General features: G+C 49.4%; 56 protein-coding genes (1 of these 56 cut by a window edge). 19 read left to right on the top strand and 37 right to left on the bottom strand.

What is annotated here, in order from left to right; all coding sequences use genetic code 11:
* Positions 1-252: 252 nt before the first annotated feature.
* Positions 253-1785, top strand: coding sequence for a YifB family Mg chelatase-like AAA ATPase (locus LY85_RS00545; RefSeq protein WP_141825069.1), 1533 nt, complete (start codon positions 253-255; stop codon positions 1783-1785).
* Between the two features lie 63 nt (positions 1786-1848).
* Here LY85_RS00545 and LY85_RS00540 read toward each other — a convergent pair whose 3' ends face one another.
* The 4 genes from LY85_RS00540 to LY85_RS00525 all read right to left on the bottom strand — a co-directional run bounded on the left by LY85_RS00540 (position 1849) and on the right by LY85_RS00525 (position 8084).
* Entirely contained in the window at positions 1849-3933 is a 2085-nt protein-coding gene (locus tag LY85_RS00540) for a methyl-accepting chemotaxis protein (RefSeq protein WP_141825068.1), read from the bottom strand.
* Between the two features lie 176 nt (positions 3934-4109).
* Positions 4110-5144, bottom strand: coding sequence for a chemotaxis response regulator protein-glutamate methylesterase (locus tag LY85_RS00535; protein ID WP_141825067.1), 1035 nt, complete (start codon positions 5142-5144; stop codon positions 4110-4112).
* Entirely contained in the window at positions 5135-5959 is an 825-nt protein-coding gene (locus LY85_RS00530; RefSeq protein ID WP_038323849.1) for a protein-glutamate O-methyltransferase CheR, read from the bottom strand. The genes LY85_RS00535 and LY85_RS00530 overlap by 10 nt, the downstream gene beginning before the upstream one ends.
* 37 nt (positions 5960-5996) lie before the next feature.
* Positions 5997-8084, bottom strand: coding sequence for a chemotaxis protein CheA (locus LY85_RS00525; RefSeq protein ID WP_185741056.1), 2088 nt, complete (start codon positions 8082-8084; stop codon positions 5997-5999).
* A 90-nt stretch (positions 8085-8174) separates the two neighbouring features.
* Between LY85_RS00525 and LY85_RS00520 the strand changes: the two genes are divergently transcribed.
* From LY85_RS00520 to LY85_RS00495, 6 genes are all read left to right on the top strand, one after another.
* Positions 8175-9599, top strand: coding sequence for a hypothetical protein (locus LY85_RS00520; protein WP_141825066.1), 1425 nt, complete (start codon positions 8175-8177; stop codon positions 9597-9599).
* Positions 9586-9942: an EscU/YscU/HrcU family type III secretion system export apparatus switch protein gene (locus tag LY85_RS00515; RefSeq protein ID WP_141825065.1), complete on the top strand. Its 357-nt coding sequence runs from the start codon at positions 9586-9588 to the stop codon at positions 9940-9942. Before LY85_RS00520 ends, LY85_RS00515 begins: the two co-directional genes overlap by 14 nt.
* A 140-nt stretch (positions 9943-10082) precedes the next feature.
* The gene (locus LY85_RS00510; RefSeq protein ID WP_141825064.1) at positions 10083-10583 is read left to right on the top strand and encodes a chemotaxis protein CheW; all 501 of its coding nucleotides are present in this window, start codon (positions 10083-10085) and stop codon (positions 10581-10583) included.
* 35 nt (positions 10584-10618) lie between these two features.
* Positions 10619-11275: a PilZ domain-containing protein gene (locus LY85_RS00505; RefSeq protein ID WP_141825063.1), complete on the top strand. Its 657-nt coding sequence runs from the start codon at positions 10619-10621 to the stop codon at positions 11273-11275.
* A gap of 39 nt (positions 11276-11314) precedes the next feature.
* Complete coding sequence (locus tag LY85_RS00500; protein ID WP_141825062.1) at positions 11315-11833, top strand: chemotaxis protein CheW; 519 nt, start codon at positions 11315-11317, stop codon at positions 11831-11833.
* A 59-nt stretch (positions 11834-11892) separates the two neighbouring features.
* Positions 11893-13182 (top strand): methyl-accepting chemotaxis protein, encoded by a 1290-nt coding sequence (locus LY85_RS00495; protein ID WP_185741055.1) that lies wholly within the window; start codon positions 11893-11895, stop codon positions 13180-13182.
* 65 nt (positions 13183-13247) lie between these two features.
* Here LY85_RS00495 and LY85_RS00490 read toward each other — a convergent pair whose 3' ends face one another.
* On the bottom strand, positions 13248-14363 hold the full coding sequence (locus LY85_RS00490; RefSeq protein ID WP_038323842.1) for an HD-GYP domain-containing protein: 1116 nt from the start codon (positions 14361-14363) through the stop codon (positions 13248-13250).
* A 214-nt stretch (positions 14364-14577) separates the two neighbouring features.
* Here LY85_RS00490 and fliD point away from each other — a divergent pair, with 214 nt between their 5' ends.
* The 3 genes from fliD to LY85_RS00475 are packed head-to-tail and all read left to right on the top strand — an operon-like array spanning position 14578 to position 18162.
* Entirely contained in the window at positions 14578-17262 is a 2685-nt protein-coding gene (gene fliD / locus LY85_RS00485) for a flagellar filament capping protein FliD (RefSeq protein WP_141825060.1), read from the top strand.
* A 40-nt stretch (positions 17263-17302) separates the two neighbouring features.
* Positions 17303-17692: a flagellar export chaperone FliS gene (locus LY85_RS00480; protein ID WP_038323839.1), complete on the top strand. Its 390-nt coding sequence runs from the start codon at positions 17303-17305 to the stop codon at positions 17690-17692.
* 23 nt (positions 17693-17715) lie between these two features.
* Positions 17716-18162 carry a hypothetical protein gene (locus tag LY85_RS00475; protein WP_141825059.1) on the top strand — a complete coding sequence of 149 codons (447 nt, stop codon included), beginning with the start codon at positions 17716-17718 and terminating at the stop codon, positions 18160-18162.
* An 81-nt stretch (positions 18163-18243) separates the two neighbouring features.
* On the opposite strand, the gene LY85_RS00470 is transcribed toward LY85_RS00475, so the two are convergent.
* The 30 genes from LY85_RS00470 to flgB form a co-directional block, all read right to left on the bottom strand.
* Positions 18244-18729: a chemotaxis protein CheD gene (locus LY85_RS00470; protein WP_141825058.1), complete on the bottom strand. Its 486-nt coding sequence runs from the start codon at positions 18727-18729 to the stop codon at positions 18244-18246.
* Positions 18726-19385 (bottom strand): chemotaxis protein CheC, encoded by a 660-nt coding sequence (locus tag LY85_RS00465; RefSeq protein ID WP_243122437.1) that lies wholly within the window; start codon positions 19383-19385, stop codon positions 18726-18728. The genes LY85_RS00470 and LY85_RS00465 overlap by 4 nt, the downstream gene beginning before the upstream one ends.
* Positions 19386-19435: 50 nt before the next feature.
* On the bottom strand, positions 19436-20923 hold the full coding sequence (locus LY85_RS00460) for a FapA family protein (protein WP_141825057.1): 1488 nt from the start codon (positions 20921-20923) through the stop codon (positions 19436-19438).
* A gap of 36 nt (positions 20924-20959) precedes the next feature.
* Positions 20960-21664: a flagellar hook-basal body protein gene (locus LY85_RS00455; RefSeq protein ID WP_141825056.1), complete on the bottom strand. Its 705-nt coding sequence runs from the start codon at positions 21662-21664 to the stop codon at positions 20960-20962.
* Positions 21665-21690: 26 nt separating this feature from the next.
* Positions 21691-22422 carry a flagellar hook-basal body complex protein gene (locus LY85_RS00450; RefSeq protein ID WP_141825055.1) on the bottom strand — a complete coding sequence of 244 codons (732 nt, stop codon included), beginning with the start codon at positions 22420-22422 and terminating at the stop codon, positions 21691-21693.
* A gap of 19 nt (positions 22423-22441) precedes the next feature.
* Complete coding sequence (locus LY85_RS00445) at positions 22442-23215, bottom strand: FliA/WhiG family RNA polymerase sigma factor (RefSeq protein WP_243122436.1); 774 nt, start codon at positions 23213-23215, stop codon at positions 22442-22444.
* 49 nt (positions 23216-23264) lie between these two features.
* Entirely contained in the window at positions 23265-25325 is a 2061-nt protein-coding gene (gene flhA / locus LY85_RS00440; protein ID WP_141827908.1) for a flagellar biosynthesis protein FlhA, read from the bottom strand.
* 2 nt (positions 25326-25327) lie between these two features.
* Complete coding sequence (gene flhB, locus LY85_RS00435; protein WP_038323831.1) at positions 25328-26389, bottom strand: flagellar biosynthesis protein FlhB; 1062 nt, start codon at positions 26387-26389, stop codon at positions 25328-25330.
* 39 nt (positions 26390-26428) lie between these two features.
* The gene (locus tag LY85_RS00430; RefSeq protein WP_038323829.1) at positions 26429-27193 is read right to left on the bottom strand and encodes a flagellar biosynthetic protein FliR; all 765 of its coding nucleotides are present in this window, start codon (positions 27191-27193) and stop codon (positions 26429-26431) included.
* A gap of 48 nt (positions 27194-27241) precedes the next feature.
* On the bottom strand, positions 27242-27508 hold the full coding sequence (fliQ, locus tag LY85_RS00425; protein WP_038323827.1) for a flagellar biosynthesis protein FliQ: 267 nt from the start codon (positions 27506-27508) through the stop codon (positions 27242-27244).
* A 34-nt stretch (positions 27509-27542) separates the two neighbouring features.
* Entirely contained in the window at positions 27543-28337 is a 795-nt protein-coding gene (fliP, locus tag LY85_RS00420) for a flagellar type III secretion system pore protein FliP (RefSeq protein WP_141825054.1), read from the bottom strand.
* Entirely contained in the window at positions 28276-28716 is a 441-nt protein-coding gene (locus LY85_RS00415; RefSeq protein WP_141825053.1) for a flagellar biosynthetic protein FliO, read from the bottom strand. Before LY85_RS00415 ends, fliP begins: the two co-directional genes overlap by 62 nt.
* Positions 28717-28749: 33 nt before the next feature.
* Positions 28750-29112, bottom strand: a complete 363-nt coding sequence (locus tag LY85_RS00410; protein ID WP_141825052.1) for a response regulator — start codon at positions 29110-29112, stop codon at positions 28750-28752.
* 35 nt (positions 29113-29147) lie between these two features.
* Entirely contained in the window at positions 29148-30266 is a 1119-nt protein-coding gene (fliY, locus tag LY85_RS00405) for a flagellar motor switch phosphatase FliY (RefSeq protein WP_141825051.1), read from the bottom strand.
* Positions 30267-30285: 19 nt separating this feature from the next.
* Positions 30286-31284 carry a flagellar motor switch protein FliM gene (gene fliM / locus LY85_RS00400; RefSeq protein WP_038323822.1) on the bottom strand — a complete coding sequence of 333 codons (999 nt, stop codon included), beginning with the start codon at positions 31282-31284 and terminating at the stop codon, positions 30286-30288.
* Positions 31285-31341: 57 nt separating this feature from the next.
* Positions 31342-32205: a flagellar motor protein MotB gene (locus LY85_RS00395; protein ID WP_141825050.1), complete on the bottom strand. Its 864-nt coding sequence runs from the start codon at positions 32203-32205 to the stop codon at positions 31342-31344.
* A gap of 69 nt (positions 32206-32274) precedes the next feature.
* Positions 32275-33144: a motility protein A gene (locus LY85_RS00390; protein WP_141825049.1), complete on the bottom strand. Its 870-nt coding sequence runs from the start codon at positions 33142-33144 to the stop codon at positions 32275-32277.
* A gap of 55 nt (positions 33145-33199) precedes the next feature.
* On the bottom strand, positions 33200-33397 hold the full coding sequence (locus LY85_RS00385; protein ID WP_141825048.1) for a flagellar FlbD family protein: 198 nt from the start codon (positions 33395-33397) through the stop codon (positions 33200-33202).
* Between the two features lie 72 nt (positions 33398-33469).
* Entirely contained in the window at positions 33470-34324 is an 855-nt protein-coding gene (locus tag LY85_RS00380; protein ID WP_141825047.1) for a flagellar hook-basal body complex protein, read from the bottom strand.
* Positions 34325-34406: 82 nt separating this feature from the next.
* Positions 34407-34811: a TIGR02530 family flagellar biosynthesis protein gene (locus LY85_RS00375; protein WP_141825046.1), complete on the bottom strand. Its 405-nt coding sequence runs from the start codon at positions 34809-34811 to the stop codon at positions 34407-34409.
* Positions 34812-34850: 39 nt separating this feature from the next.
* The gene (locus tag LY85_RS00370) at positions 34851-35375 is read right to left on the bottom strand and encodes a flagellar hook capping FlgD N-terminal domain-containing protein (RefSeq protein ID WP_141825045.1); all 525 of its coding nucleotides are present in this window, start codon (positions 35373-35375) and stop codon (positions 34851-34853) included.
* A gap of 24 nt (positions 35376-35399) precedes the next feature.
* Positions 35400-36767, bottom strand: a complete 1368-nt coding sequence (locus LY85_RS00365; RefSeq protein WP_141825044.1) for a flagellar hook-length control protein FliK — start codon at positions 36765-36767, stop codon at positions 35400-35402.
* 42 nt (positions 36768-36809) lie between these two features.
* Positions 36810-37220 carry a flagellar export protein FliJ gene (locus tag LY85_RS00360; RefSeq protein ID WP_141825043.1) on the bottom strand — a complete coding sequence of 137 codons (411 nt, stop codon included), beginning with the start codon at positions 37218-37220 and terminating at the stop codon, positions 36810-36812.
* Between the two features lie 3 nt (positions 37221-37223).
* Positions 37224-38525, bottom strand: coding sequence for a flagellar protein export ATPase FliI (fliI, locus tag LY85_RS00355; RefSeq protein ID WP_141825042.1), 1302 nt, complete (start codon positions 38523-38525; stop codon positions 37224-37226).
* Between the two features lie 33 nt (positions 38526-38558).
* Positions 38559-39344, bottom strand: coding sequence for a FliH/SctL family protein (locus tag LY85_RS00350; protein WP_185741054.1), 786 nt, complete (start codon positions 39342-39344; stop codon positions 38559-38561).
* Complete coding sequence (fliG, locus tag LY85_RS00345; protein WP_141825040.1) at positions 39337-40344, bottom strand: flagellar motor switch protein FliG; 1008 nt, start codon at positions 40342-40344, stop codon at positions 39337-39339. The genes LY85_RS00350 and fliG overlap by 8 nt, the downstream gene beginning before the upstream one ends.
* Positions 40334-41968 carry a flagellar basal-body MS-ring/collar protein FliF gene (gene fliF, locus LY85_RS00340; protein WP_141825039.1) on the bottom strand — a complete coding sequence of 545 codons (1635 nt, stop codon included), beginning with the start codon at positions 41966-41968 and terminating at the stop codon, positions 40334-40336. The genes fliG and fliF overlap by 11 nt, the downstream gene beginning before the upstream one ends.
* A gap of 37 nt (positions 41969-42005) precedes the next feature.
* Positions 42006-42311 (bottom strand): flagellar hook-basal body complex protein FliE, encoded by a 306-nt coding sequence (gene fliE, locus LY85_RS00335; protein WP_243122434.1) that lies wholly within the window; start codon positions 42309-42311, stop codon positions 42006-42008.
* 6 nt (positions 42312-42317) lie between these two features.
* The gene (gene flgC / locus LY85_RS00330) at positions 42318-42767 is read right to left on the bottom strand and encodes a flagellar basal body rod protein FlgC (RefSeq protein WP_038323717.1); all 450 of its coding nucleotides are present in this window, start codon (positions 42765-42767) and stop codon (positions 42318-42320) included.
* Between the two features lie 37 nt (positions 42768-42804).
* Entirely contained in the window at positions 42805-43191 is a 387-nt protein-coding gene (flgB, locus tag LY85_RS00325) for a flagellar basal body rod protein FlgB (RefSeq protein ID WP_038323792.1), read from the bottom strand.
* A gap of 334 nt (positions 43192-43525) precedes the next feature.
* On the opposite strand from flgB, the gene LY85_RS00320 reads away from it, so the two are divergent.
* The 8 genes from LY85_RS00320 (at position 43526) to LY85_RS00285 (ending at position 50630) form a co-directional block, all read left to right on the top strand.
* Positions 43526-43879: a flagellar biosynthesis anti-sigma factor FlgM gene (locus tag LY85_RS00320; RefSeq protein WP_141825038.1), complete on the top strand. Its 354-nt coding sequence runs from the start codon at positions 43526-43528 to the stop codon at positions 43877-43879.
* A gap of 47 nt (positions 43880-43926) precedes the next feature.
* The gene (gene flgN / locus LY85_RS00315; RefSeq protein ID WP_141825037.1) at positions 43927-44409 is read left to right on the top strand and encodes a flagellar export chaperone FlgN; all 483 of its coding nucleotides are present in this window, start codon (positions 43927-43929) and stop codon (positions 44407-44409) included.
* A 12-nt stretch (positions 44410-44421) separates the two neighbouring features.
* Positions 44422-46035 (top strand): flagellar hook-associated protein FlgK, encoded by a 1614-nt coding sequence (gene flgK / locus LY85_RS00310; protein ID WP_141825036.1) that lies wholly within the window; start codon positions 44422-44424, stop codon positions 46033-46035.
* A gap of 30 nt (positions 46036-46065) precedes the next feature.
* Positions 46066-47418, top strand: a complete 1353-nt coding sequence (locus LY85_RS00305) for a flagellar hook-associated protein 3 (protein ID WP_141825035.1) — start codon at positions 46066-46068, stop codon at positions 47416-47418.
* 29 nt (positions 47419-47447) lie between these two features.
* Positions 47448-48056, top strand: coding sequence for a DUF6470 family protein (locus LY85_RS00300; protein ID WP_141825034.1), 609 nt, complete (start codon positions 47448-47450; stop codon positions 48054-48056).
* A gap of 63 nt (positions 48057-48119) precedes the next feature.
* Positions 48120-48551 (top strand): flagellar assembly protein FliW, encoded by a 432-nt coding sequence (locus tag LY85_RS00295; RefSeq protein WP_141825033.1) that lies wholly within the window; start codon positions 48120-48122, stop codon positions 48549-48551.
* Between the two features lie 12 nt (positions 48552-48563).
* Positions 48564-48788, top strand: coding sequence for a carbon storage regulator CsrA (gene csrA / locus LY85_RS00290; protein WP_038323712.1), 225 nt, complete (start codon positions 48564-48566; stop codon positions 48786-48788).
* Positions 48789-49037: 249 nt separating this feature from the next.
* Complete coding sequence (locus LY85_RS00285) at positions 49038-50630, top strand: flagellin (protein WP_141825032.1); 1593 nt, start codon at positions 49038-49040, stop codon at positions 50628-50630.
* A gap of 588 nt (positions 50631-51218) precedes the next feature.
* On the opposite strand, the gene LY85_RS00280 is transcribed toward LY85_RS00285, so the two are convergent.
* Positions 51219-54161: an SH3 domain-containing protein gene (locus LY85_RS00280; protein ID WP_185741053.1), complete on the bottom strand. Its 2943-nt coding sequence runs from the start codon at positions 54159-54161 to the stop codon at positions 51219-51221.
* Between the two features lie 377 nt (positions 54162-54538).
* Here LY85_RS00280 and eno point away from each other — a divergent pair, with 377 nt between their 5' ends.
* On the top strand, positions 54539-55819 hold the full coding sequence (gene eno, locus LY85_RS00275; protein WP_141825030.1) for a phosphopyruvate hydratase: 1281 nt from the start codon (positions 54539-54541) through the stop codon (positions 55817-55819).
* A gap of 401 nt (positions 55820-56220) precedes the next feature.
* Here eno and LY85_RS00270 read toward each other — a convergent pair whose 3' ends face one another.
* Positions 56221-57671: the 3' portion of a methyl-accepting chemotaxis protein gene (locus tag LY85_RS00270; protein WP_185741052.1), read on the bottom strand. It continues 559 nt past the right edge of the window; 1451 of the gene's 2010 nt are visible here — the last part of the coding sequence; its start codon lies beyond the right edge, outside the window; its stop codon occupies positions 56221-56223.

Genomic DNA, 57671 nt, shown 5'->3' with positions numbered 1-57671 from the left:
TCAATAGAACACAGAGTATCGAAAAACCTGTCATGCGCCTGAAAATCATGTCAAGGCGCAGTTAACGCAGGAACCAAGATGATCCCAGATTTTGCAGTCTACTTTGTCGACAGTTTTATAGAACAAACGTTTGATATTATTATATACCGAGGAACGGATTCTGTAAAGCGGCCATTTTATTCCAAGTCAGGAATTGCCAACAGAATTCGACAGGAGTATAATCATTTTAAAAGAATAAAGGGAGGAATGGGGATGGTATCACGTTCCTACAGCATGGGGCTGTATGGTCTGGATTCCTTTACCGTGGCTGTCGAAGCCGACATCAGTGTCGGCCTGCCCGGTTTTGACGTGGTCGGACTGCCGGATGCGTCAGTGAGAGAATCCCGGGACAGAGTGCGCTCCGCAATGAAAAACTGCGGGTTTCAATTTCCCGTACATAAAATAACAGTAAATCTTGGTCCAGCCGACAAGCGCAAGGAGGGACCGATTTACGACCTGCCCCTCTTTGTCGCGCTGATGAAGGCAAGCGGCCAGCTTGACGCCGGAGTGGAGGACAGCGTGTTTATCGGCGAGCTGTCGCTTACGGGAGAGGTGCGGCCCGTAAAAGGCGTACTTCCCATGGCGATCAGGGCAAAGGAGGCGGGGTTTCAAAAGCTCTATGTGCCGGAAGCGAATTCCGCCGAAGGCGTGGTCGTGGAGGGAATCTCCGTTTACCCTGTCAGGGACCTGCCGACGCTGATGAAGCATTTTGCCGGAGGGGAAGAAATTCTCCCCGCCTCGGAGGTACCGGCATCGCGGCAAAATCAGCCTCCTTTACCGGACTTTTCAGAGGTGCGGGGGCAGAACGAGGCGAAGCGCGCGCTGGAAATTGCCGCGGCGGGCGGACATAACGTTCTTCTGATCGGTCCTCCTGGCTCCGGCAAGAGCATGCTCGCGAAACGGATTCCATCCATTCTCCCCGACATGACGTTTGAAGAAACCATTGAAACCACCAAAATCCACTCCATTGCGGGTACCCTTCCGGACGGAATTCCCCTGATCACCTCCCGCCCGTTCCGTTCGCCCCACCACACAGTATCGCCCGCGGGTCTGTCCGGCGGCGGAAATGTTCCTCACCCCGGAGAAATTTCCCTGGCGCACAACGGGGTGCTGTTTCTGGACGAGCTGCCTGAATTTTCCCGAGGAGCAATGGAGGTCCTGCGCCAGCCGATTGAGGACGGCAAAGTGACGATTTCCCGCGTCAACGGAACCATCTCCTACCCCAGCGCCGTGATGCTGGTAGCCGCCATGAATCCGTGCCCCTGCGGTTACTTCGGGCACCCGACCAAGCCGTGCACCTGTTCCTCCGGCGCGGTCTCCCGCTATCTTTCCAGAGTTTCCGGCCCGCTGCTGGACAGGCTGGACCTGCACATAGAGGTCCCGCCGGTGGAGTTTGACGAAATCAGTTCTCAGGAAAAAGCCGAAAGCTCCGCGATGATTAAAGAGCGCGTAAACAGCGCCAGAAAGCTGCAAAATGAGCGTTTCAAAGGCACGCCCGTTACCTGCAACGCGAGAATCACGCCGGATATGCTCCAGGAGGTATGCCGGCTGAGCGAGCCGGGACGGGAGCTGCTGAAAAAAGCGTTTGAAAAGCTCGGGCTTTCGGCAAGGGCCTATGACCGGATTCTGAAGGTTTCCCGCACGATTGCGGACCTGGATCAAAGCGAAGAAATCGAGCCGCGGCATGTCGCCGAAGCGGTACAGTACCGCAGCCTTGACCGAAAATACTGGACAAAAGAACTCTGACTCCATGAAAAAATCCCTGCAGCCGAGCTTGAACCGGCTGCAGGGATTTTATAATATTGGAATTTAATACTTACTGCTCTGACCGCTTTCGGAAACGGACCCGGCATCAAACGAGGAAGCCGTGCCTCCCATTTCGTCCGGGACGCTGTCAGCGGTATCCCTCAGCTTCAGGAACGCGAGGGATTCTTTGAGCTGCTGCGCCTGTGCGCTCAGTTCCTCGCTGGTCGCCGCGCTTTCCTCCGCAGTGGCGGAGTTGGTCTGCACAACGGCGGAAATCTGATCGACTCCCATCGTGACCTGATTGATGGAAGAAGCCTGACCATCCGAGGACTTTGAAATCTCCCCGATCAGGTCCGTGGTCTTTCTCGTGCTTTCAATAATTTTATTGAGAGACTTGGCGGTCTCATCCGCGATCTTTGTACCGTTTTCTACCGCTCTGATCGAGCTTTCAATCAGGTCCGTGGTGTTTTTCGCAGCTTCCGCGCTCTTGCTCGCAAGATTGCGGACCTCATCCGCGACAACGGCAAAGCCTTTCCCCGCCGCGCCGGCACGTGCCGCTTCCACCGCGGCGTTGAGCGCGAGAATATTGGTCTGGAAAGCGATATCCTCAATCGTCTTAATAATTTTGCCGATCTCCTGGGAAGTTCCACTGATCTGCGCCATAGCTTCCACCATCTGCTGCATATGCTCGTTCCCGACCTCTACTTCGCTGGACGCTTCCAACGACAGCTGACTCGCCAAACGGGAATTGCTGGCATTCTTATTGACCTCGTCCGCAATTTCCGTAATGGAAGCCGAAAGCTGCTCAATGGAGCTCGCCTGCTCCGTAGCGCCCTGTGAAAGCGCCTGTGAGGCGGAGGAAACCTGGCCTGCACCGTTCGCCACCTGATCTGCTGATCCGTTGATACCGGAAAAGACATTGTTCAGATTGTCGATAATGGTGTTCAGGGACGTTTTGATCGATACAAAATCGCCCTTATAGTCCTCTGTTACTTCAATCGTACAGTCGCCCATGGACAGGCTGTCCAGAACGACGGCAATCTCCCCTATGTAGCTGGTCAGTGTATCGATCGTACTGGAAAAGGTCTCTGCCAGAGTGCCGATTTCATTCCTGCTTTGGATCACAGGCACTTCGGAGTGGAGATCGCCTTCCGACAGTTTCTCGATACGCTGTACAAGGCTTTCGACCGGCTTGGCGATGGGTCCGGCGATTCTGAAGGCAACCAAAATAGACAGCAGAATGAAAAGAAGCATTAAGCCGACGGTGATGGCTACCGCGGTATAGCATCCGCTCATCATCTCATTGGAATTCGCGCTGACCGCCATGGACCAGCCGTCTGTACCGCTGATCGGAGCATACCCTATCAACTGCTTGGTGCCGTTTAACGTAATGGTTGCGCTTCCCGTTTTTCCTGAAGTCATATTCTTTACGACGGACGCGGCACCCGCGTAGGAACTGTCTTCTTTCGCCTTGTTGATATAATTAACAAATTCAAGAACATTTTTTCTGTCCTTATGGGCAACGATCGTACCCGATTTATCAACAATAAACCCATATCCGGATTTACCGACGGAAATATTGTCGAGCATCTGGCTGAAAGTATCGCTGCTTAAAGCCGCGTAAACAACGCCGCCATAATCGCTTCCGTTGTTTACCTTGGCCGCGACATACAGCACCACGGTGGAATCGGTCTTTCTGACCACAGGGCTGGAAACATAGGTCGTTCCTACTGTTTGTGCCGTCTGAAAATAGTCGCTGTCACTGATATCGGTGCCGTCCAGCGTTCTTCCGCTGGAATCTGCAAGACCGACTTCTATAAAATTGTAGCGCTGGCAGAGCATCTGCAGCACTGCCTTTCTGGAGGAAACAGGCAGCGTTTCATCCGTAATCTGCTGATTGCCGGCAATGGATTCCGCCCTTAGCTTATACATATTGATCGCCTGCTGCACAGCCTGATTATAAGCAACCGAATTGGTATTGATCAGAGAAACCATATTGCTGCTGGAATTGGAATAAAGCAAAAAGGCGCTTGTCGTCCCGCAAACGATGCTGATTGCAACCGCCAGACCTACCATCCCGAGAAGAAGAGTTCTTTTCAGGCTGGTTTTCTTTCTTACCTTGATCTTCTTTTTTCTTTCTTTTTTCACTTAATACCACGTACCCTTCTGAAGTGCTTTTTCTGGAGTGCTTTTCGCTACAGCTCAAGCACGAAAAGTAACGCATTCTCACACACAACCACAATCAAAGAATGCTTTTCCCTATTCTATATCGACAATATTTCGTAAAATTTAATCAATTTAGACAAATATTTTCATTATAAATATTATTTATTCAATTTTTGGATGATCAGCCTGGCAATAGAGGAACAAGGCGCCTGTTTTTCAACCGCGCCGATCTCAAACGCCACCATCGGCATTCCGTAGACAACGGAGGATTGTTTATCCTGTCCAATGGTATAGGAGCCCTTCTGCCGCATTTCCAAAAGCCCGTTTGCCCCGTCCTTGCCCATACCGGTCAGGATAATGCCCATGGCATCCTTACCGGCCGTTCGGGCCACCGAGCGGAACAGGACGTCCACCGACGGGCAGTGGCCGCTGACTTTTTCCCCCGCGGCGCACTTTACATAATAGCCCTTAAAATCCTTCTCCAGGGTCATATGCCTGTCCCCGGCGGCAATCAGCGCCTGACCCTGTACGACCCGGTCCCCGTCACTTGCTTCCTTGACCGTAAATTTGCAGATTTTGTTCAGCCGGTCCGCATACATTTTGGTAAAACCCGCCGGCATATGCTGCACCACCAGAATCGCCGGTATATCGGCGGGAAGCTGCTGCAGAATTTCGGCGGTAGCCTCTGTGCCGCCCGTGGAGGCTCCGATGGCGATAATATGTTCCGCCGGGTCCTTGCCTGACAGAACGAGCGGGAGGGAAGCGATCGACGCAAGGGAGGGTGTATGTTTCACCTTTGCGGAAGAAGCGATTTTGATTTTGACGCACAGCTCCTGACAGAAAATAGAAAAGTCGTTGCTGTCGCGCAGGTTCGGCTTTAACACAAAATCAACCGCTCCCGCACTTAAAGCCTCAAAAATTCCAATATCGAGCGAACTGACCAGAACCACCGGAACCGGATGGACGGGAATCAGTTTTTTCAGAAAATCCGTCCCCTTCATATCCGGCATTTCCACATCCATGGTCACGACGTCCGGAGACAGGTCCATGATTTTTTTCTCCGCCTCGGCCACATTGGATGCGCTCCCGATGATTTCAATATTCGCGTCGCTCAGCAGCGCTTTCTGCAGCGCTGTTCTGAAAAAGAGAGAATCGTCTACAATGAGGACCCGGATTCTTCGATTCATCGGCATATTGATACTGATCCTTTCTGATAAACTGACGGTTCAATATATAAAAATTTCGAGGTATCTCTCTGCACAGTCTCGGAATGTCCGATAAAAAGATAGCCGCCCGGCTTCAACACGTCGTAAAACTTGTTAATCAGCGCATTTTTGGTCGGCTGGTCAAAATAGATCATGACATTTCTGCAAAAAATCAAATCAAACGGCTGCTGGAACGAAAACGGTTCCATCAAATTCAGCCGTTTAAAAAAGACCTGATTTCTGACTTCTTCCTTCAATTCAAAAAGATTTTCGCCCCGTTTGATAAAATACCTTTGTTCCCATGTCTTTGGAATATCCTTCAGGGATTCCGTTCCGTACAGTCCGTGTTTCGCCGCTTCCATGGCTTTCAGGGAGATGTCCGTCGCGAGAATCCGGAAATCCCAGCCGGCCCTTTTCAGCCCAAAATAATCCATCATCGTCATGATGGCGGTATATGCTTCTTCCCCCGACGAGCACCCGGCGCTCCAAATGCGGATGTCCCTGCGGGCGTTCGTCTTTTCTTGCATCGGCAGGATGGTATTCTTTAAAAAATTGAAATGTGCGGGTTCTCTGTAAAAATAAGTATGGTTCGTCGTAAGCTTATTCAGCATTGCGGTAATTTCGTCGGATTTATTCTGCTTTATCAAATCGAAATAGTCCGAAAAATTATCAATTCCCTTTCCGAGCAGAATGGACTGCATCCGCGATTCTATCAGCTGTCTCTTGTTGGTAAGATTGATCCCGTAATTGCCTTTTATGTAAGCTACGATATCGTTGAACTCTTTATCGGTCAAACGTATCATCGTTTTCCTCCGCGAATTTCATATCTCCCCTGAAACATCAGTTATTGTTGTAAAGATTGAGGATATCCAGAATCAGGCTGATGCTGCCGTCCCCCAGAATGGCGCATCCGGTGATGCCGGTTTCTTTTACATTGTACTGGTTAAGGTAAATCGGCAGGGATTTGACGACCACCTGCTGTTCGCCCAAAAGAGCGTCCGCAAAAATGCAGTACGCCTTTTCGTGCGTCTCCACCAGAATAACGATGCCGCTGTCGATATCGGTGATTTCACTCTCAATCCCAAAAAGCTTGTGCAGCCTCAGGACCGGATAATACTGGTTGCGGACCATGATGATCTCGTTCATATCGGTGTCATAGTGAAGGCTGGACTGGTCCACCTTGAACGACTGGCGGATATTGTTGATCGGAATCGTAAACACCGTCTCGCCGACAGAGATTTTCATGCCGTTCACAATGGCCAGCGTAAGCGGGATTTTAAAGAGAATTTTGGTTCCCTTCCCGACCTCGCTGATCAGGGAAACGTCTCCGCCGACCTTCTCCACATTCTTTTTTACAACGTCCATTCCCACGCCCCTGCCGGAATATTCCGTCACGACGTCGTTGGTGGAAAATCCGGGCATGAGCAGAAAGCTGTAGATTTCCCGGGTGGAATACTCTTTTTCCGGCTTTTTCAGCAGCCCCTGTCTTTTCGCTTTCTGCAGGACGTATTTCTTATCGATACCCTTTCCGTCATCCTGCACCGAAATCAGGATCTCGCCGCCCGTGTTCTGAGCGGAGAGCGTAACGGTCCCTCTGGGAGATTTGTTCGTCTGCGCGCGTTCTTCCTTTGTCTCGATCCCATGGTCCATGGCGTTGCGGACCAGATGCATGATCGGATCGCCGATATTGTCAATGATGGTTTTATCCACTTCGGTATCCTCGCCGATCATGACCAGCTGGACATCCTTGTCCAGTTTTTTGCTCATATCGCGCACGATACGGTTCATTTTCTGAAATACGCCGGAAATCGGCACCATCCGGATGGACATTACAATTTCCTGAAGCTCGTCCGTCAGCTTGCGCAGCTGGCGGGACGCCTTGTTAAAGTTATTGTCCACACCCGCGCCGCTCTGAGCGGAAGGAGTCGTTGTCACCATGGACTCGGTAATAACGATTTCCCCCATCAAATCCATCAGGTTGTCCAGCTTGGAAAGATTGACGTTGATCAGATTCTGCTTAACGGAGCCATGATTGGTTCCCTGGGTTTCCTGACCGGCCGCGCTGTTCCCCGAAGCGGTTTTTTCAGCAGATTCTGCTTTTGACGCATCTTCCGGTTTATTCAAAACGGTATAATTTTTGGTATAGACAAAATTTTCTATAATTTTCAGCACGCTTGTCAGGCCCTGCTGCTCTTTAAAAGAAATCAAAAAGCCGTTCCTGATGATTTCTTCGGCGCTGGCGGGATTCCTGTCAATATCCTGCGGAAAATACCGGATATCCTGATAAATATCCCTGATTGCATTCACCAGAATGATTGCGCGAAGGTTTTCCATCTCTGTTTCTTCATCGAAAAACACTCTGACGGAATAGGGATAATCAGGGTCTGCCTGGGCGGGAGCGGCAGATGCCTGGATCTGTTTGGAAGCTTCTTCTGCGGGGATGGCTTTGGACAAAACCGCAGGCTGTTCGGGAACCGGTGCGGGGGCCGGAACCTGAGGCTGAATTTTGGCCTGTTCGGGTTCTTTTTGAGAAATCTTTTTAAGAAAATCGTTAATTTCCTGCTCAAAAGTGCCGATATCTGTTGTGAGCGGCTCATTGTTTTCCACCTTGGATATTTCATCCTTGATAAAGTCGCTGGAACGGAACATCAGCTCGAAAAGCTCCGCGTTGTGCTTTTCGTCAATGCCGTTTTCACGTACATAGTAAAACAAATCTTCCGCCTTGTGCGAAATCGTCATCAGACTGTTGAACTGCATCATTGCGGAAGAGCCTTTAATTGTATGCATGATCCTGAAAATCTCATTGATGCTGTCGGTATCGAAAGCATTCGCTTTCTCGCAGTTAATCAGAATTTCATCAAGGTGCTCAAGTAGGTCGTTTGCTTCAAATAAATATACTTCCAGCATGGATTCCATATTGTTGTCCATTAATTTTCACCGCCTAATAATACTTTGTAATATATATATCGTAACAAATTTTATAAAATTAACGCCAATTTATATTTTCGAGGTGATTTTATGCCCGATAACCTAAGAATTACCACACCCGTTACCACAAATGAAAGCCTCCCGAAAATTTCATCGACAAAACAGCCGGAATCCATGGTGCCCATCGACCCTACGAAGGTGCTTCAGCCAAATACCGACAAGCAGGGCAACCAGAACAGCAACTTTGATCTACTGCTGAACCGGAATTCCGTTTTCAGTAAATTTCTGCAGCAGCTGGGCGAAACGCCCGCACTTTCACAGACTCTGCAGAAAATCGTATTTGAAACCTTCAGCCGCTCGGAAAACGTCCATGACAACAGGCCGGTTTCCCTGCTGATGAAACAGCTCTCTGCCGCAATGAAAATGCAGCCGGACGACATGTTGAAGAACCTCATGTTTCAGGGAAGCAATCATACGAAATTTTCCGGGCCCGTATTCGACGTTCTCCGAAACCTGATGAACGAATATCCGGAAAGCGGCCTGGAAAAGCCTCTGGCCGATTTTCTGAAGGCGTTCGACGGGTATTTTTCAATTTCGGAAACCACATCGGCGATCGCCCAGAGCCTTGACACCCTCGCCCTTCAGATTCCCGGCGCCTACGGCAAACAGCTGCGGGAGCTGGCGGATCAGTTAATGACCGAGCAGCCTGTCAACAGCCTGGACATGAACCTCAGCCTGCTGAAGGAGAAAGTTCTTCCCCTTTTGAGCAAGTATGTCGCTTCCACCAACGATTTCGGCGCGGCAAGGGACACCATTACCCTTCTGGTCCATCACACCGCCCGCCTGAATACCAGCTCCCATCAGGAAGTCGTGGAGAAGCTTACGGCACTGCTCGACTACTGCAAATACGAGCTCAATCTGCCCGATGACAAAATGAGCCAAATCCGGGCCATGTTTTTGAAGAGTGTCACCAACGCCGCCCAAAAGCCGGAAAACCAGCTGTACGATTCGCTGATGAAGGTCCTTTCCGAAAATCTGCGCCAAGGCCCTTCCGGCGCAAGCCAGTCGGTTTACAAGGACACGGTCCTGTCTCTTCTGCTGGACAACAGCGTTTATATGCCCTTCACCCATCTTCTGCTGCCGCTGAATTACAACGGTCAGTTCCTGTTTTCAGAAATCTGGATCGAAAAAGACGACGACAGCGGAAAATCTTCAAAAAGAAGCCGCGGGGAACCGAAGCCGGTCCGGCTCTATCTGTCGTTCGACATCAAGGCTCTGGGAAATTTTGAAGCTTCCATTGTCCTTTCCAACGGAAAAGCCGACATCCAGATGCGCTGCCCGCCCGCTTTAATGAAAAACAGCCGGAAAATCGGCAGCCGGATTTCCGAAATATTTTCTAAAAACGGCCTGTCCGCGCAGAGCGTTGAGTTTCTGCAGGAAGGCAGCCCAAGCATAGAAAAGCGGGTTTTAAAAAGAATCTACGAAAGGAAGAATGTCATCGATGTCACAGTATGACCGGACGAATCACGCAGCCGCCCTGCGGTATTCCCAGGATTCCCCGCACAGCGCACCGGTTGTCGTCGCTTCCGGTTCCGGCTACGCGGCGCAGAAAATCATAGACATTGCGCAGGAGAACGGCGTGCCGGTTTACCACGACGACTCCCTCGCTTCCCTCCTTTCCCAGCTGGAAGCGGGAACGGAAGTCCCCCCCGCACTCTATCAGGCCATCGTCGACATTTATCTGTACTTTTTAAACTACTCCTTCGACGCCTCGGGAAAAGGGACGGCTCCTTCGCAGAACAGCCCCGTACCCGCGCCGGAAAAAAGTACGGAAAAACAGATATTTTCCGAGCTTTAATACTAATTATTTTAAAATTAAGCCGATATATATTTATAGGATTTTTTATGTGACCTGATTAGAGTGCCGCCAAAATAATGCCGGGATTGGCAGCACAAAAACTCTTACCGAAACGGCAGCGGTAGAAAAGGTGAAACAGTATGGCAGAAACAGCAGTAAAAAATAGAATTACGACCTCGGCCAATGAGAATATGACGACGGAAAAATATCTTACCTTCTTTATTGAAGGGCAACTGTTCTCAATTCCGAGCAGTCAGGTGGTCGAGATCATCCGGATGCAGCCCGTCACCTTCATCCCCAATTTGCCGCCTTTTATCATCGGCGTTATTAATCTGAGGGGAAAAATTGTTCCGCTGGTGGATATCAGGCTGAAGTTCAACAAGACTCCGAAGGAGTATGACGACCACACCAGCATCATCGTGGCTGAAACCGGCGAGCTGAGCGTCGGATTCATCGTTGACAGCGTAAACGACGTCACAAACGTTTCCAAAAACCAGATCAGCGAGACCCCCCGATTCGCAAGGGACACGGCAAACCATTATGTAAAGGGAATTGCCACCCTGAACGAAAACGCGGTCATGCTTCTGGATATTGAAAAAATCCTTTCAGACGGTGAGGAAGTCCAACTCCCTGTTAAGTAATTTTGCCGAATACGTTTGTTTTGGAGGTTCTTCCCATGTATCCGCTTTCTGAACAATATCAGCACTCGCCCTGCGAAATCAAGACTCTTACCAACGAACTGCTTGCTACCGGAATCCTCAGCGAAATCCGTAAGGACTCCGTTAAAATTCAGAACAGCTTTGACATTTTGCCGACCCTGCACTGCAATATGCCTGTGAAAATCAATATTTACAATGAATCTCTGGGCTTCAAAGTACTGATTGGGAAGGTTTTTCTCTCCACCTCGGAAATGATGACGATTACGGACCTGCAAAGCCTTGCCGAATTTGAACGAAGAAGCTTTTTCCGCCTGAAAGTCAGCATTCCGACGCGGGCTTTCCTGCTTCAGGAGGATTCATCGCCTGAAGAGGAGGAAACGAAGCTGTTCGGCGTAACCGTGACGGATCTGAGTCTGAGCGGCGTATTTATCACAACAAGGGAATATCTCGATATTGGCCAGTCCTTTATCATGACGCTGGATCTGTATGATATGGAGGTCACATTCTGCTGTCAGGTTCAGCGAACCGAGCCTGTGAATTATGCGCTGAACGGGTACGGCTGTTCTTTTCTGGATAATTCAACCCGCCAGTTTGACCTTTTGTGCAAGTTTATTTTTGAAATGCAGAGGGAACAAATCAAAAACTCACGCGAAGAAAAAGGCGAGTCGAAATAAGATACTCATATTTTTATATTGATGATAGGGTGGTAAAAAATGGAGAATGAAAAAAATCTGGCATTATCGGATGAGGAAATCGAAACCAATGAAATGAAGGGCAAGTACCTGACCTTCTGGACCGACCACCAGCTGTTCGGCGTTCCGATCGCGGACGTGGTCCAGATCATTGGCAAACAGGAAATCACACCCATCCCCGACTCCCCCAGCTACGCCAAGGGAGTCATCAATCTCCGCGGCGATATCATCCCTGTGATAGACGTGCGCCTGAGATTTAAGAAAGAAGAAGTGGAATACGACGAGCACACCTGTATTATCGTAACGAAAATTGAAGAGACCCATATAGGGTTCATCGTGGATTCCGTCGATGAGGTTACAACTATCGGCGACGAGAATATTTCGCCCGCCCCAAGGATGTCCAAGGATCGTACCACGGCATACCTGACCGGTATCGGGAAGGTGGACAACAAAGTCGTCATGCTGCTGGACACCAGTAAAATACTGAACGAGGAAGAAATTGAAATTGTCAGTAACGCTGCAAAAACAGAAGCAGAATAAATACATAGAGGGGAACTATAAAAATGCGATTGGATAATATAAAAATCTCTAGGAAACTGATGTTTTCATTTGTTGCGGTGACGGTGCTGTCCATCGTCTGCAGCGGGGCCGCAGTTTATCTGTACCTGAAATCCAGCGCCCTTTTCCCATTGGCCATTGTATTGATTGTGGCAGCCTGCTTTACATCAATCCTTGTTGCCAAGCTTACCTCGGCCAGAATCCGCCGCCCGCTTGCGGAGCTGACACAGGCCGCCGAACAGATGGCCCAGGGAAATCTGAATGTGGACATCCAGTACCAGTCAAAAAATGAAACCGGCAAACTTGCAATAGCATTTTCCGATACCGTCTCGGAGCTGAAACAAAACATCAATGAAATCACGGAAGCTTTAGGCGAAATGGCAAACGGCAATTTTGACATTCAAATTTCCCGTGATTTTCAGGGTGATTTCCTAAAAATCAGGACGGCGCTTGAAAATATTTCCTCCAAACTGAACACCTACATGGTTCAAATCGACCGTTCCGCCGATCAGGTCACGAGCGGCTCCGTACAGGTTGCAAGTGCGGCTCAGGCTTTGGCGCAGGGTGCTACCGAACAGGCCAGTTCCATTCAGGAGCTGTCGGCCTCCATCACCGAAATTTCAGAGCAGGTAAAGCAGAATGCCGCCAACGCGGCGGAAGCGAACAGGGCTTCTACCGAAGCTGAAAATAAAATCCAGGGTGTTTCTCACGAAATGAACCAGATGCTGCAGGCGATGAGCGAGATCAGCGAGTCGTCCACCAAGATCAGCAATATCATCAAAACCATCGACGATATTGCGCGCCAGACCAATATCCTCGCTCTGAATGCCGCCGTGGAAGCGGCCCGCGCCGGCGCAGCCGGCAAAGGCTTTGCCGTTGTCGCGGACGAAGTCCGCAATCTTGCGAGCAAGAGCGCGGATGCGGCCAAGGATACCACCGCCCTGATTGAAAATTCGCTTTTGGCAGTCGAAAAAGGCAAGAAAATTACGGACGCCACTGCGGCCACCCTGAACGACGTTATTCAGGCGACCCTGAAATCCACCAATCTGATCACCAGCATTTCAGAGGCTTCCAACGCACAGGCGACCGCAATCAGCCAGGTCACTCTGGGTGTGGATCAGATTTCCGCCGTGGTCCAGACCAATTCCGCCACCGCCGAACAGAGTGCTGCCGCAAGCGAAGAAATGTCCGGCCACGCACGCAATCTGAAAAAGCTGGTCGGCCAGTTCCACGTTAAAGCCGATGCGGACGGCGACATTCCGGAAGCCGCCGATACACAGCCTGTGCTGGATATGGCCGTCGGACAGGATTTTTCATTCCCGAAATACTAAGCGATTCCGCTTTCCTGATACAGAGAGGGCATCAGACCATGGTCTGATGCCCTCTCTGCTTTTGTTTAATAATTTTCCGCCGTTTTTACATCACAGATATTTTCAACAACAATATTCTGTACATCGCGCTGCATGCATAAATCCATCAGGACATCCGGCTTATTGAAAAGACGGATCACCGGTCTGGACGGATTATAATCGTTTTGTTTGACAATAATGGCAAGTTCTCCGTTGCTCAGCTTGACGCAAGAGCCAATCGGATAAGGGGCGACCTTGTTCAGAAACGCCCGTACAATGGCAAGGTCGAACGCGATGCCGCTGGAACCCATGATATATTCAATCGCTTCCGCCGGGGTCGACGGCTTTCTGTATGGTCTGAACGAGGTTAAAGCATCATAAACATCGGCCACGGAGATAATCCTTCCGAACAAAGGAATATCGTCGCCGGAAAGGCCGTTGGGATAACCGGTCCCGTCATATTTTTCATGATGCGTAAGCACACCGGCACAGATGACATTGTTGGCCAGATGGTGCTTTAAAAAAAATTCCGCTCCCTTGGCGGGGTGCTGCTTGACAATATTGAACTCCTCCGCCGTCAGTTTGGAGGGCTTTGCAATAATGGAAATAGGTACCGCCATTTTTCCGATATCGTGAAGAAGGGCGCACAGACCAAGGTCATACAGATCCTGTGTTTTCAGTCCCAGCTCCAGTCCAATGGCAATGGAAAGAATGGAGACTCCCAAAGAATGGTTATATGTATAATCGTCATACATCTTCAGGTTTGCAATACTGATTTTAGCCTCTACGTTACATCTTAATGAGTTGACAAGCTTTTTGGAAATATTCATCGTCTGGTTGATGCTGCTGACGTTAATTTTCTGTGCTACCTGGTTGAACATGTCGTATACCTGATGGATATTGCTGAGGGCTTCCTGCCGCAGTTCCCTTTTGACCGGCTGCCTGGCATGTGGCTGCGCCGTGGTGATCGTTCGTTCTTTCTCCTGATCGGTATGAATATAAGCGCCAAGAATATCGAATTCATGCAGTTTTTCAATATATGCCTGTGTTAACATCTGCCCGCATCGCAACATAATGATTTTTGAAGTGATGCTGTTAAACAGATAAATATCTCTGTCCAGGATCATTCCCGCCTTCAATTTGTCAATCGGAACAAAAGTCATATTCTATACCATCCCCTTTATATCTTCAAATTCGGATCAATTGTACCTATGCATCCATATCATACCATATTACAATATATATCGTCAAAAGAAAGTGGTTCTTTAAAGATAATTTTATGATCTTTTATGCTTTTGCTAATTTTTTAGGCTTTTCATACGATATATAAGACAAAGAGGTTGATGTAGAAGGCATTTTCTGTCAGGAGGTAAATTTATGATCAGTACAGCGTCATCGAGTCTTGCATCTTCACTGAATGCAACGGCAACTTCGTCCAAGCGTATGAGCGGTTTGGTATCCGGGCTGGATACGGACACGCTGGTCAAACAGCTGACGTCGGGAACGCAGAGCAAAATAGACAAGCAGGGACAATTAAAACAGATTGCCCTTTGGAGACAGCAGTCCTACAGGGAAGTCACTACAGCCCTGCAGGAATTTCAATCGAAATATTTTTCTTCGGCCACCAGCAGCTCCAGCATTCTGAACTCGGCCTTTTTCAATTCAACATCCATCAAGAACACATCTTCCTTTTTAAATGTGAGCGGAAGCGCAAGCACCGCTAAAAATATGGTCGTGACCGGCATTACACAGCTCGCACAGCAGGCCGGTTTTGCTTCGAAACACAAGGTGTCGGATCAGACGATTTCCGGCGCCGTAAACGAGGTCTGGCGGCCGAGCACGGTTGCGGGCTCCTCCATTACGGTCAATTATGACGGTAAGGATTATCAGCTTGCCCTTGACAGTGATTTTACGCTGACAAGCGGCGATAGCGCCGCTCTCAGCAAGGTTACGGATGCTCTGAACGCAAAGATCGCCAAAACCGACAAGCTTGCCGGTAACGTAAAATTTACCGTTAACGAAGACGGAAAAGTCACCCTGACGAAGACAGGCTCTTCCAGTGCGGATATTAAAATAACAAGCGGAAGCGACGGCCTTTTAAAAGGCCTTGGCTTATCGAAGGATACCTCCGGCAGCACCGCGATAGAGGGCGGCGATACCGATACGGACAGCTTCTTTAAAAGCACGCTGGCTGCAGGCTCCACGCTGGATATCAAAATCGGGGAGAATACCTATACGCTCAGTATCCCCTCCAACACGTCCATCTCGTCGGACGATTCGCTCGGCACCATGTCTGTGAAAGCCATTCTGGAGGAAGCGATCCGCTCCAACTCCGCTTTAAAGGATAAGCTGAGCGTGGACATTACTGACGGGGTCGTTTCTTTCAGCAGTTCAGCCGGGGATTTAATCATCACAGGCGGAAGTCAGAACCTGCTGCAGGGCCTTGGCCTGAAGCAGGAGGACGGTTCCATCGCCGCCTCCGGTACCTACAACCGTGAAAAGCTGGTAAGCAGCTATCTGGGCGATTCCCTTTCCGGTTCCACCCTGACGGTCAGTCTGGACGGCGTCGACAAATACATCACTTTCAAGGAAAGCGAAAAGAGTCAGTATTCCACGCCTGCCGATTTAGCCACCTATATTCAAAAGAGCCTGACGACCTCCTATGGCAAAGATGCCGACGGAAACAACAAATTTCAGGTTTCTTATGACGACACCACAAAAAGCCTGAATTTTAAAGCGGCAAGCGGTACCTCTGTGATTGCGATTGAATCGAGCGACGTGTCCGGCGTTTTGGGAAAAACCGGAGCGCTGGGGATTTACGCGGGTGAAACGAACCGTCTCAACACCAACAAGGACCTGGAAGACGTACAGGAAAATCTGAACGCTGAAACTCCTTTGAAAGCATCTTCAGACGGTACTTACGGTATTACCATCAACGATAAGACATTCACCTTTAAAAGCACTGATACCATTGACACGATTATGAAAACCATCAATAACGACGCGCAGGCCAACGTAACCATCACTTACTCCAGTGTCAACGATACGTTCAGCGTAGCCGCCAAGAACGGCGGCAGCGGCAGCCGCGTGGACATTGCAAATGTCGGAGACGGCAACCTTGCCACTGTGCTTTTCGGGACTGTGCCGACAAAAGACGAAAATGGAAACTACGTTGAAAATACCAGTGAATACACTCTGCAAAAACCACAGGATGCCAAAATGACGATCAGCTTTGACGGCAACCCGGCAAACGCGATTGAAATCACAAGAACGGAAAACAAGTTCACACTGGACGGCGTCGACTTTGAATTGCTGGCAAAAACGGACACCACCGTTTCCGCAGAAAAACCCATTACTTTTTCCGTCAACAACCAGACGGATGATCTGTACGACAAGATCAAAAGCTTTGTAGAAGATTACAATGCGATTATCAAGCTGTGTAACGATAAGGTCAGCGAGCGCAAGGATACGGACGAAACCTATAATCCTCTGACGGACGCGCAGAAGGCGGACATGAGCGAGGATGAAATCAAGAACTGGGAAGCAAAGGCGAAAAAAGGAATCTTAAACGGCGATTCCATTTTGAGCAACCTCAGCACCGATTTGCGCAGCTCCATGACGGATCAGGTCGCGTCGATGAAAGCGGCTCTTTATGAGATCGGTATCTCGACCAAAGCCAACGATTATTCCGCCAACGGCCAGCTGACAATCGATGAAGACACTTTGAAGAACGCTTTAAACAACAATCCGGACAAAGTAGCCTCCCTGTTTACCAGCGAAGACGGCATTGCGGCCCGGATGCAGAGCGTCATCGACAAAAACATCAAAACCACCGGCGGCGACGGCATCTTAATTGCAAAAGCCGGTGTGGACAACAGTACAAAGGTAGACAACAGCACCCTGACAAAAGAGGTAACCGATTATAACACGAAAATCAAGGAGCTGAAAACGCTTCTCGCAACGCAGCAGGAGCAATATTACGCGAAATTTACCCGTCTGGAACAGTATCTGAGCAACATGAATTCCCAAGCATCTTTGTTCCAGACCAGTACCTCAAGCTGACAGCCTCGATAGAATCAAACCCGCAGGAGGATGAAAAATCATGCAGAGCAATCCCATTATGCAGTACAAGGAGCAATCCATCAACACCATGTCCAAGGGAGAACAGCTGGTTACTTTGCTGAACGAAGCGTTAAAGAACCTCCATTACGGTTCGATGATGCTGAAGGACAAGAACTACGCCACGGCTGAAAAGTGTACCGGAAAAAGCAAGAATATTTTCAGCTACCTCTCTTCCGTATTGGACTGGAATTATGAAATCAGCCATGATTTATATGATCTGTACTATTTCTTCAATCAGGAGATCATCAAAGCGGAAGTCAGGCGCGACGCCGCTGTGCTGGATGAATTGGTACCGCTGGTGGAACAAATGAGGGATACGTGGGAAGAAGCGGAAAAACTGAGCCATATCAATAAAAACAGCGGGGTTTGACACCCTTGCCCTGCGGAGGACTTATGTCAACAGAAAATATCATTGCCTGTCTTGACCAAAAAGTGATCTTACTGACTCAAATCTGGGACCTGACGAAACAAATTGAACTGCGCTGCATGCAGGACGATATTCAGCTGGACGGTCTTTTGGAACAGCGCGGCGTGTTTATTGAACGGATCAATAAGTGCAACGACCTGATTGACCGGCTGGCCGCAGAACTCCCGCCGGAGCAGCGGGAACGCATGACAAAGCTCCTGAACGGGAACGTAACGCAAGCGGACTGCGGCAGCGAAGAGGAACGGCATATCCTGGAGCTCTCCAAAAAGTATCATTTCATCCTGCAGAAAGCGGCCGTGCTGGATCAGTCCGCCCGCGATAAACTCCGGAAGCAGTGCGACGAACTCAGAGAAAAAATCAATCAGGGCCGCCGAAGCGAAGGACAGGACGGCATGTTTCAAAACATCAAATAAATATTAATAAAAAAACAAAGGTTTTCTTTCAATCCGCCTGGAAGAAAACCTTTGTTCTTTTGTCCATGATGTTCCTTCGCATTAATATGTCTTGATCCCATTGGAGAAGGATTTGACCACCATTCTGCCGTCCTCTGTATAAAAATAGACTGTCCTTCCGTAGTTCAGTCCCGTATCTTCCGCACAAATCCTGATTTGCAGCTTACTCAGGGTATTTTTGACCTCCGAAATATTGCGCTGGCCAATATTGCCGAAACTGGAATCATCCGCAACCTCAAACATCTTTGCTCCCCCGGCAATCTTAGCCGTTATCCGCCGGCGGTTGCAGCCCAGCTTTTCCATTTGAAGGAGCATTTCCGGAATACAGGTGTCCGCAAAGCGGAAGCGATTTTCTTTAGGATTGTTAACCGGGTAGGTTGGAAGCATGATATGTCCCAACCCCCCTACTTTCATCACCGGATCGTATAAACAGATCCCTACACAGGAACCAAGCGCGTAAGTCACAAGCGAGTCCATACTTTTGGCAACCTTCATATCCGATATCCCGATCGTAAACGTTTCACTCATAGTTGAATACCTAACTTCTCCATTAATCTATTCAGGGACTCAATAGAAGGCACCAGCAGCATGTTTGCCGTAACATTGTCGTTGCCGCTTAAAAAGTCATCTTCAATAAAAATAATTTTATCTGAAACAGAACCCATTTCTATGGCCGGTACGCTGAGGATAGCGCCGACCATATCCACAGTGATTGCGGGCACAGTGGTTTTCAGGTTCATTTCCGAAAGAGTTCCGATAGAACCCGTATACGACGCGATCATGATATTTCCAATCTCTGAAATGGCGGAAAGCTCCATATCGGACAACCGGTCACAGCTGACCTCCTGAACGCCCAGCAGGGAAGTCAGGATGGACTTTCCGAAATCCTGCTCTATGATGAACATCATGATTCCCTCGATGTCGCCCTTCAGCTTTGATAAAATGCCGATGACGACGTTTTCCGGGCCGCCCAGCAAATTCGCAGCTTCTGAGATATCCAGAATTTTGACGACCGGCGTCATCATGTTTACTTCCGTGTCCAGCATTTTCGCCAGGGATGTAGCGGCATTTCCGGCCCCGATATTACCGATTTCTTTTAAAACATCAATGTGCATTTCATTCAGTTGCTCAAGCTTTTGAATGGACATGACAAACTCCGTACCGCCGCACTTCGGCCGTAGCAAAAAATAAGCATCCAGTATGCGGTTTTATTTGGAAGCTTATAAAAAGAAAATCAGGGCAGGTCGGAAAGAAGGACCGGGGCGGAAACAATTCCTTCCGGACCCGCGTAGAATTTTGTATTGCTGTAGTCATTGTTGATATTCATGATAAATGGCCCGATCGTCATTTTTGTGCCGATATAGATAATGCTTGTCCCAACGATTTTGTAGTCCGACAGTTGGTTCTTGGTTTCTTTCAGCTTCTGGATTTTCGCATCGATGGCTTTGATCGCTTCCCCCATCTGGATTTTTTTCATTAAGGCGGCCTTCACCATCAGATTTTCTCTTCCCGAATCGTTCCTGCCGCCCAGAGAGGTCAGCTCTGCAAATTTTTTCTGAAATTCCTCGAATTCATTCTGAGCCTGTGCACGCTGGTGTTCCAACTGTTCCAAACTGTTTTCTTCTTTTCCGATTACGAGTTTATCGTTAAGCTGTTGAGACTGAATCGACACCGACGTCGTCGTGTAAGACGGCGCTCCGATACTTTTGACAACCATTTTCTGCCCGGCCTGATAACTGCCGCCGATCAGGGAAGCTCTGCGCCCTTTCAAAATGATCGAGCCCTGTACGGTCGCCTTGCAGTTCATCAGGATATCCGCGTAAATATCATTTTCAGAAATTAAAATCGCATTTTCAAAATATTTGCCGACGATATTTCCGCCCGCTTTCAAAGTCCCCTTCCCCATTCCGTTCATCCCGTTGGAAATAGAGATGGTCCCCTGCGCTTCTATCGAAGCTCCCTCGGCCATTCCGCGAATGGAAATGTCTTTTCCCGCCTTGACGGAAAAGCCCTCTCTCACATCGCCCATAACCACCACCGAGCCAATCGCGTTGATGTTTCCGGAAGCGCTGTCCACATCGCCGCGCACATAAAAGACATCGCTGACATTGATGGTCGAGTTTTTGTACTCGATGCATCCGTCCAAACCGGCAATCAGACTCAGGCGGTCTTCCGAAACAACCGTGTTATTTCCCGTGGGCAGGGCCGGAAAGCGCCCCGGCTTAAAGGCAACCGACCGACTGAAAATATCCGTGCCGTCCGTACCGTCCTTCGGCGGCGTAATCGTACAGAGAACCGTATCCTTCTCTACGTTCTTAACAATCTCCAAATCGCGGAAGTCGATCGTTCCGTTTTCCCTTTCCTTTGGTTTATAATCCGTACTGGTGTTGAAGAAATAATCAATAAAGCCGTCGGTGCCGTCAACGGGATAGGTCCCCTTCGCGCAGAGCATCTCGGTATAGAACTTTTCCTCCTTACAGAAAAGGCGGATTTGCTCTTCGCAGATGCCGTAAGTGATTCCCTGCTGAGCCAAAGCGGGGCTGATATCCTCATAGGAAATTTTCTGTCCGGAATACGCCGGTTTGACTTTCAGGTACGCCGCCATATTGTCCATGGATACTCTGATATCGATCTGGGGCGGCTGCTCCTCTTTCACCGGTATCTCCTGATTCGCATTCTCTGCATTGACATTGGCTTGGTCTAAACCGGACTCTGTACTCATTTCATGACTCCTCCCCAGATTTTGAGGTAACCAGCTTTACCGCAAAGAATTCACAGTCTGCATGATTTCATCCGAAAGCTGCACCATTTTGGAATTAAACTGAAAAGCTCTCTGCATCTCAATAACGGAGGTCATCTGATCCGCGATATTCACTGCAGAATCCTCCAAATAGTTTTGTTTCATTTCCGGGTCGGTTACCGCGGCAGCCGCGCCGGAAAGGTTGCTCAGCTGAAAACAGGTATTCCCGGACCGGACAAGCCCGTCCTCATTTTTCACGGAGAAAACCCCAATGGCCGGAGTATCCTTTTCACTTTCCATGGCGATACGGCTGCCGTTGGCATCCAGCACATAGCCGCCGTCCGAAGAAACCAGATAACTGGTTCCGTCTTCCACCGAAAGATGGAAATTTCCGTTACGCGTATATTTTACTTCCCCGTTGGACTCCACCGCAAAATAATTGTTGGAGTTTACCAACGCGTAATCAAGGGCGCGTCCCGTCTGTCGAAGGCCGCCCTCGTTAAAGAGGGTGTCGGTTTTTTCCAGCTTTGTGCCGTGGCCGCTCTTCAGCTGACTGTCTGCTCCCGGTTCCGCGTGGATATTGGTATAAATCAAATCCGCAAAGGAGGCGCTGGAAGGCTTGTAGCCGACCGTAGACACGTTTGCAATATTGTTTGCCGTGACATCAAAGCCGGACTGCAGGTTAATGGCTCCGGTAGCCGACGTATAAAAAGAACTGATCATCGTTCATACACCCTTCCTGTGGCAAATTATATTTTGGCGATATTGGTGACGGCATCCGATAAAACCTGGTCGTACATTTTGATCGCCTGGGAACAGTTCTGCAAGTTGCGCTGAGCCGAAAGAGCATCCGTCATTTCCTCGGCGGCGTTTACATTGGAACCTTCGATCGTTTTCCACATGATATCCGGATTTTGCACCAGCGTTGCATTGGTACCCGTGAACATTCCGTCACCGGATATCCGAAGGTTATTATAATCGTCGAAATTATAAACGGAGATTTTGTCGACAACATTACCCCCGACCGTCAGGTTTCCCTGCGCGTCGGCGGTAAACTGGTCGGTACCGATCTGAATGGGCCCGTTCTGGCCCATCACGCGGCCGACATTGTCCAGTACAAGATAGCCTTCCGCATCCACGTTAAAGCTGCCGTTGCGTGTGTAGACCGTTCCGTTGTTCCCCTGTACCGCAAAGAAGCCCTCCCCCTGAATGGCAAAGTCCAGCGGACGCTCCGTACTCTTGAGGGTACCCTCGGAATGGATGACGTTGGTTTTATCCGCCGCCGTAATCAGGCTCATGGTGCCGATGGGCGTTTTCTGCGAATCGACGCGGTTAATCACCATGCTGCCGAATGTGGAGGTGGTGACTTCCTTCTTTTTATACCCCGGCGTTTCAATATTTGCTAAGTTGTTGCTGACGCCGGTCAGGATCCTGCTCTGTGTCAGCATCCCAGAACCAAGCGCGTAAAATCCTCTGACCATGGCTGTTTCCTCCTACATTCTATTGATTCAGGTATTCCGCCAGAGATTTTTTCAGCTTTCTCAGCGCGCTGGAATGAATCTGCGACACTCTGGAATCGCTGATTCCCATCACGCTGGAGATTTCCTTGATTTTCAGCTGTTCCTTGTAGTACAGCGAAATAACCACCTGTTCTTTCTCATTGAGCAGTTCGATATCCTTCGCAAGCACGGCCTGCAGCTCTTTTTCCGCCACAACCTGCTCCGGCCCGTGAATAGAGTCCCCCGACTGGCTGACCTGAATATTTTCAACGCCCTTTTCATAGATCATCTCTTCAAAGGAAAGCATATTGAGCACGCAGGTCTCCGCCTGCATCTTTTCATAGTCCGGCAGGCTGATCTGCAGAAAATCCGCGATCTCCTGATCCGTAGGATTGCGCCCCAGGCGGTGGTTGAGCATGTTTTCCGCCTCGCTGATATTTTTGGCAATACGTTTGAGCCTTCTGGGGAAACAGTCCTGTTTGCGTATGTAATCAATCATGGCGCCGCGCACTTTTATGGAAGCATAGGTTTCAAACTTCACCTTTTTTTCAAAATCAAATTTCTCCACAGCATCCAGAAGAGCGATCAGGCCTTCATTGACAATATCATCCATATAGTTGAAATACTGGTAGCGACCGACTGTTTTCAACGCTATGCACTTCACGATGTAGCTGTACTGAACAACAAGCATATTCCGCAGGTCGGTGTTTCTTGTCTGACGATACCTGGTCCATAACTCCACTGCTCCTATCTTCTCCGTTTCCGTACCCTTCACTGCAGTCGCCCCTCCTTTCAAGCTTAAAATTTATCATTGAATCTTTTATTTATTCCAAAGTAACATTGGCAACCGCCTGAATCTGGACATTGGAATTCAGTTCGTTAAACGAAAGGACCACCGCGTTGGGATAAAACTGTTCCAGCATTTTGCTGAAATAAATCCTGACCAGCGGGGAGGTCAGCACAATCGGGATATTGATCGCATCCTTCACCTTTGTGATACACTCCATCAGCTTGGAGATGATCTTCTGCGTGGACTGGGGGTCGAGCGAAAGATACGTGCCCTGATCGTTTTTGCTGATGGAATTGATAATCAGCCTCTCAACCTCGCTGTCCAGCGTAATCACCCTGATCTGGCCGCCGTCGGACCATTTGCGGGTGATCGTGCGCTTCAAAGCCTGCCGCACATATTCGGTCAGGACCTCAAGGTCTCGGACAGTGGAGGCGTTGTCCGAAATGGTTTCCAAAATGGTTTCCATATCCCTGATGGGAACGCCCTCCTTCAGCAGATTGCACAGGACCTTTTGAAGGCCGCCAAAGGTAATCTGGTTCGGGATGACGTCGTCCACGATGGTGGAACCGGTTTTTTTGATGTTTTCCAGCAGCTGGTTCAAGTCCTGTCTGGAAAGCAGTTCATGCGCATATTTCTTGACGGTTTCAGAAAGGTGCGTTACCACCACGGAGAGCGGGTCAATCACGGTATAGCCGTAAATTTCAGCCATTTCCTTTTTGTCCCGGGTGATCCACTTACTTGGGATGCCGTAGGCCGGCTCAATGGTTTCTATGCCGTCGATGGTCCCGGTAAGGTTGCCCGGGTCCAAAGCAAGATAATAGTCAACCAGAATCTCGCCGCGGCTGACCTCCTCGCCCTTGATCTTGATCACATACTGATTTGGATTCAGCGTACCGTTGTCCCTTAACCGTACGGCCGGAATGACGATTCCCATTTCCACAGCAAACTGCTTCCGGAAGGTAACCAGCCGTTCAATAAAACTGCTGCCGCTGTTTTCGTCGACCAGCGGAATCAGGCTGTAGCCGAATTCCATTTCGATGACGTCGATTTTCAGCAGGTCGTAGATATTGTCGATGTTTTTGAAATAATCCGTGTCGTCCGCCTGCTGCTGTGCCGCTGCGTGAGCCGTTTCGGCCTTGGCGGCCACAGCCGCCGCAAGCTCTTTCCTTTTCCGAAGGTTGAATCCGGCAAACAGCATACCGACCGCCACGATCAGAATCTGCGGGACAGGCATACCGGGGATAAAGCAAAGGCTGATCAGGGTACAGCCGCTGATGATCATAACGACGGGATGGGAGAAAAACTGCCGCGAAACGTCCATACTCAGGCTGGAATCGGACGCCGCGCGCGTAACGATCATACCGGTCGCGGCGGAAATCATCAGTGCGGGAAGCTGCGATACAAGCCCGTCGCCGACGGTCGCAATCGAATAGACATTCAGGACCTCCTGAAAGGTACTGCCGCCCTGAACCATGCCGATCACGGTACCGGCGATAAAGTTGATAAACGTGATGATGATGGAGGCGATCGCATCGCCCTTTACGAATTTGGTGGCGCCGTCCATGGCCCCGTAAAATTCCGCCTCGCGCTGGATATCCGTCCGGCGCTGGCGTGCCGTGGATTCATCGATCAACCCGGAGCTCAGGTCCGCGTCGATCGCCATCTGTTTTCCCGGCATTGCGTCCAGCTTGAACCTTGCGGAAACCTCGGAAACACGTTCCGCGCCTTTGGTAATCACCAGAAAGTTGACAATGACGATAATCAGAAAGATGATGAAACCGACGATGACATTTCCCTTTAGTACAAAGCTGCCGAAGGTTTCAATCACCTGTCCGGCTTTTCCGGACTGGGTAAGAATCAGCCTGGTCGAAGAAATGTTCAGCGCCAGGCGGAACAGCGTGGTTATGAGCAGCATTGACGGAAAGACGGAAAACTGGAGCGCGTCCTTCACGTACATGGTCATCAGTAAAATCATAATGGAGATCGTAATATTTATGATAAACATCATATCCAGTAAAAAAGGAGGCAATGGAATGATGATAAATCCGACTATGAGGATGACAAATATTGCTACGACATTATTGAGGACCTTCAATATCACCTCATCTCCTTTTTCAATGAATATACCCAGGCCATAATTTCAGCAAGAATCACATAATATTCCTCCGGAATTTCCCGGTTGACAGCAACCGTTTTGTATAAGGCCCTTGCGAGCGGCACATTTTCAGTCATCGGGATATGGTTTTGCTCTGCAATCTCTATAATTTTCAGCGCAACGTAATCCTGCCCTTTGGCAACCACAATCGGGGCGCTGTTTTTTTCGATATCATATTTAAGCGCTACGGCAAAATGGGTCGGGTTCCTGACGATCACATCCGCAGTCGGCACCTGCTGCATCATCCTCTGCATGGAGATTTTGCGCTGCCGTTCCTTGATCTGTCCTTTGATCTGCGGGTCGCCCTCCATCTGTTTGTACTCTTCCTTGATTTCCTGCTTGGACATTTTGATATTCCGCTCGTATTCCCACCACTGGTACAGATAGTCGAAGGCGGCGATCAAAATAAAAACCATGGAAAGCTGTATGACAATGTCCATGATGGAATTCAGGATGAACTGCACGGCATCGAAAATATCTTCGAACATCAGCTTCGTAAAATATTTTGCAATGTTCATGAACGACGAGTACAGGATATAGAAAATAACGGAAATTTTGAGCATGGCTTTGACCAGTTCGGTGACGGAACGGATGGAAAACATCCGTTTGATTCCCTGCAGGGGACTGATCCTGGAAAACTTCATTTTCAGGTTCTCTTTGGACACCTTAAATCTGGTCTGTGCCCCGGCAGCGATCACCCCGACCGCGATGGCGGTGAGCATCATCGGCCCGGCCAGTAAAAAAAGAGCAATCAGCGCATCTTTGGCCACATCCATTGCAAATTCGGCCGAAAGCGCCGGGATCGTCTTTATATAGGCAATGTACCGGGAAAGGAAAAGGGAAAGGGAATGATACATAAAGGGAAAAAGCATCTTTAAGATCAGAAAAAGCGACAGAATGGACAGTGCGCTGACTACGTCGCTGCTCTGAAAAATATTGCCTTTTTTTCGTTCGTCTTCCCTTTTTTTGGGGGTTGCTTTTTCGGTCTTGCTGCTGTCTGGCATATCATCCCCCCTAAAATCAGATCCGAACGGAACTGGAAGCTACAGCAATGACTGAAACACCTGATTGATATTGTCAAACATCAGTAAAATCAGTTTTTCAAGAAAAGATGCCAGAGGCGGCGCCATAATGATGATGATAACGAACCCGAGGATTACTTTCAGCTGGATATTGATGACGAAAACGTCAATCTGGGGAACAGCCCGCATCACCAGGCCCACGGCGATCTCGGTAATCAGCTCCGCCGCAAGGACGGGCAGAGACATTTTCACCGCGTACACCAGGATGAGGGAGAACATGTTGATTAACGGCTCGTACATGGCCGGCTCAAAATGGAGGGAACCGTAGGGAACCATGACGCACAGCTTCACAAAAATCTGAATCAGTGTCAGATGGCCGTTTACAGCGAAAAAGATTAGAATAAACATCGTATTGATAAACGACGCGGAAAGAGGCATGGACACGTTGCTCTGCGGGTCGTAAATCTTCGACATGGAAATACCGATCTGCATGTCCATATTTTCGCCGCTGATGAGCATAACCGACAGAAACAGCTGGATGATATACCCCACCATATAACCGATCAGCAGTTCTTTCAGCAGGCTGACGGACAGGACCAGAAAAGAAGGGATTTCCAGCGTCTGGGCGGGAACAAGGTGGTAGGAAAAAACCGAAAGCATCAGGGTGAGGCCGACTTTGAGAACAACCGGAAGATTTTTTCTTCCCAGAATGGGATTGAACAGAATGCAACCGGACATTCTCATGAAAATGAAAAGCAGAAGAGTAAAATCATAATTCAATTCCATTTTTCGTTTATGACCACACCTTCCTGCCATTCTGGAAAAGAGGCTGCTTTAGTTTAATTTTGTTATTAAGCTGAATATGTAGATGGTAAAATCATTCATGGTCTCCATCATCCACGGTCCCAGAATCACCAGAATCAGTGCGATGGCCACCAGTTTGGGAACAAAAGTAAGGGTCTGCTCGTGAATCTGCGTGGCCGCCTGAAAGATGGACACGATCAGTCCCAGTAAAACACTGGCAATCAGAATAGGCGCGGACAGCTTGAGCGCCGCAACCATTGCAGCCTGTATCACTTCCGTGATTTGCGATGTTGTCATGCCTGCATCCTCCCACAGTTATTTGAAAGCCAAGCTACATATTGAAGCTGGCCGCCAGCGTTTTGAACAGGAGTCCCCACCCGTCCACAAGCACAAAAAGCAGCAGCTTAAACGGCAGCGAGATCATTGCCGGAGGAAGCATAATCATGCCCATCGACATCAGCGTGCTTGCCACAATCATATCGATAATCAGGAAAGGAATAAAAAGCAGGAATCCGATTGTAAACGCCCGCTTCAGTTCACTGGTCATAAACGCGGGAATCACTACCGTAATCGACAGCTCGTCGACCGACTTGACCTCCTTCGCTTTGGAAAGATTGATAAACAGGTTCAAATCCTCTTTTTTTGTCTGCTTGAGCATAAATTTTTTCATTGGGACGGCCGCCTTATGCAGGAATTCCTCCTGCGTGATTTTCTGTTCTTTGTAAGGCTGGTACGCCTGCGTATTCACTTCATTCAGCACGGGATTCATGATAAAGAGCGAAAGAAACAGCGCGATCCCGATCAGAACCTGATTCGGGGGTGTCTGCTGCAGCCCCAGCGCGTTGCGAAGAAAAGACAGAACAATGATAATCCTGGTAAAGCAGGTCGTCATAATCAGAATGGAAGGCGCAAGGGCAAGGACCGTAAACATTTCGATAATTTCCAGAGTGTCCATTCCTTTGCCGTTCACATCGACATTGACGGACGCCGCGGAGGCGCCGACCGGGAGCAGAAAAATCAGCGCCAGAGAGATCGTAATCAGAATCAGAGCCTTTTTACTGACCTTACTTTTTTTCTTTTTTATCTTCGGAGTCTTCAGTTTTATCGGCTCTTCTGAATATTGCATCGCCTATTTTCACATCCCATCTGCTTTTCAGCGTCGAATTCAAAACATCAAGAAAGGTATCCTTCTGCAAAGATCCGGGGATGTTCAATTCCGTTTCATCCAGTTCTTTCAGAATCTCGATATTGTTGTTTGCAAAGCCTACCAGATAGTACCGTTTGCAGACTTTAATAATGACAAGCCCTTTGTCCTGCGTCAGGGCCACCCGCTCCAGTACCTTGATATTTCCCGATTTTGAAACGTTGTTGACCCTGTTTGCCATGAACCTGCTGAATGCATAGCAAAGATACAGCACAAAAACAATCGCAATCAGGGAAAACAGAAGCGGCAGGATATCTGAAAAAAAGCTGAGCAGCGGCAGGGCACCCCAAGCAAAGTTCAACACGGTTCCTCCTTTATTCAGCCGTCGGCGGCATCACCCTAAAATACCGTTGACCGTTTTCATAATGCGGTCCGGCTTGAACGGCTTTACAATAAAGTCCTTTGCACCCAGTTTCAAGGCTTCAACAACCATTGCTTCCTGGCCCATGGCGGAACACATGACCACTTTGACGTTTGCGTCCAGCTCCTTTAAATGCTTCAGGGACTCCAGACCATCCATGACGGGCATTGTGATATCCATGAGAATCAGATCCGGCTTTTCCGCAGCGTAGACGGTAAGAGCTTTTTCTCCGTTTTCCGCTTCGACGATCTCCGTATAGCCATTCTGCTGCAAAGTATTTTTAATCATCATTCTCATAAAAGCCGCGTCGTCTACCAACATAATTTTCTTGCTCATTTCCTGTTCCTCCTAAAATTACACCTAACGGCGTTTTATATTAATTTCATTATTTCATTATTGCTTAGCACTTCTGTAATTCTTACACCGTAAAAGTCGTCTACCACAACGACATCTCCCTTGGCGATCGGCTTGCCGTTCACGAAGATATCGACCTGAGAACCGGCTTGCTTATCCAATTCTACAATCGTTCCCGAAGTGAAATCCAGGATATCTTTGATGGGCTTCCTGATCCGGCCGATTTCTACGGTAATTTGAAGGGGAACGGACATAATCATGTTCAGGTTATTGCTCTGATCGCTGGTAAGGATCGAATCGGCTTCGTCAAAGCTTTGATAGGACATTCTTCCCACATTGTAATTCTGCTGATAACCCGGCTGCGGTTCCGGCTTTGCAGCGGGTTCCGGCACCGCCGTTTGTACCGGCTCCGGCCTTCTCGGCGCCGCCGGCGGCTGGGGGGCTCTGGGCGGTTCCGGCTGCGGGGCAGGTACCGACTGCTGCTGCACTGGCGGTTGCTGCACCGGCTGCGGGCGTTTTTCCTCCGGGGCCGGCGAACCGAAGCTAAAGGAGGAAATAATTTCTTTCGCGAGGTTGACTGTCATCAAGCTGATAAATTCACTGTTGACCAGGTCCCCGATCATCAGATTGAATTTAACGGCAACAACCAGTTCATCACTGTTGAAATATTTGCTTTTAAACTGTTCGGAATTATCGATCTGAAAGGAATTCGGCGGGGAAATATTGATCGCCATGTTCAGGAATTGGGAAAGCGCGGTGGCGGAGGCGCCCATCATCAGATTCATTACTTCACAAATGGCTCCGATACTCATCTCATCCATAACGAATTCCTGATCGGAATAATCGGTATGAAGCAGAAGTCCCACAATTACCTTTACATCCGACTCTTTCAGAATCAGGATGTTTTTTCCGCTCAGGCCGCTGACATAATTGATTTCGACCGCGACGGCCGGCTCCATGGATTCAAAATGGACCTCGGAGGAAGGCTGTATTTCAACATGCGGCGTCGTTATATTGACCCTCTGTTCCAGCATCTCCGAAACGGAAGTCGCAGACGAACCTAAACTGATATTCAGTATCTCCCCTATCGCATCAATTTCCATAGGAGAAAAAGTTTCTTCATTATTCGGCTCCATAGAAATCACCTTTCATCGTTTATTGCAGAGATTTGTCAATTTTAACTGCGTATTTTTTCTTTTTTGTTCCTATTACGCCGGTAAACCACGGCAAATCCTCCACTTCCAGGACAATAGAATCTTTATTTACCTGAGTATTGAGAGGAATCACATCGCCGACCTGCAGATTCAGCAATTCTCTCAGGCTGATTTCCGTTTTGCCCAATATTGCACACACTGTCAGCGGAGAGCTTTTCAGCCCATGCATAATCGCCGACTTGCGCTGGTGCTCCACCACGGGGTCATCTTTTTTCGGCGGCTTGACATACTTGGAATTGAAAAAGCGAAATACTTCTTCCAACGAGGAAGCAGGCAAACAGATATTCATATTTCCCTTCAGGTTTTCAAGGGTTATTTCGATTGCAACAATCGCAACCGCTTCATCCGGCTGTATGAGCTGAATTAACCGGGAATTGGTTTCAATCATATCCAGGGTATGATCGATTTCCATATAATTGTTCCAGGCATTATTTAAAAGAGGAGTGACCTGCTTAAACAGATATTCAAGCAGAGAAAGCTCAATGTCCGTATAATCTCTTTCTATCTCGTAGCCCGTTCCATTGCCGCCGAGCATGCGGTCCATGATGGAAAAGGAAATGGGACGCGACAGTTCGATCAATATTTGCTTATCGTCTATTTTATTTTCGGCATTGTGCATTCCGAAGATGGCTACCAATATGGAATCACCCAAAGCGTTGTTGAACTCCCGATACTCTTCCTCTTCGACCTGCAGGATCTCCATCTGACAGGTCGACCGGAGCATTCCGCCAAGCTGAAGGCTGAACATCCTCGAAAAATTATCGAAAACATTATCCAAAAGCTTCAGCTGTTCCCTTGTAAATTTTTTAGGCGACATGAAGTCGTACTCTTTTACCTTGGAAGCCGTCGTCTGTTCTTCTATTTCATTAAAATTAACATGACCACTCTGCAAATTGCCCAACAATTCATCAATTTGCTTCTGTGATAATACTTCTGCCATAAAACCTCCCATTCCCCGCACACAAGGCATACGGAAAATTTAATACTGTCAAGCTAATCATTTGCTGCTCACAGCACCTTTACTGTCAGCAGACCCAATGTCCTTATAAACCTCATCCAAAACGGAACTGACCTTCCCCGCTTTGGAAATATAAATTTCGACCCTTCTGTTTTTTGCCCGGGTGGCTTCCGTCCCGTCATGCGGTACGATCGGCCGGTATTCTCCGTAGCCCTCTGAAACCATTTTGGCCGGGTCAATTATATTTTTCAACTGGACATACAGCAAAACATTTTTTGCTCTGTCGGATGACAAAGCGCGGTCAAAAGCCTGTGCGGTGGTAGTGGTTGAGTTACCCGCGCGGGCGGTATGGCCATAGAAACGGATTTCGCCGATCTGGTCCGGAATGTTTTTAATTCCGTCACAGACAAAGTCCAGGATTTTTTTCCCATCATCTCGCAGTTCAGAGCTGTCTCCGTTAAAAAAGATACTGTTCTGAAAAGTCAAAAAGGTGTAATTTTCATCTTTATGTACCTGCACGGAATCCTGCAGGCCATTTTCATGGACATAATCGTTTAAATATTTGTACAGGCTGTCAAAGTCCGTGACCTGATCGCTTCCTTCACCGCTGCCGGCGCCTTCCCCCTGTCCGGATTCGGAGCTCACATTACTGGCATTGGCATCGGCATCAAAATAAGGGCCGCTGTCGGAATTCAGGGCATCCGACTGTATAGCCTGCTCCATAGCCGCGGTCGCCTGCTTATTGGTAGAGAAAGCTTTTACAAGCTTCTGCCACTTGGTGGCGTCCATGGTCGACATGGCAAACAGCATCACAAAAAAAGTCAGCAGCAACGTTACCATGTCCGCATACGTATCCAGCCAGTTTGGACCGCCGCCGCCGGGATCCGCTTTTCTTCTGGCCATTCTTTCACACCCCTGTATTTATATTAATACGCTGATACTCAGCTTCGGTTTCTTTGAATTTAAACAAGATTACTTCTTACTGCGTTTTGGCTTTTTTCCTTCGGGCACGCTGGGCGTGCTTTGAGAAGGACTCTGCCTCCTGCCGCCGGCTTCCATTCTCTTCTTTTCGCACACGTAAGCGTTCAGTCTTTCTTCTATATGCTTCGGGTTATCACCTGACTGAATCGCCATAACGCCTTCCACAACAATTTCCTTACACACCATTTCTTCATCATGACGCATATGCAGCTTGTGGGCCAACGGCGTCAATAACAGATTGGACATCATGGACCCGTAGAAAGTAGTCACCAGTGCCGTGGACATGCCCTGTGCCATTCTGGTGGCGCCGCCGTCCGCATTCATGTCCAGATTGGCAAGCATATTGATCAGTCCGATCAAGGTACCGATCATACCGAAAGCCGGACCGAAGGTGGAAAACTTTTCGTAGAACTGCCATGCATGGGAATGGCGGTCCTCCAGCCCGTCCAGTTCGTCGTCCAGGATTTCCTTGACTTTGATCGGGTCAATGGCATCCACGATCAGCATAATGCTGTTTTTGAGGAACGGGTCCTGCTCCTGATTGGCCTTATCTTCCAGAGAAAGCAGGCCCTTTCTTCTGGCTTCCTGCGCGAAATCCACGATCGTATTGATGTACTGTTGCGGATCGTACCTGTTCCGTGAAACCACTATTTTCATATGCTTCGGAATGTCTTTGAAATAAGTAATCGGGAATGCGATGACAGTAGCGGCAATCGCACCGCCAAAAGTAATTGCCATACTTGGTACGTCGATAAAGTTATTGATGGTAGACCAAACAACTCCGGCGGAAGGATCGAAAACAATTCCGAAAATAACCAATCCAAGGCCGGCGATCAGCCCTATGATACTGGTAAAATCCACATAAACACTCCCTTGGTAAAGACCCATATTACGGAAAATCCGTTATCAAGTTCATTTATAATTTAATCGTATCCTGAAATATCTGCCGATTGTACTGGATGATTTTATCGATGATATCCTGTCTTTCCTCCGCAACAAGAAAATATTTTCCCGTAGTCAGGGTGATTTTTGTTTCCGGAATATTTTCTATGGTTTCAATCAGATTCGTGTTCAAAGCAAACGAAACACCGTTTAAGCTGGTCAAATTTATCATCTCAATTCTCCTTTTTTAACTAACTGACCGTTTCTGAGGCCGCAGTTGACCTCAGAAACGGCAGTCATTAAATTATCTCTTTAAATTGACGAGATCCTCAAGCATTTCATCGCTGACCGTGATGATTTTTGAGTTCGCCTGAAATCCGCGCTCAGTGATGATCATCTGTGAAAATTCATTCGCCAGGTCTACATTGGAGGATTCCAGTGCACCGGTAACCAAGCTTCCGGTTGCGCCGCTGCCCGGAGCATAATAAGTGATTTTTGGGCCGGTTCCCGAACTTTCCGCATTGCTGACCGACTTTAAATAAGAACCGCCCTGAAGGGTAAGACCGTCTGGGTTCGGGATATTTGCCATCGCAATGGTGCCAAGCGTTGTCACGGTACCGTCCAGTTCTCCGGTGATTTTTCCATCGCTGCCGATGGTGATATTTTTATACTTATTGTAATCAGTAATCGTAATTATATCGGGTTTAGCAATTGCATTTGCTTCCTGATCAGTAGCGCCAGTGACTCCACAGATTAATTTCTGATTCCCGTCTACTAGATTGCCTTCACCATCAAACCCGATGGAACCCACCCTTGTGTAGAGGTAACCGTCTCCGTCCTTAACTACAAAATACCCTTCGCCGTCGATATAGCAATCTTTATCGTTCCCCGTGGTCGCCATACCCGAACGGGTATTAATGACATCCACCGTTGCGGCGGTAGAACCGTAACCAATCTGGGCAGGGTTTCCGCCACCGACGCTGCTGGCAGTGTTCGCGTTGGAAGAACCCGAAACTGTCTGATAATAAACGTCCCGGTAGGTTGTTTTGGAAGACTTAAATCCGTAGGTATTGACGTTGGCGATATTGTTGCCGATGACGTCCATACCGGTCTGGTATGCTTTTAATCCGGCTACTCCGGAAAACAATGATCTCATCATAAGTTTGATCTCTCTCTTTCTTTTTGAAACCGCATGAGCTTCTCTGTCAGTCAAAGCTCAATAACTTCCTCAAGAGGTCCAGTTATAAAATTACGGCTCCGTCAATATTTGTAAATACGTTTTCGCTCATTTCCCGGCCGCTCATGGTTGTTACCACCGTACTGCTGGGAACATTCACGATAAATGCAGTCTGCCCGTTTAAAATCAAAGCGTCTTTAATGCCTTTGGATTTTGCTTTTTCTACCGCGCCGTTGATCTGGGAAACGAGCTGCGGGGAAACCGGAATATTTCTGGAATCCATGCGCTGCAGTGCGTGTTTGGAAAAGGTAAGCTGCTGCTGTTCCACAGTCTTGCGGAAAAGCTGCCCGAATTCGCTGTTGCCCGGATCAGCCGCGCCGGTCTTCTGCGTATTTGTGCTGACGGGAGGCACCGTGTAATTCGGATTGATAAACGAGGAATAATTCTTTTTAAATTGAATGTCATCCATGACTGTGCTCCTAACTGTTTCGCCCTGTAAAAAGCGGGTTCAAACCGATTCTCCGCCCGTATCCGGTACATCGGGAGTATCCGGATCATCCGGATCGTCCGGCGTTTCGTCGGGTGGTGTTGCGGCATCCGGATTAACGACTTTCATGACGGAGGAAATATCATACGCCTTGCCGTTGACCACAAGGACATTGGAACCGGTAGCAAAGTTAACACTGTCTACAATGCCGGTATCTTCCTGATACTTTCCGTTCGTGTCATAACTTGCGACCACAACCTTTTTGCCGACAAGGGACGCCCCGTACTGCGTATAGGAAATCTGCGAAAGCTCCTGCATTGCCTGCAGAGCGGAAAACTGGGCCATCTGGGAAATATACTCCGTATTGTCCGTCGGGTTCATCACATCCTGATTGGCAAATTGGGCGGCCAGAAGCTGCAGAAAATCATTCAGGCCCAGCACAGATGAGTTTTTAGAAGCAGAGGTTTGCGAAGTGCCGGAAGCGGAACTGGTACCGGAAGTGGAATTCGTGCCGTAGGAATAGGCATTGATCTGATTGATTGCCAAACGAAATCCTCCTTTCCTTAAATTTTACAGCGAATAGGCCTGTTGCTTCAGCAGTTGCATAACGGAAAGAAAATCGCCGGTGCTGGTATCGTCGTCCCGTAAACCGACCCGGTGGAGCTGCTGATTGTGCTGCTGTTCTTCCTGTTGCTGCTGCGCCTGATCCTGCCGGCTCTGCTGATCCTGCTGGTACCACGCCTTTTCCTGGGTGGGTTCTGAAATCTGCACCGGCTGGGTGACGGTTGTCTGCAGAAGAGTACGGATGTCGGAGCTGTTCTCCATCAGCATGCTTTGGGTCTTGGGATTCGACGCCTGAATGGAAACAGTCAGCACACCGCTTTGCATTGCCAGCTTCACCGACACTTTTCCCAGATCCCGGGGATAGAGGTCCATCTGAAACTCCGGTTTGCCCGCCTTATAGTTGACAAGGATCTGGTCGGCAACCTGCTTACTGGTTGTCCTGGCGGTATCCGACGGAGCGTCGGAAATTTTGATCACCACATTGCCCGTCCGGTAAAGGTCCGAAAACTGCGCCGTGTTCTGGCTTTGACCGTCTGACGGAGCAGCATCCCTGTCATCAGCAGGAGAAACATTCTTCGGCTGAATTTCAAGCGTCGGAGCAGAAGCAGAGAGCGTTTTCTCCGCACCGGGTTTTGCCTGCACCTCTGAAAGTGTCTGCTGCGCCGGTAAACTCTTTTCCTGCGGCTGTGCTGAAGACTGGGCGGAAACGGCGGTTGCCGCATCCGGAACCTGCTGAGAAGAATTGACATCCGGCTGACGATTCATCAGCGGAGCCGTCTGTGCGGGAGCATCGGTACCGGCGGTAATGGGAACCGGAACGGATTGTGTTTCCACGTTTTGGTAGGGAGTCGCCTGTGCGTCGGCTGCGCTTACGGACGAGGCCGCATCTGCCGTCATCTGCTGAGACGCATTACCGGGCACCGGGACATTCACTGCCGTCTGCGGGAGGGTATCCGCCGTCAAAAGCGGGGTAGCGGTTTCTGCCTGTGGCTGGATTTGCTGAAGGAGGCCGGAACCGGCCGGCGGCTGCTGAACGGTATCCGCACTCAGAACCGGGTCCGCGGTCATTGCCTGCGGCAAAACCTGTAACGGCTCCGGTACAACGGACGGGAACTGTCCGGATGGCAGCAGCTGGCTTAAAAGAGAAACATCCGCTGTATTGAAAACCGGTAAATTCCCCTCGGAAACAGCTTTGCCGCCTTTCGCTTCCTCTTCTCCGGGTTCAGTGTCTGTCTGAGACGTACTTTTCAGCTCCCTGCCAAGGGTCGCCAGCTGCATGAAAGTATCAAAGGCGTTCGTGGGGTTCTTTGTCTGGGATGCTTTGGAATTTTGCGGTACGGTGGAACGTGTGACTTGCTGTATCGTTTTTATCACCTCCTTATCAGAATATTTTATAAATAAAATATTTATAAGCGTTTAAACGGCGCCGCGCGCCTGACCGACATATTCATCCATTGCAAGCTCCTCGCTTTTCTGAATCTGCTTGAGATATTCCGTCAGCTGTTTGTCGCGGAGCTTTTCCAGTCCCGAAATTTCGCTGTTGACGGCCACAATGTCGGCTTTTTTCTGATCGATCAAATGTAAAATTTTCTGATTCAGGGTATTAAAATACGTTTTATATATAAGCATGTCGCCGGCACTCAGCCCATTTTGCAGCTCCTCAAGCATTTTGCGGTTGGTAGCTGTGAACTGATCGTTCAGCGCATAAATTTCTTTTTCCAGTTCGGTCAGCTTCATCTGCAGCAATGCAAGCTCGTTCTTTTTGACATCGAGCGTCTGCTGTTTAAAGCCGAGTACTTTTTCAAGCGAAAATGCAAACTTTTTCATATCTTACAACTCTTTCATCCTGTTCAGGGTTTCTTCAAACGAAAAGCTCTCATCGGTTCTCTGACACAAAAAAGCATTGATCGCATCTATTTTCTTAACCGCCTCGTCCAGCCTTGGATTCATCCCCGGCTTATAAGCGCCGATCGAAATCAAATCGTAATTCTGGTAATAGACGGACAGAAGGTTCCGGACCTTCGCGGCGGCCTGTTTATGTTCCTCCGACACAATATCGTTCATCAGTCTGGAAACGCTCGCGTTCACATCGATCGCAGGATAGTGGTTTTTATGGGCAAGGGAACGGGTCAGAACGATGTGACCGTCGATGATACCCCGGACAGTGTCGGAAATCGGTTCGTTGGTATCGTCTCCCTCCACCAGCACCGTATAAATACCGGTAATGGAGCCTTCCTTGAAGTTTCCGCTTCGCTCCAGAAGCTTGGGGAGCTCGGCATAGATGGAAGGCGTATATCCTCTGGCAACCGGAGGTTCCCCGGCCGCCAGGCCGATTTCCCTCTGTGCCATTGCAAATCTGGTCAGGGAATCCATCATCAGCAGGACGTCCTTGCCCTGATCCCTGAAATATTCGGCAACCGCGGTGGCGACCGTAGCGCATTTCACGCGGTACATAGCCGGCTGGTCGGAGGTGGCAACCACCAGAACGGAGCGCGCCAGCCCTTCCTTCCCCAGATCCTTTTCAATAAACTCGGTAACTTCCCTGCCTCTTTCCCCGACAAGAGCGATTACGTTGATATCTGCCTTGACATTTTTCGCAATCATTCCCATAAGAGTGCTCTTGCCGACGCCGCTTCCGGCAAAAATCCCCATTCTCTGCCCCTTGCCGATGGTCAGCATCCCGTCTATCGCCTTGATGCCGAAAGTCAGCTGCTCGCTGATTCTGGGCCTTGCCAGAGGATTGGTGTAAGTGGAATCGACATCGTAATACTGCCGGATATCAAATTCGCCCAGTCCGTCAATGGGCCTGCCCGCGGCGTCGATGGTCCTGCCCACCAGGAAATCCCCCACCGGAACGCGGAGCTTGCTGCCGGTGGAACGCACCAAGCTGCCGGGGCCGATGCCCTTGATATCGCCGTAAGCCATCAGCAGGATATTGCTGTTTTTAAACCCGATGACTTCAGCCATGACTGTTTTTTCGTCGTTAGAATTGCGGATGGTGCAGATATCGCCGACATTGGCCCTCAGGCCGGTGGTCTCAATCATCATGCCTACGATGTTTTTCACCTTGCCGATATAACAGAGCGGATTCAATTTTTCCAAAACATCGTAGGAATCCTGAAAATTCAACATTTTTCGCTCCATCTTTAAAAATTGACTGCAGAGTTATACTTGGAGTGCCTGTTTGATTTTTTCCATCTGTGTGTTCACGCCGGCATCGACCATCCGGTCGGGCATTTCTATAATACAGTCGCCGTCGTCCATATCGGGAGAAACTTCAATTTTAACGCTGTCCGAGACATCGCTGAGCGCCTCAACAATGGACTTATCCACCTTCTGAAGCAGCGTTTTCGTGTTTTTGGAGACGAAGATTCTGACCCATTCCTGATTGCGGTAGGCATCCACAGCGTTGATAATCATGGATTGCATCGCTTTTTCATTCATGCTCAGTTCCCGCCGAATGACTTTTTCCGCAATCGAGACAGCCAGCTTTTTAAGATCGGCCTCATATCTCTGCAGAATTTCGGCCTTCCCGGTTTCCACGGTATCCAGCATCCTGGAAAGCTCTTCGGCGGCCGCCCGATTCTCTTCTTCGGCTTTTTGCAGACCGGCCTTGCAGCCTTCCTCATAACCGTCCCGGTACCCGAGCTCCCGTCCCTCTTTTTTTCCTTCGGCAAAGCCCCTGCCGTAGCCTTCCTCCCTGCTTTGCACCAGAACCTGAGCGGCTTCCTGATTCATCTGCTGGGTGGATTCCCGCACCTTGTTCACGGTGTAATTCTGGGCGGCCTCTATAATCTGCTGAGCTTTCTGAAAGGCTTCGTTTACAATCTTTCTATGCTGATCCTCTTCCGGAGGCGGATCAGGCGCTTTCGGAACGCTTCCGTTGTTCGCCGGAAAGGCGGTCCCGTTTTTAACCGTAACATACTGGGAAGCTTTGATAACGTTAGGCAATAACCTCATCCTTTCCGCCCTTGCTGATGACTAACTCGCCCTCGCTTTCAAGCCGCCGGATAACACCGACAATACGCTGCTGTGCTTCTTCGACATCTCTGAGCCGGACGTTGTGTGTGAATTCCAGATCGGATTTGATGGTTTCGGTTGTACGGTTCGACATATTTTTGAAGATGACGTCGGAAACCTCCTGATTGGCTCCCTTGAGCGCGAATACCAGATCCTTGGAATCCACTTCGCGCAGGAAACGCTGAATGGACATATCGTCCAGAACGGTGATGTCTTCGAAGACGAACATTCTCTTTTTGATTTCATCACAGAGCTGTGCGTCCTTGCGTGTCAGTTCATCAAAGATATACTTTTCGTTGGCGCGGTCCATATTGTTCATAATGTCCGCAATATAATTGACGCCGCCGAATTCCATGAAGTCCATAGACATCAGCGTAGAGACCTTGTTTTCAAGGTTGCTTTCCACAATTCTGATAATTTCAGGGGAAGTGCGGTCCATGGTGGCAATCCGTTCCACGACGTCAAGCCGCTTGTCTTTCGGAAGATCCGCAATAATCATGGCCGCCTGATCCGCTCTGGCATAGGAAAGAATCAGGGCGATCGTCTGCGGATGCTCGTTCTGAATCATTGCCATCAGATTTTTGTAGTCGGTTTTCCGGATAAACTCAAAGGCCTTGGTTCTCAGCGACTTGGTGACGCGTTCCAAAAGAGACGACGCCGTCTGGGCGCCATACGCCTTTTCCAGAACATTCTTTGCGTATTCCATGCCGCCTTCCGTAATGACCTTTTGGGTCAGGCAGACCTGATAGAAATCTCCGAGGACATTTTCAATTTCTTCGGAGGGCATGTGGGACATTCTCGCGATTTCATAGGTCAGCTGTTCCACTTCGTCTTCTTTCAGATATTTATAGACCCTGGAAGCATTTTCCGCTCCCAACGAGATAATGACAGCGGCGGCTTTCTGCTGTCCGCTCATCTGCTTATCTGCCATTGCCATCGTCCCCTCTCAGCCAGGATCGGATCAGTTGAGCGGCAATTTCAGGATTCTGTGAGGAGAAGTCCTGAATTTCTTTCGTCAAAGCCTGTTCCTTGGACGCTTTTTCAGCACGTGCGTCTTCAATTGCCTGCAATTCAATCTCTTCCTCTTCTTCCTCCGGCTGCTGCTCTTCCTCCTCTTCCAGACGGTCTTTCAGAGAAGCATCTTCCTGGTTTTCTTCCTCTTCCAGCTGGGCCAGCTCAAGCATCTTTTTCTTCTTGCGTCCGCGCGCAACCATCGCCGCAACAAGGATGACGATCAGCAGGGTGAGCAGTACAACACCGCCGATAATCAGGATCTGGTTTAACGGGAGGCCCGTCGGCGACGGGCCGCTGGTCTGCTGAGCCCCGTCCGGGAAGACGGCGTTGTATACAGCCACCTTATCCGGCTGTATGGCAGCGGCGTAGGCGGCAAGCTTTGCAATCTCCTGCTTCTGGGTGTCGTCCATCATTTCCTTATTGACGGCAACGGAAATCGTCATGTCCGCAACGCTTGCGGCATCCCCCTGAATCTGCTGTTTCACCTGACTCACAAGATATTTGTAGCTTTCGCTGTCTTTCGTGTAAATCGTATCGCCGTTCACGGTCACGCCCGGATAGGTCGTGGTTTCCGTATTGGATTCGGTCCCGGCGGCTCCCCCGGTTGTCTTCTGGCCGCCCCCCGTTTCCTGCTCCTTCTGCGTTTCGGATTCGCTGATAACACCTTTATTGTCCTGTGACGGATTATAAGTGATAATCTCCTGTACCTTTTTGTCCACATCCATCACGCTTTTGGCAGTCACTTTTACATTGTTCTGGCCAAAAAGCGGCGTCAGGACCTTCAGAACGCTTTTCTCAATATCGTTTTCATATTCCTTTTCAATTTCAAGCTTAAACTGTGAAACGTTGACCTGGTTCGTTCCGTCTGTGTCGGAAACATTTAACTCATTGCCGGTGGCCGTATCGATGACCGCCACGTCGTCCGTTTTTAAATTCGGTACGCTTTTCGCGACCAATTGTTTGATTCCGTTGATCTGGGACGATTCCAGCGTTTTCCCCGTCGCCAGCGTTACCGTGACGGAAGCGGTCGGCGTTTCGGAATTTTCATCCCACGCATAGCTGCTGCTGTCGGGAATGCTGATGGTCACATTGGCATTCTTGATGCAGTCCAGTGTTTTGATAACAGCCTCCAGCCTTTGGTTCAGCTGATATTTTTCTATGGTTTTCTTTTCAAAATCAGTGGACATGATATCGACATTATTGGTAAAGAAATCATAGTTCGGCGCCGTCTTCGGATATCCCTCGTTGGCCAGTTCCATCCTCAGGGCATTTTCCTTGTCCTTAGGGACCATGATGGTACCGTTGTCCTCTTTATAACTGATATCCCGATCGCGGAGTTCATTCATAACCTCAACGGCCTCTGTGTGATCCATCCCGGGATAAAGCACGACAAAGGGCTGCCTGTTCAGCAGAATTCCCACGATTACAGAAAGCAGGACAATTCCGCCCAGAACGCTTACGATGATTATTTTTTTCTTCTTTGTTAAATTTGCCCAAAAAGATTTAATTGGGTCAATATATTTTTTAATTTGTATATTCATTGTTTAACCCGCAATCACCCTTCCAGTATACTTTGGCCTAAACACTTATCCTCATGACTTCATTATATGCGTCAAGGGCCTTGTTGCGGAGCTGAACCAGCATCTGCACGGAAAGGGTTGCTTTTGTAGACGCAATGGCGATATCATGCAAATTGTCGGACTGGCCGGTGGTCAGCTTGTAAAGCTCTCCGTCAAGGTCGGCATTGGTCGTTTTTACATTCTGGACAGCATCCTGAAAAAGATCCTGAAACGGAACTCCCGCGGTATTTCCGGAAGAAGATACTTTTCCAGAGCTTTCAGGGTCAATGATGGAATTGATTTTTTCGATCGGCGTTATCTGCAATTTACGTTACCTCCCCAATTCCAAAGCCTTTACCGCCATTCCCTTTACGGCGTTAAAGGCGGTCAGATTTGCATCGTACGCTCTGGTGACCGACATCATGTCCAGCGTTTCCTTGATCGGGTCCACGTTCGGCATCATCACATAGCCCTGTTCGTTCGCGTCCGGATTGGTAGGGTCATAAACAGGGGTAAAATCGCTGGGATCTTCCGCAATTTCTGAAACCTTTACCCCTTTGGGTGTCTGTTCCGATTCATTTTCACTCATTTTTCTGTCAAGAATGTGCCGGAAAGAATTTTGTTCTGCCGGTTCATAAACGACGACTTTTCTGCGGTAGGGTCCCCCGTTTTCCGTTTTGGTGGTGGAGGCGTTTGCGATATTCTCAGAAATAACATCCATGCGAAGCCTGCTCGCAGTAAGGGCAGAACCGCTGATATCCAGCGAATTTAAAAAGGCCACACGAATTCCTCCTACTATTTCATTTTAGGAAAGCCCATCAGGACTTCCCGTCCGTAATGGCGTATCTCAGTCGTGAAAAATAATCCGAAAGCTCACGCAGAGAATAATAATAGTTAATCTGCGACCTCGCCAGCTCTATATTCTCTTTTTCCGCGTCCACGTTATTTCCGTCCAGCCGTAAGGATTCGTCATCCGATACGCTGGTCTGCGGCGTTGTGCTTTCAATCCGGCTGATCAGATCGCCGCTGTTTTCGCCGCCCTCGGCCATCAGATTTTTCAGCTGGTCCTCAAAGCTGACGGACTTACTCTTATACCCCGGTGTTTCAATGTTGGATATGTTGTCGGAGATTTCCCGCTGCCTCGTCCACAGGCCGTCCAGGTCCTTGTTCAATAACGCGGCGGAAACACTGTTAAACCAATCCAAAGCAATCCCTTCTTTCATTCATTAAAGTCATTAAAGTGCGGTCACGAATTTCTCTGAATATTCAGTAAATAATTTCAAAGATATAAATTCGTGACCAAACTTATAAACAATAATAATTGTTTTATATCATATATTTTACCTAATTATATATGCAAATAATGACAAAAGTCAACTGAAATTCGCTTAAAATTCTCTTAATTCGAAATATTTCGATTGTATTTTTTATTTCATAATCATGCAATGATAAATATACTAAAAAAGTATTTATAAATTAAGCTTTTTTTTCTAAATATTTGATAAAACATGCCGATAATTTCTGCAGAGGTGAGTATTGATGATTATTAATAGTGCTGACCATAATTTCAATTATATAACCAGCCAATATCCCGCCAAACAGCCGGGCAAGGCCGACATCGACGGCACAGCGGCCGGGCCGGCGTTTTCCGGCAATCTGAATAAGGCGGTAAATGCTTCCAAGATGGATAAAATTGAAATATCGCAAGACGCTGCGCGCCTTTCAAATAACAGTCAGTTTCTTTCGGAAACCAAAGATAAAATCATCGCGGAAATAAATGGAGACAAGGATACGGAAGCCATCAGCAGAATCAAGGAACAGCTGAATGTCAGGCAGTATGCCGTAAACCCTGTGGAAATTGCGAAAATACTTTTGACGGACAATAACGAATGAATATACAAAACAGATGCAAAAAATCAAAGGGCGGGTGAACAGAGAGAATGATAGACAAAGAGCTTGCAGAAAAACTGCTGAAATTCCTTCGCGATTACCTGAATTTTTATAAAAGCTTTCTGGAGATTGAATCTGAAAAATACAACGATTTAGCAAACAACAACGTTACGACCCTGGACGCGCACGTCAGAAAAGAAGAGGCGTTCATGCTCAAGGCCAGGGGGCTTGAATTGGAGCGTGACAAGCTGGTCGCAAAAACCGGGAGCCCAGAGTCGACCTTCCGGCAGCTGATCCCGATGTTCGAGCCTTCCCTTCAGCCGCAGGCAAAAAGCATTTTTGACGAACTCTCACAGGTGACGCTGAATCTGAAGGAAATAAACCTTCGCTGCAACCAGCTCACCGAGTTAAAACTGCACAGAGTCGAAAAAGATATCGGTAAACTGAAAAACAATCCCGAACTGCAACGGATATACTCCTCAAAAGCGGAAGAGGGATCCACTCCCCCAAGCATTCTGTCCAAAAAGGTTTAAGGAGGTATTCCCATGTCGTCAACTTTTTCCGGGTTCTATATTGCCAAAAGCGGAATTCAGGCAGCCCGGGCCAATCTGCAGATAACCGGCCAGAATATGACCAATGTAAATACCACAGGCTACACAAGGCAGCGGGTGGACTCCTATTCGGTCGGGCCGACCGGCAGCAACATGCGTTATTCGGGCGGCAACCTTGCCGTCGGCAACGGCGTGTACTGCAGCGGGACCAGTCAGATCAGGGACCCCTATCTGGATATCCGCTACCGTGCGGAACATGCCTATGTGGGCAAAACTGACGTTCAGCTGGATACCCTGAGCGACCTTGAGGATATTTTCGACGAATCCTCTAAGGACGGACTCAGTGCACAGTTTTCGGACCTGATCACACAGCTGAATACGCTCGCGTCTTCCCCCACCTATTCCAGCGAGAACATCGTCAAGAACTCTGCCATGCTTCTGACCAAGGCGTTCAACAGCGCATCCCAGCAGCTGTCGAAAATCCGGAAAGAGCAGACAAAGTCTTTGCAGGATGACGCGATTACAAAAGTAAATAATCTCTTAAAAAATATAGCGCACCTGAATCAGGAAATCAAAAGCTCGGAAATTTCCGGCACCTCCGCGCTGGAACTGACCGACCAGCGCAATACCATGATCGACGAGCTGTCAAAGTACGCCAATATTGAGGTTTCTACAGAAACTGTGGATGTCGGCTCCGGACGGTCGGTCTCGGAACTGCATATCGACCTTGTGTCCGGCGATCAGAAATTCAGTCTGGTGGCGAACGGGGATTACAGCGAGTTCAGCATGACAACGGACAGCGGCACGGGCTACGTCACCATGGCGCTGACCAACGCTACCACCGGAAACCAGGTACAAGCAATGGATTCGGACGGAAACCCCATTGTTGACGGCACCGGCAACCCCGTCGTTATGACCAATGCGGACCTGACGGAAGGAGCGTTCGGCGGATATCTTTCCATGCTGAACGAAAGCGGAGAATTCGACTCCGCCTCCGCGGAACGCGGCCTCGGCTATTATGAGAAGATGCTGGACAAGCTCGCCGTGGATTTCGCGGACACGATGAACCAAGCCAACAGTACAAATGCAAGCGGAGATTACAACAAGCCGCTGTTTACCACCACGGACGGCACATCTACCGCCGGTATCACCGCTGGGAACATCAGTATTTCCACCGCGTGGAGCACCGCGACCAGCTCTTATATCACCGCCACCAAGCAGACGGGCGACGTGGATACTTCCAGCAAAGGCGACAACGTGCTTTACATGATCACCCAGCTTGGCAAAGACAAAACTTACACGACCAATGCCGACAACACGGGAGGCACGACCCTGTTCACCACATCGATCGATTCCTTTATATCGGACTTATCGGTTTCTGTGCTCGCCCTGCAAAAAAGCGACATCAACCGGCAGAACACTACCTATAATTCCACTCTTACGGAAATCGACACACAGAGAGCCTCCGTATCCTCTGTTGACATCAACGAGGAAGGCATCAACCTGATTATGTACAACCAGTCTCTCACCGCTTCTTCCCGGTTTATGACGACTCTGGACGAGGCGCTGGATACGATCATCAGTAAAATGGGAATAGTAGGAAGATAATCCCCACGGTTTAAAAGGAGGACGGAAGCTATGAGAATCACCATGGGAATGGTCATGAAGCAATATAACACAAACCTTAATCGCTCACTGAATGCACTGAACGCGGCGAACCAGCAGGAATTGACGCTGCGAAAGTTCGACAAAGCGTCGGAAGACCCGTTTTCGGCTTCCAAGGCATTCGCGCTCCGGCGCGAATATCTGAGGAACCAAAGCTATCAGAGCGAGCTGAACGATGCGGCGGATAAGCTCACAACCGCAAATTCCACCTTTCTGAGCGTCAAAAAGGTCCTGACAGAGGCGGGGTCGGGCGAGTGCCTTCAGGCCATCAGCGACACCACTTCCGACACCGGACGGAGTGCAATTGCGAAAACGCTCCGCGGGTATCAGCAAACCATTTTAACACAAATGAACACCCAGTTCGGCGACGGATACCTTTTTGGCGGCGCCGATACCAACGACCCTCCTTTTTCCGTCGGCGAAAGTGGGAATCTGTTGTATCGCGGTATCGATGTCAACACAGGCAAAATTGAAGCAGGCTCCACTCTTAGCTATAACGGAGCACAGATCACGCTGGGCGATACGCAGTTTAACGGCTACAAAATTCAGGTGAACACCGCGGATGGAGCCACTCCTTCCGTTTCGGCGGACACCTCTTCTAAAACATTAACTGTCACTCTGCCGACCGGTGCGAAAAACAGCGATATCCTCACGGCGCTGAAAGGTTCCTCTCCCCTGTCCGCCTCGGATAATCCCTCTGTGACTTTCGATCTTTCAAAAGCTGCAATCTCAGGCGATATGAACTGCCCGGTAGACACTTCGGCCCAGACAGCCACGGCGACGGATACCATCGGGTCGGAAGGCCTGAAGAAGCTTGCCAATGAGCAGACCTTTATCAACATCGGTCTGGGGCTCAATACGGAAAGCGGAAGCACGGCAATCAACAGCCAGAGCGTCTATAACTCCGCTATACCCGGCATATCGATTATTGGCTATGGTACATCGGACGGTACGGAAAGCGGCATTTCCAACAATCTTTACACCCTTCTCGGGCAGATCGCCGACAAGCTTGACGGCGGAGAAAATGCCTCTAATTTTACTTATTCTTACGATGAAATAAAGCCCCTTCTGGACAATTTCAACGACCAGAGCGACGCTGTGATCGACAAAATTTCAGAATACGGTTCAAAATCCACTTTTCTTTCGACAACACTGACTAACCTGACATCCATCGGCGATAAAGTCCTTGAAAAAATCGACAGCACCGAATATATTGATTTTGAAGAAGCCGTTACGGCACAGCTCTATCAGCAGTCTTCCTACAACGCCGCTTTAAAGGTAGGCTCACAGATTCTTCAGCCGACCTTTTTGGACTTTATGGATTAGTAATCACGCAGCAGGCGAGGTGAGTTAAAATGGAACAGCTTTTGGATATCATTCATGTTCCCATTTCTTTTGAAATGAAAGTCCACAATGCGAAACTGGAAATATCCGACGACACTTTTTCCCAGCAGGGGATTGTGGATTTTACGGATTTAACCCCTTACACGTCCAGGCTGTATTTCGATACGCATGAGTACAAATACAAAGCAAGATCAACCGCCGCGCAAAACCAAACCGACCAGGTTTCCTACGAAGATCAGATTCTGATGTCCATGAGCGGCACCGCCGATCTTGCAAAGGAAGAGAAATCGCTAATGGAGACACAAAGCAGCACAAGTACATTGAGCTCCCTTGCTTTTCAGCATATTCAGCCTACCATTCAAAGCACAATCGGGATTCCTGCTTACCCTGCCGATTTTGACTGGGACACGCAGAGTCTTTCCGTTCAATACGAAACGGACAGGCAGAATTACGAGTGGCTGTCGAAAAACAGGCCGAAGCTGAAATTCACCCCCGCAAGCGTTGAATTTGTCGTGAAGGAATACGCCCGTGTGGAATTCAAATATCTGGGCAAGCCCCAGTACGTTCCTCCGTCGGCCAGCCCTGACTATCAGCCGCCGAAGATGAATGTGACCGCATAATACAAAATGGATACAGCCCCCTTCGGGAGGCTGTTTTTTCTGACAGCTAACAAGGAGGAAATTATGGACACGAATCAGGCAGAATTACAGAACACGGAAACCGGAGTTCAAAATATCATTTATTTTGAAGAAGGGATCTTAGGCTTTGAGGATATCAAGGAATATCTTCTGTACCATGAAGAGGAAAATGGGATTATCTGGAGCCTGCAGGCCGCCCACAGCGACATTCCCTCCTTTGTGGTGGTGGACCCCTACCCGATCGTCAATGACTACAGTCCTGTTTTCCCCCAGTCGGAGCTGGATTATTTCGGAGAAACGGACGCGGAAAACCTCTGTGTTCTGGCAGTGGCGGTCATCAAACCGAATTTGAGCGAATCCGTCATTAACCTGAAAGCGCCGATCGTGATCGATGTCAACACCAAAAAGGCGAAACAGATTATTTTGGAAAATTCAGATTATCCCATCCGCTATCCATTATTCAGCGACAAAAGATAGGAGGCGTTTCCGATGCTCGTCATCAGCCGAAAAGTCTCCGAATCCATTATCATTGGAGACAACATTGAAATTATTGTATCCGAAATCAGCGGCGACCGCGTCAAAATCTGCATCAACGCGCCAAAGGAAATTCCGATCATCCGCAAAGAGCTTTGGGAAACCCGCGCCATGAATGAGGAAGCCAGCGTGGCGCCTAAAAAGCAGGCTCTTGATCAGCTGAAAAAACTGCTGAAATAAATATTAAGTATATTCTTTTCAAAAAACAAGCATTTTTTTCGAAATTCTGCAAAATACCCTAAACTTTTCCAGATTCATACCGAAATATCAGTTGTAAGCAAAAATTTACAATCGCATCTTTTTTCTGCCGCGACAGGGCCCGTCGGGGCAGAGATCCAACCGCACAGCAAAGAACATGGACGTTCTTTCAAAAAGGCGTGACCGGCTTTTTGCCGCACGTACTAAACAAAATTCAGGAGGAAAAAAATTATGCGTATTCAACACAATATTGCAGCCTTAAATGCAAACAGAATGCTGGCCAGCAACAACAACGCCGTCAGCAAAAACCTTGAGAAGCTGTCTTCCGGCTACCGCATCAACAGCGCTGCCGACGACGCTGCAGGCCTTGCGATTTCCGAGAAAATGAGAAGCCAGATCCGTGGACTAGATCAAGCCGAAAACAACGCAAATGACGGTATCTCCCTTGTACAGACCGCTGAAGGCGCTCTGAATGAGACTGCTTCCATTCTGCAGAGAATGAAAGAGCTGGCCACTCAGTCCTCTAACGGTACTTACCAGAACGACGTTGACCGTGAGAACATCAGCAAGGAAGTTGAAGCTTTAACAAAAGAAATAGACAGAATTTCCACTTCCACCAACTTCAACAAGATCAACCTGTTGGATGGTTCTTTGGGTGCAAGCGGAAAAAACGCAGCAACAAATGCTTCAGCTCTTGACACAGATGCCTTTGCGGCGAATGCTGCTGGTAATAGCAATGGCGCAGGGGAAATTATTTTCACCGGAGCTCCGGTTGGAACGCAAATCGACATTGTCTCCACTGCCGATGGTGGTACATCTGGTGCTGCATGGGGCTCTGATGGAAAATTAACTATTACATTGGGCGGTGCAGACGCTGGTGCTACTTACTCTGAAGACGCTATTAACGAACTGATTAAAAATGCAACTGGTACAAAACCGGATGGAGTATCTAACTTAAAAGTAACTTTAACTGACGGCGATATCTCTACAGTTTCCGGAACTGCAGCTGCCGGAGCTGCAAACAGCTTTACTGTCGAAACGGCATCTAAAGCAGAACTGAATGCAGCTTCTAAGGCTCAAATTAAAGACGGTTTTAAAATAGTTGCAACTGGAACTGGAAAAACCGGCATTTCGACAATTGATTTTAATTCTGTCGCGGCGGGTAGCGCAAATGGTGTAACGAATACCGCCGGTGCTGTTTCCTTGGATTTGATTCAGGATAAAACCTATACCGCAACTGATATTAATAAGATGCTGGAAGGCGCAAAAATTGATGGATTTACGGTTGACTTTACCGGTTCTTACAGCGGCACCGATTTGGTAAGAGCTTTCGGTGCAGGTAGTGGTTCAATCGGTGATGGTGCTGATGTGCTTAATGGTACTGCATTGACAGTAGTCGACGGCAAAGGCGTTTTAGGTGCCGGTGATGCACTCCGTCTCCAAATCGGCGCGAGCGCTTCCGAAGATCAGCAGGTTTCTCTTGCAATTGGCGATATGAGTACCGCTGGCTTGGGGCTCAGTGCTATTTCCGTTAAAACTCAGGATGATGCTAAAGACGCTATTGCGACCATCGAAGCCGCTATCAACACGGTTTCCGGCACAAGAGCCGACCTTGGCGCACTGCAGAACAGACTTGAGCACACTGTGAACAACCTGGGTACCACCAGCGAGAACCTGACTTCCGCTGAGAGCCGTATCCGTGACGTTGACATGGCTGCTGAGATGATGGAAATGACCAAGAACAACGTTCTTGCTCAGGCCGCTCAGTCCATGCTTGCTCAGGCAAATACACAGCCTCAGAACGTTCTGAAACTCTTACAGTAATTCTATTCCTAAGCATATTTACTTCATTTATAAAGCGCCCACGGACAATGTCCGCGGGCGCTTTTCCGCGTTGCAGTGTAACTCCTTTCGTCGCGCCGGGCGCGGACCTGCCGGTCGGGAAGCGCCTGCGGCGTTACTCCTAATCGGTCTAATTTGGAATTGACGGCTGCCAGTCGAAGACTGACGGGAAGAGTCCTTTTCCCGCAAGCTTTCCCACTCCTTCTGTCACACCGGACGTGGACCTTTCCCGACCGACAAGTCTGCCGTCGGTTCATTAGCTCGCCCTCAGGCCGGGCGGGCCCCTACTTTCGCTCTTGTCCGAAAGTAGGCAAAGGACGCGCAGGGGGATTTTTAATTCCCGGCGGGAGGGTTCCATAAAATCCCCCTGCACCCCCAGGTATCCCCAAGGTGTCTTTAGGAGATAGGATACCGCTGTGGTTTTCATTGACGGGGGTACGGGGACAAAAGAGCTGCTTGTTCTCTCCCCCGTCGCAAGCGTATTCCGACCAAAATATACAGTTAAGGCCCACTCAAAGAGTGGGCCTTAACTTGTGGCGCAGCCTGACTGGGGGAGTCCGTTCCCAACCTTTAGCTCAGCCCCGCCGCCGCGTTGGGATAAGTGTAATTGTAACGGTTGAACTTCACCGCTTCATAATCGCCGTAGTTATATACGTTCGCTTCGCCGAGCCTTCTGTAGAACAGGCCGGCATAGAACTTGCCGCCCGCCTGATTCCAGCGGATCAGGTCGGAGCCGAACGCGTTGGCGTTAGTGTAATTTAGGTCATGGGTCAGGGAATCGGAGTTGGACAGGTTGATGTATCCGGAATTGACCCAGCCGGTGCTTCCACTGGAAAGCTGTACCTTATACCAGCCATCCTTCGTGTTGGCGAAGTTGCATTCGGTTACATTGAGCGAAGTGCCCGACAGCACACTGCAGACCTCGTTCCCGCTGATACTGGGCTGATCCCTGACGATAGTATCCTTTGTCACAGTCGCCGAAAGCGTTTCCCCGGAGAAGAGCGCCGGCGGGACCACCGCGTTTTTCATGATCCTTCTGAAATCCATCTCCGCGCTGCTGTTGAAGTAGCCCGCGCCGACATTATAGGCAAAGCTGATTAAGCAGTCGGCCTGATTCTGGCTCATCAGGAAATGATTGTTCTGAATCATTTTATTCAGTTCGGTTGTGTAAGAGGAATTATTGATCTTATTGACCAGAAGCGACCATGCCTCCGTCTCCGTCATATTGTTGTAGAAAATCGCGTTTGCCCCGAAGGTACAGCCATACCCAATCGTAGGCACCTGATTGGACGTCAGCTGGTCGGCGTACACGGTCGAGCTGTAGCCCTCCCATTTGGCAATCAGAGAAATCATCTGGTCGCTGGCCCTGCGCTCCTCGCTGGAAGTCGTAACGAAATCCTGCTGGTTGGAAATATACGCGTTGGTGGTGTAGCCCGTAGAACTCATGCTTCCGTTCAGCGAGGAATAAGCGGTAAAGGAATAGGTTCCCGCCGCGCTGAAGGTCGTCGTGGCCGTCCATTTTTTCGTATAGGTGTTTTGTTTGGACTCATCCGTACAGGAATCGGCGTTCAGTGCCTTTTTGCTGCCGTCCGGCATCGTAATGACGAACTGCACGCCGTCGCGTGTGGTATCGGTTACCGCGGTCAGCGTTACCGTCGCGCCCGTACTCGCAATATTCGGAGATGCAAACGCGGTCTTTACCGGTTCCGCATCCGTCACGGTGACATTGCAGGTCGCCGTATAGGTTCCCGATTTGGCCGTGATCACGGCGGTACCGTTGGAAACGGCACAGACATATCCGTTTGAAACCGTGGCGACATTCGGATTGCTGCTTGTCCAGCTGATATAGGTCCCGCTCGGGGAAATGCTGGCCTGAATATACAGCGTCTTCCCTACCGGGATGCTCTGGGCTGTGGTGGAAAGCGAAAGCGCGGTAGTGTTCGTTACGTCGTCGGAATAATGCAGCTGAATGTACTCCGAGCTGACATAACCCGCAACCCCGCTGGCGGTCTGCACCTTGGTCCAGGCCGAATTGGAAGTGTCCAGTACCGTCAGGCTCGTCCCCTTTGGCAGGTTTGCCAGGATTTTAGCGCTTGTATCGGGCGATTCTCTTAGCCGCAGCATATCGGCCGTTACGCTCGCACCCGTAACGGTGTGGGAATCGGAGCCTGTATTATCCCCGGTACCGGTATCTGTTCCGGGGTTCGTATTGGTATCCGTGCCGTTATTGTTGTCCGTTCCGGTCTGTGTGGTGGAGATATTCAGGAATTCCTTGCTGCAATAGCCTTCCTTCCCATCGGAAGTCTTGATCTTCGCCCACGATGCATTGGAATTATCCGTTACCGTTACGGTAACGCCCTTGGCCAGCGTAACAACAACGCTGTAGCCGGTCCCCGCGCCGCTGCGTACATTCAGGGAAGCGGTCGTCACCGCCGTGGCAGTGCCGGTGGTTCCCGTGGAGGGCGGGGTATTGGTATTCGTGTTCGTTCCTGTGGAAGTACTGATATTCAAATACTGCTTGCTGCAATAGCCTTCTTTCCCATCTGAAGTTTTGATTTTTGCCCAGACGGAATTGGAATTATCCGTTACCGTAACAGTAACGCCTTTTGCCAGCGTGACAACGATCCCGTAGGTAGTTCCCGCACCGCTGCGCACATTCAGGGAAGAATTGGTTACCCCCGTAACAGTGGTGGTGGTTCCCGTTCCCGTGGAAGGAGGGGTATTGGTATTCGTATTCGTTCCGGTGGAAGTGCCGATTTTCAGATACTGTTTGCTGCAGTACCCCTGTTTGCCGCTGGAGGTCTCCACCTTTGCCCACTGGGCGTTGGAGTTGTCCAGCACCTTTACGGTCGTTCCCTTGCTGATGGTCAGTATTACCTTATAATTGGTACCCGCGCCCTCACGCAGGTTAAGATAGTCCGTAGTCAGTGCAGAAGCCGACGACGCAGTGGAACCGGTATTGGCGGAGCCCGTATTTGTCGTTGTACCGGAGCCGGACGAGGAGGACACGTTCAAAAATTCCTTACTGCAATACCCCTGTTTTCCGTCCGTCGTCTGCACCTTCAGCCAGGAAGGATTGGAGCTGTCGATCACCTTGACGGAAGTCCCCTTCGGAAGGGTAACGATAATTTTGCTGGCGGTACCCGCACCCTCGCGCATATTTAAAGACGCCGTGGTGACCGCGGTCGTCCCAGAAGACGAAGACCCGGAATTGGAAGCGGCACCGGAGATACTGAGATACTGCTTGCTGCAGTACCCCTGTTTGCCGCCGGAGGTTTGCACCTTCGCCCATGTCGCATTGGAGGAGTCAAGAACCGTGACGGTGACTCCTTTGCTGAGTGTCAGAATCACTTTTTTATCCACACCCGCGCCTTCGCGCAGATTCAAATAATCCGTTGTTTGTGCGGTCGCAGCAGCCGCTACGGAAACAGCCGGCGGCGGGGTTATCATAACACCCGCGGCACAGATCAGCGAAACCGCTCCCGCTGCAATCCGCTTTTTCAGACTTTTCAATTCATTCACTCCAATTATGTAGTATTTATAATACAGACCGGCAGCAAGCCCCGACAGGGAAGGATTTTTCCTTCCTATAAAATACACGCGCTGCCTTATCATCAAATCAGCTCTGGCATCCGTTGACATTACTGGTTCGATTATACCCTAAAAACTGGCAATTATCAAGTTAATATGCCAAATGTTAACAATTTCCGCCCCTTTGGAACGAGCGATTTTTTCCGGCTGCAACATCCAATTTTTTAATCTTTTTTAACAGAAAAAACCGGAAGATTTCGGATCCGTCAATTGACATTTTCAGTAAATTGTGATATTTTTAATGAAAGGCAGTTAGTTTTCGCTAACTGAGATGAAAAAACCATAAGGGGGCAATCAATATGTCTGACTATCGTATTAAAAATATTGTTGCAAGAGAAATTCTGGATTCCAGAGGCAATCCAACGGTTGAGGCGGTTGTAACGCTGAACGACGGCACCGTGGGAACGGGTTCTGTCCCGAGCGGAGCGTCCACAGGCTCGTTTGAGGCCCTTGAGCTTCGCGACGGGGATTCTGCCCGCTACGGCGGAAAAGGCGTCTTGAAAGCGGTCGATCATATCAATACAATCATAAACGACGCTCTCAGCGGATGGGACAGCACCCGGACCGCGGCCATTGACCAAAAGCTGCTTGAGCTTGACGGCACGAAAGAGAAGTCCAAGCTGGGGGCAAACGCCATTCTGGCGGTTTCCCTTGCGGCGGCAAGAGCGGCGGCAAACGCGCTCCATCTGCCGCTGTACCGTTTTATCGGCGGCGTAAACGCCGACACTCTCCCCGTCCCCATGATGAACATACTGAACGGCGGAGCGCACGCGGCAAACAACGTGGACATTCAGGAGTTCATGATTATGCCTGTAGGGGCGCCGTCTTTCCGGGAAGGGCTGCGCTGGTGCGCGGAAGTGTTCCATAAGCTTGCTTCCATCCTGAAGGAAAGAGGGTTGTCCACCTCCGTCGGCGACGAGGGCGGCTATGCGCCCAACCTCGATACGGACGAAGAAGCGATCGAACTGATTCTGGAAGCGATCAGAAAAGCGGGCTACCAGCCCTCTACAGATTTTGTTCTCGCGATCGACGCCGCCTCCAGCGAGTGGAAGTCCGGCAGCGGCTACCTGCTTCCGAAGCACCATACCTCCTATACGACGGACCAGCTCATCGCGTACTGGAAGAACCTGAGCCAGAAATACCCGATCCGCTCCATTGAAGACCCGCTGGGCGAGGACGACTGGCAGGGCTGGGAAAAGCTGACGGCGGAGCTGGGCGATTCGGTTCAGCTTGTCGGCGACGATCTGTTCGTTACCAATACGGAAAGGCTGAAGAAAGGGATCAATCTGCACTGCGCAAATTCCATCCTGATTAAGCTGAATCAGATCGGCTCCCTGACAGAAACAATGGACGCCGTGAAGATGGCGCATAAAGCCGGCTATACGGCGATCATCTCCCACCGCTCGGGCGAAACGGAAGACACCACCATTGCCGATCTGGCGGTCGCGCTGAACGCGGGTCAGATTAAGACCGGCGCCCCGAGCCGCAGCGAGCGTGTCTCAAAATACAACCAGCTGCTGCGGATTGAATCCGATCTGGGAGACGGCGCCTGCTTCCCCGGGAACAGCTGCTTTCATTAACAGCTGTTATTCTTCATAATTGATTTCCAGGATGAGACACGAAGCAAACGGATAAAAGCTGTTCCAATAGGTCCGTCCGACGGAATTCACCTGATATCCTAAGCCTCTGAGAAAATTCGCGGCTCTGTATCCAACTTTTTTATCAAAGAATCTGATAATAACCGTTTGCATGCGATCACCTCAATTGAAAAGAATGGATCAATATCAGGATATTCCATAAGCCGCCGTCTGTTTCATAAATTCCGAAAGTAAATAGCGGGAAAGCTGTTGACAAGCAAACCCTTCCCGAAAAATCAGCAAAGCAGGCAGAGTGGACCACTCTGCCTGCTTTTGATAAAATTAAACGACTTTCAATGCATTTGCTTCTTCAGGGTGACTGCCGTAAACCGACCGGACAGATTTTAATCCGTCCCCTTCTTTAAGCGGAATTTTCCGACAAGCGACCGCATGATCTGCACCTGCGTGGAAAGCTCCTCGCTGGCGGCGGCATTTTCCTCCGCAGTCGCCGAGTTGGTCTGAACCACCGCGGCGATTTGATCGGCGCCCTGTGTCACCTGACTGATGGACTCCGCCTGACGGCTTGACGCCTCTGTGATCTGCGCAACGGCATCTGAAACGGATTCTACGCTCTCGACCACCTGAAGAAGGGCTTTCGCGGTCTGGTCCGCGATTTTCGTCCCATTCTCCACCTGCCTTGTGGAATTTTCGATCAAAGCGGTGGTGTTTTTCGCCGCCTGCGCGCTTTTGCTCGCCAGATTACGGACCTCGTCCGCCACAACGGCAAAGCCCTTTCCCGCGGCCCCCGCTCTCGCCGCCTCAACAGCCGCGTTCAAAGCGAGGATATTGGTCTGGAAAGCGATATCCTCAATGGTTTTGATGATTTTCCCGATTTCCCCGGAGGATTCATCGATCTGAGCCATCGCAGACACCATTTCATCCATATGCCGGTTACTGGCTTCTATTTCGGTTCGGACAAGGCTTACATTTTTATTTGCCTCGGCAGCGTGCTCCGCATTCTGTTTGACATGGGTGGAAATTTCGGTAACCGTGGCCGCAAGCTCTTCGACGGAACTTGCCTGCTCCGTCGCGCCCTGCGCCAATGCCTGCGCCCCGTTGGCGATCTGGGCAGAGCTGGAATCCACCTGCGCCGCGGAGCGGCTGATCTCCGTCAGGGTACCGTTCAGAGAATCCGTGATCTTTTGAATGGAGGCTTTGATGGAAACGAAATCGCCCAGGAATTCCTGCCTGAGCTCAAAATCAAGCTGTCCGTTCGCAATGTTCCCCAGCGCGGCATCAATTTCCGCAATATAATTCTTCATATTCTCTACCGTGTAAAAAAGGGAATTTGCCAAGACCCCGACGTCGTCCTTTGTTTTGACGGAGGGAACTTCGGAGTGAAGGTCGCCGCGGGAAAGCAGCTCCAGCCGCTGGCTGAGTTTTTTCAGCGGAATCTGGATCGCGTCCGTAAATTTCCATACGGCAGCCAAGCCGATCAGCAAAGTCAGGAATGCAATCAAAAGCACGGCGGTGGAAACGCTGAAGGTCGCGGCGTCAATCTCCTTTTGGGGAATCATCGCTATGACCTTCCAGCCCGTATTGGGAGAGGTGTAAACATTGGTAAGGAATTTCTCCCCGTCCAATCCGGTGCTCTTTACCCCATCGGTTATCTTCCCCGCATTCTCCAATCCCGTAATTTTCAGCTCTTCGATTTTCTTTAGGTTATGCTCCTTGTCCATGGAGTCGGAAATAACGGTTCCGTTCTGATGGACGAGGATCAGGTATCCACTCTTTCCGATCTTCACCTGATTGAGCATTTCCGTCATGGAATTCAGGTTGACGTCAATTCCGGAAA

This window comes from Clostridium sp. KNHs216 (assembly GCF_006714885.1).
Lineage (GTDB): Bacteria > Bacillota > Clostridia > Oscillospirales > Acutalibacteraceae > Caproiciproducens.
This window is presented reverse-complemented; position numbering and strand designations above follow the sequence as displayed.

What these genes read in the sequence shown, in the direction of transcription:
- fliY (WP_141825051.1), bottom strand. Translation starts at nt 30,266, where the DNA reads ATGGAGCCGAATAATGAAGAAACTTTTTCTCCTATGGAAATTGATGCG.
- LY85_RS00470 (WP_141825058.1), bottom strand. Translation starts at nt 18,729, where the DNA reads ATGAGTGAAACGTTTACGATCGGGATATCGGATATGAAGGTTGCCAAA.
- LY85_RS00495 (WP_185741055.1), top strand. Translation starts at nt 11,893, where the DNA reads ATGTTTTCATTTGTTGCGGTGACGGTGCTGTCCATCGTCTGCAGCGGG.
- csrA (WP_038323712.1), top strand. Translation starts at nt 48,564, where the DNA reads ATGCTCGTCATCAGCCGAAAAGTCTCCGAATCCATTATCATTGGAGAC.
- LY85_RS00490 (WP_038323842.1), bottom strand. Translation starts at nt 14,363, where the DNA reads ATGACTTTTGTTCCGATTGACAAATTGAAGGCGGGAATGATCCTGGAC.
- LY85_RS00375 (WP_141825046.1), bottom strand. Translation starts at nt 34,811, where the DNA reads ATGGATGACATTCAATTTAAAAAGAATTATTCCTCGTTTATCAATCCG.
- LY85_RS00535 (WP_141825067.1), bottom strand. Translation starts at nt 5,144, where the DNA reads ATGCCGATGAATCGAAGAATCCGGGTCCTCATTGTAGACGATTCTCTC.
- eno (WP_141825030.1), top strand. Translation starts at nt 54,539, where the DNA reads ATGTCTGACTATCGTATTAAAAATATTGTTGCAAGAGAAATTCTGGAT.
- LY85_RS00320 (WP_141825038.1), top strand. Translation starts at nt 43,526, where the DNA reads ATGATTATTAATAGTGCTGACCATAATTTCAATTATATAACCAGCCAA.
- fliG (WP_141825040.1), bottom strand. Translation starts at nt 40,344, where the DNA reads ATGGCAGATAAGCAGATGAGCGGACAGCAGAAAGCCGCCGCTGTCATT.
- LY85_RS00385 (WP_141825048.1), bottom strand. Translation starts at nt 33,397, where the DNA reads ATGATAAATTTGACCAGCTTAAACGGTGTTTCGTTTGCTTTGAACACG.
- LY85_RS00300 (WP_141825034.1), top strand. Translation starts at nt 47,448, where the DNA reads ATGGAACAGCTTTTGGATATCATTCATGTTCCCATTTCTTTTGAAATG.
- fliP (WP_141825054.1), bottom strand. Translation starts at nt 28,337, where the DNA reads ATGCAATATTCAGAAGAGCCGATAAAACTGAAGACTCCGAAGATAAAA.
- fliF (WP_141825039.1), bottom strand. Translation starts at nt 41,968, where the DNA reads ATGAATATACAAATTAAAAAATATATTGACCCAATTAAATCTTTTTGG.
- LY85_RS00410 (WP_141825052.1), bottom strand. Translation starts at nt 29,112, where the DNA reads ATGAGCAAGAAAATTATGTTGGTAGACGACGCGGCTTTTATGAGAATG.
- LY85_RS00360 (WP_141825043.1), bottom strand. Translation starts at nt 37,220, where the DNA reads ATGAAAAAGTTTGCATTTTCGCTTGAAAAAGTACTCGGCTTTAAACAG.
- LY85_RS00530 (WP_038323849.1), bottom strand. Translation starts at nt 5,959, where the DNA reads ATGATACGTTTGACCGATAAAGAGTTCAACGATATCGTAGCTTACATA.
- LY85_RS00515 (WP_141825065.1), top strand. Translation starts at nt 9,586, where the DNA reads ATGTCACAGTATGACCGGACGAATCACGCAGCCGCCCTGCGGTATTCC.
- fliM (WP_038323822.1), bottom strand. Translation starts at nt 31,284, where the DNA reads ATGGCAGAAGTATTATCACAGAAGCAAATTGATGAATTGTTGGGCAAT.
- LY85_RS00305 (WP_141825035.1), top strand. Translation starts at nt 46,066, where the DNA reads ATGAGAATCACCATGGGAATGGTCATGAAGCAATATAACACAAACCTT.
- LY85_RS00525 (WP_185741056.1), bottom strand. Translation starts at nt 8,084, where the DNA reads ATGGACAACAATATGGAATCCATGCTGGAAGTATATTTATTTGAAGCA.
- fliD (WP_141825060.1), top strand. Translation starts at nt 14,578, where the DNA reads ATGATCAGTACAGCGTCATCGAGTCTTGCATCTTCACTGAATGCAACG.
- LY85_RS00455 (WP_141825056.1), bottom strand. Translation starts at nt 21,664, where the DNA reads ATGATCAGTTCTTTTTATACGTCGGCTACCGGAGCCATTAACCTGCAG.
- LY85_RS00380 (WP_141825047.1), bottom strand. Translation starts at nt 34,324, where the DNA reads ATGATGAGATCATTGTTTTCCGGAGTAGCCGGATTAAAAGCATACCAG.
- LY85_RS00450 (WP_141825055.1), bottom strand. Translation starts at nt 22,422, where the DNA reads ATGGTCAGAGGATTTTACGCGCTTGGTTCTGGGATGCTGACACAGAGC.
- LY85_RS00505 (WP_141825063.1), top strand. Translation starts at nt 10,619, where the DNA reads ATGTATCCGCTTTCTGAACAATATCAGCACTCGCCCTGCGAAATCAAG.
- LY85_RS00545 (WP_141825069.1), top strand. Translation starts at nt 253, where the DNA reads ATGGTATCACGTTCCTACAGCATGGGGCTGTATGGTCTGGATTCCTTT.
- LY85_RS00430 (WP_038323829.1), bottom strand. Translation starts at nt 27,193, where the DNA reads ATGGAATTGAATTATGATTTTACTCTTCTGCTTTTCATTTTCATGAGA.
- flgK (WP_141825036.1), top strand. Translation starts at nt 44,422, where the DNA reads ATGTCGTCAACTTTTTCCGGGTTCTATATTGCCAAAAGCGGAATTCAG.
- LY85_RS00475 (WP_141825059.1), top strand. Translation starts at nt 17,716, where the DNA reads ATGTCAACAGAAAATATCATTGCCTGTCTTGACCAAAAAGTGATCTTA.
- flhB (WP_038323831.1), bottom strand. Translation starts at nt 26,389, where the DNA reads ATGCCAGACAGCAGCAAGACCGAAAAAGCAACCCCCAAAAAAAGGGAA.
- fliI (WP_141825042.1), bottom strand. Translation starts at nt 38,525, where the DNA reads ATGTTGAATTTTCAGGATTCCTACGATGTTTTGGAAAAATTGAATCCG.
- LY85_RS00395 (WP_141825050.1), bottom strand. Translation starts at nt 32,205, where the DNA reads ATGGCCAGAAGAAAAGCGGATCCCGGCGGCGGCGGTCCAAACTGGCTG.
- LY85_RS00520 (WP_141825066.1), top strand. Translation starts at nt 8,175, where the DNA reads ATGCCCGATAACCTAAGAATTACCACACCCGTTACCACAAATGAAAGC.
- LY85_RS00460 (WP_141825057.1), bottom strand. Translation starts at nt 20,923, where the DNA reads ATGAGTACAGAGTCCGGTTTAGACCAAGCCAATGTCAATGCAGAGAAT.
- flgN (WP_141825037.1), top strand. Translation starts at nt 43,927, where the DNA reads ATGATAGACAAAGAGCTTGCAGAAAAACTGCTGAAATTCCTTCGCGAT.
- LY85_RS00285 (WP_141825032.1), top strand. Translation starts at nt 49,038, where the DNA reads ATGCGTATTCAACACAATATTGCAGCCTTAAATGCAAACAGAATGCTG.
- LY85_RS00480 (WP_038323839.1), top strand. Translation starts at nt 17,303, where the DNA reads ATGCAGAGCAATCCCATTATGCAGTACAAGGAGCAATCCATCAACACC.
- LY85_RS00510 (WP_141825064.1), top strand. Translation starts at nt 10,083, where the DNA reads ATGGCAGAAACAGCAGTAAAAAATAGAATTACGACCTCGGCCAATGAG.
- LY85_RS00295 (WP_141825033.1), top strand. Translation starts at nt 48,120, where the DNA reads ATGGACACGAATCAGGCAGAATTACAGAACACGGAAACCGGAGTTCAA.
- fliQ (WP_038323827.1), bottom strand. Translation starts at nt 27,508, where the DNA reads ATGACAACATCGCAAATCACGGAAGTGATACAGGCTGCAATGGTTGCG.
- LY85_RS00500 (WP_141825062.1), top strand. Translation starts at nt 11,315, where the DNA reads ATGGAGAATGAAAAAAATCTGGCATTATCGGATGAGGAAATCGAAACC.